The organism is Tessaracoccus sp. MC1679 (genome assembly GCF_014164775.1).
Lineage (GTDB): Bacteria > Actinomycetota > Actinomycetes > Propionibacteriales > Propionibacteriaceae > Arachnia.
Genome location: NZ_JACJGB010000007.1, coordinates 171837 through 226653, shown reverse-complemented (window position 1 = coordinate 226653; position 54817 = coordinate 171837). Strand labels below are relative to the sequence as shown.

Here is a 54817-nt window from a genome sequence, read left to right as displayed (position 1 = left end):
GACCTCGAACTGGGTCCCGAGGGATCGCGGTGGGGCGTAGCCGGTCAGGACGCGGATCGCCTCGTCGACGATCGTCGCCGTGAGGATGAAGATGGACGGCCCATATGCGATGGACGGCGGGTCGAAGCCCAGCTCGCTGAACGCGGCGAACTGCGACACGAACTGCGGGTCCCGCTGCGAGTAGTGGACATTCAGGCAGTCGAAGCATCCGGTCTGTCCCGGCACGACCGTGAAGACACGCCCGCGGCTCACCTGGGACGCGGCGAACACGCACGGGATGCCCGCCCCTACGATCGCCTTGTTCACGATCCGCTGAGCCACGAACGGCGGCTCGTCGATCGCAGAGATGACGAGATCCTTGCCGGCCAAAAGCGCAGCGACGTCTTCGACCGAGTCGATGCGCTGCTGACGGGCATCGATCCGGATGTCAGAGTTCATCTGCGCGATCGCGTCCGCTGCGGCGAGAGCCTTCGACCGACCCACGTCGGCCTCCCGGTACAGCAGCTGCCGGCCCAGATTGCCCTCCTCGACAACGTCGTGGTCGACGATCGTGACGGACGCCGGGCCGAGGCCTGCCAGCAGGGTCAGGATGTTCGAGCCACCCCCGCCGAGCCCGAGAAGGAGGATGTTCGATGCGCTGATCCGCCGTTGCGGAGCGAACCGATCGCCGTCCATGCCGATGAAGCGGCTGAAGTAGTTGACGTTAGCTCGGTAACGGGCGCCAACACCCGACTCGGCACCGGGGAAGCTCTCCTCAAGGAACCCTTCCTGGTCGAGGAGAGTGATCCCGTCGAGGACGTCCTGCTCCGTCAGCTCAGGGAACTCCCGCTGCACGGCCTGAACGACATCGGGCAGCGGGCGGCCGTCGAGGGCGGCGACAAGCGACCAGAGCTGATGCTCGGGGTCGTCGAACTCCGCGGTGATGCCCAGTTGCGCACCGATCCGGAAGACGCGGTCGTCCAGCCGGTACGCGGGGTAGATCGGCTTGAGTCGAGGACGAGAGGGCGACGTGGCCACGGAATGCTCCTTGCTTCTCTCGGGTACAGAAGAGTGGGCCGCCAGCAGTCGAGAGCGCTGGCGGCCCGGCGGAATACACGCATGCGCTCCGCCCGTCGGGAGCATCAGACGATGATCCACCACACAGTCGCCTCGACCTTCTCGGCACGGCGCACGGTCACGTTCTTCATCGGTTCCACCTCCCCTCTGCGGTCACAGACCTTGCCCCGTCACTGCCGGGCAAGTCATACGGATTCGGGTTACCCGCAATCAAAGACTAGGGGTATCTGGATACTGACAGTATTTGTAGTCTGAGTCAAGAGTCCGAGTCACGAACCGACAACAACCGACGATCGGAGCAGGCATGCAGCGCTCAACGACGGCAGCTGATGGACGCCGCGGCCGCGAGCTGCCATTGCGGGCACTGGGCGAGCGACCCTGGGTTCAACTCGCGGTTGGCGTCCCGCTCGGCCTTCTCGCCGCCTCCGTCGCCGGAATCACACAAGTGGGGATCGCTTACGGACTCCAGGGCGCGCAGTCCTGGGACGACGCGCTCTCCACGCCGTGGCCGGGTCAGCCCATCGGCATGGTGCTCCAGGTCGCGGCGGCCATCCTCGTCATGTGGTTCGTGGCGACCAGGATCGCAGGCAGACCCGTCTACGAACTCGAACGCCAGGGCGCGATCCGCGAGCTCGCATACGGAGGGGCCATCGGCGCCGGCATCGTCACCATCACCGTCCTACTGCTCCTCGGCGTAGGCGCCTACGAGATAACCGACGTCACCGTCGGGCGCGGGCTCCTCACAGGAATCCTCCTCGGCCTCGGTAGCGCCTTCGGGGAAGAGGTCGTCATGCGCGGCATCCTGCTCCGCGTCCTCATCGGCAAACTCGGCACCGCCGCAGCGCTCGCCATCACCTCGCTCGCCTTCGGTCTCCTCCACCTCGGCAACCCTCACTCGTCACTGCTCGGCGCCGTCGGCGTCGCGCTCCAAGCCGGGCTCCTCTTCGGCGCCGCGTACCTCCTGACACGACGCCTCTGGCTGGCAATCGGCATACACGCCGCCTGGAATTTCACGCAAACCGCGATCTTCGGGCTCAACGTCTCCGGCGTGCCCACAGAACCGGGCCTGCTCGTCGCCCGCCTCCAAGGCCCCGAATGGCTGTCAGGCGGCGAGGTCGGTATCGAGGGGTCGGTCATCACTATCGCGCTCGGCCTGATCGTAAGTCTCGTCATGCTCCGCGCGGCGATCGCGAAGAAACCACCAGCATCCCCGTCGTGATCACACGTGCCAAGCATGGTTGATCGAGAGGATCAGCCGAGGTTCCGTACCGCGGTACGGTGAGCGTTGACCACGTGCCGAGCCGCTGAGAGGTAGATCATGGGCGACATCCCGAGCAACAGCTTCGCCGTCGCCGCCGTGATCGTGCTGGCGTTGCCCGGCATCATCTTCTCGGGTGTGAGGCACTGGCTTCGAGGAGAACGCCCAGGAGAACGCAACCCCGGTCTAGTGCTGGCGCGCAGCTTTGTGTTCTCCGTCGTCCTCGCGGGTGTGTACCTGATGCTCTTCGGCGGCTGGCTATTCGACGGCATCGCCCCGGGATCAGAAGCGGACACGCTCGTCGTCAGCGACCCTCGCGCCGTCGGTGGGGTTGTGACGGTGTTCTTCGCGCTGATCCCCGCTCTGATCGCGCTGATCGTCTATCGTCGTGACGTCCGGGTGGAGCCGTCCGCTGAGAACAGTCCGGCATGGATCCGCGGCGCCTGGACGGGTGTGCAGCGGGCAAGCGCCTGGGTGGACAGGAAGCTCGACTGGCTCCCGTGGATGACCTCCCGCCACGGATACATCGACATCGCGTCACCGTGGGAGAAAGCGAACCGCGACAACAAGGACGCCGCCTGGGTGAAGATCCAACGCGAGAACGGGCAGTGGATCGGCGGATGGCTGACGCACGGATCGCTCGCGGCCGCCTACCCGGAGCAGCACCAGCTCTACATCGACCAGCAGTACGAGATGACCGCGGACGGCGACTTCGGCGATGCTCTCACCGACACGGGCGTTTGGATCGTCGTCGGCGACAAGGACGTCGTCTCGTGGATCAAGAGCGGGCGCATCGCAGCCCGCGAGGAACAGGCCAAGCAGAACAAGCGGAGGATCGTCTCATGACCGACGGCAACGGGCAGCAGGGATCGGGCAGCAACGAGACCACACGTCGGCTCACCGAACGCGGTATCGGATCAGGCGAGTACACGCCACCGCCCCCACCGCCCCCTGCGAGGGGCAACGGATCGCAGGCAAGCAGCTCCTCAACAGCATCAGAGAACAACGAGTAACGGCGCCCCGGAGCCTCGAGATTCCGCTACCGCAGCTGCGCCAGGAGAGCTAGTTGCAGCTCAATCGGGCGCGGACGCACCGAGCAGTCTCTTGCGGTGCTGGCTGAGGGCTCCTTCGTGTGCGAGCCAGAACCCCACCGCGTCGGCGTTGCGCAGATGCCACGGGCCGTTCACGGTGCCCAGCAGCTTGTCCGCTGTCGCCTCCGAGGCGGGCGGGGGCACGGGACCGACAAGCACGGGGATCGAGAGGCCGAGCGACCAGTCCACGAGGGCGGAGTACACGGCATCGAGACTGGCGCCTTCTACTTGGGTGTCGATGACGAGGTAGTAGACGAGGTCGCTGATCGTATCTTTCGGCCATGTAGCGGCATCGGTTTCGAGCGCCACTACACGACCAAGAAGCACAGCCCGGAGTTCCTCCGCGCGTTCCGTGCGCTCATGGCCGACACCGTCGGCGACGCCGACGAAGCCCAGCGGCTCCTCAAGAAGCAGCTCGACAGTCAACTGGCCGCGCTCGACGTGCAGGAAGAGAACCTGCTCGACCTCGCCGCCGACGGCACCGTCGCGTCTGCCAAGATCAAGGCCAGGCTCCGGAAGATCGGGCAGGAACGCGAACGCCTCGTCACCCAGCGCGACGCCGTCACCGTCGACCTCACCGCCGGGGCACGGTTCCTCGACGCCCAACTCAGCCTGCTGGAGAATCCGCATGAGCTGTACAAGGACACCACCGACGAAGTCCGCCGCCGCCTCAACCAGGCCGTGTTCGGCGCGATCTACATCACCGATGAGGACGTCATCGGCTCTCGCCTCACCGCGCCACACGGCGAACTGTTCGCCGCCGAAGCCGCCTACCAGGCCGCAACCCTCGGCCTCGACCAGGACGCCATCCGGCGGCACTTCGCCGCCGCGTTCGCCCTCGGACAGGGCACCATCCCCACCAAAGACAAAGAGACCGCCCCGAAGGGCGGTCTCTTTGCTGACTACTCAACAGTGGCGACAACGGCCTGGAGCTCACTCTTCACCGCCTCTGCAGCAGGTGCGGTTTCGAGTAAGCCTCACATGGTGGAGCATAGGGGACTCGAACCCCTGTCTAAACGCTGCTGACTAGGAGCTTACCGAGGAGAAGGCAGCGCCGTGCTGCGAGTGTGCTACCAGCCAGACGATTCGCGGACTCCCGGCACCACACAACCGGCTCTGGCACTTCTCCTCCTCCACGCGCACAGCGTCCCGATCCGCTCTGTCCCGCGACCCGAACTGCTGCTGCTTGTAGCCCCTGACCACACCACCCTCGCGGGCTCGGTTAGCCTCAAGAACCGCCCGCGACAGCCGAGAGCCATGAGCCGGCTCTCGCGCTCATAATGCCGATGAGCGGGCACAACTCCCCCTTTCCACGTCACGAAGCCGAGTGCGAGATCAGGCTGTCTCCACGGTCTCCGACTCCTTGAGCCAGGAAAGCGCCGAGGAGACCGCTCGCTCATCGGTGTCGAGGAGGCGGAAGGCGGTGCCGATCAGTGAGTAGAACTGGTCGCCCCATGCAGTTCCGAGCTGTACGTTGCCGCCCCTGCTGAGCGAGAGGCTCGAGATGAGGTGCAGGCCGCGTAGGACGTTGAGGCACCGTTCCATCGCGTGGGCTTCAATCGACCACCCCTCGGAGCGCGCGACGCCGCTGGCCTGTTGATAAGCCTGATAAGCCTGCCGATAGAAGTCGAGGAGACCTATCTCCGTGGCCATGCTGCGGATGGACTTGCCTTGCGCGGGATGAACCGCCCGATCTATCTTCGAGACCGGCGGTTCAGGCCTCAACTACACCGTGGATTGTGATGAGCCACAAACCCCAATACTGGGGAGCGGCACTACATTGGGACAACAAGCGCCCCACCTCGAGGGTCTGTGCCCACGAAGCCGACGCCCGCAATGCGGTCACCCGGCCAGGGTCTTGAGGCCGCCGGCGCTCGCGACCACGAGTTCGTCCAGCTCGTCCAAATCGACCATCACCCGGCGTCCAACTCGGTACCGGATCAGGGAACCGTCGCTGAAGCGTCGGGTCAAGGTCTTGGGATGAACACGAATGTACTCAGCGGCTTCATTCAGGGAGGCCCACCGCGCGCGCCCGCTCTCGGTGTGGGGGCTGAGGTGTTACGGGTGCTCATCAAGGATCCTCTCGCTCATACCCCTATGAACCCCCACGGCCGACACCCAGCGTGAGAGGGGCCATTTGAACTGCGACGGTTCAGTCGCGACCGAAGCGCTGATAGGCAGCCTGACGGGTTGTGTCGAGCGCGGCCCCGATAACGGTCCAGGAGTCGCCGGCCTCGCGGGCCTCGTGTACTGCTTCTCGCAGTTCCTGTTCGGCCTCCGCCACCGCCTTCCGGGCAGCGAGAATCCGGCGGAAGTGCGCGGCGTCGCGGGCTGGGTTCGTACGGACGTCTAGCTGGTCCAGCCCGGTCGAGTCATTGTGTGTCTTGATGGTCATGGCGTTCACCTCACCTCAGGTAGTCGTAGAACTTCGGTCGTAGTCGATCAGCGTGGATGATCCGAGTCGGTTCATCTGCAGGCACAGCAACGAGTTCCAGCAAGCGTCCGTGCTGGTCAGGCCCGATCACCAACAGGCGTTCCTGACCGTTGTATTCATACTCGACGAGCCTTATGGCGTGGTGCCAAGCATGTTCGATCTCTGCATCCGTGATCCCGTGCTTGCGCGCCGAACCGCGGATCTCCATGTGTAAAGACTACCTTTACATCCTGCCCTCGTCAAGGGAGCCTTTACACGTAGAGAGGCGATCGGGGGCCTCATGCCACGACGACCGTGAGGCCCTTGAGCGCTTCGTCCTGCTTGGGACCGACGCTCTCGACCCGGCGTGGGAAGACGCGGCTGTAGACCTCAAGCGCCATCCGCGAGTCGCTCCACCCCAGCAAGAGCATGACTTCCGCGATCGTGTACCCCTCGCTGAAGAGCCACGCGGCGTACGAAGCACGCAGGTCGTGCAGCGTGATGTGGTCCTCCGTCGGCACCGGCAGACCCTTCCGCCACAATCGGCGCCGCTCCGCCTCCGGGGTCCGCAACCCCATGTTGGCCAGCGCCCTGTTATGACGACGGTCTGCCTCAGCCGGCCCCATCGGCTTGCCATCCGCGACGGTGAACACGAGCTGCTCCGGCGACCTCGGATGCAACGTGAGGTGATCCCGCAGGATCGTCACCAACGTCGTCGACATCGGCAGCGAGCGGATGCCGGCCGACGTCTTGGGAACCTTCACACCCACGCGGTAGGCATCGCCGTCCTTGCCATGCTCGATCGCCTGGCGCACCAGGATCCGCCGCCCCTCGAGGTCGAGGTCCATCCGACGCAGACCCCGGACTTCAGCGGATCTCAACCCGCCCAGGGCCACCGTGGCCAACATCGCCACGTGCTGGGGTTCGGCGGCCTGCAGATAGCGTCGTACATCGTCCAGGTCGAACACGTGACGCTGCTCCATCGCCTTCGTCTGTCGCGGGATACCCACGCCGGCGGCGGGGTTCTTGTCGATCCACCCCCAATGCGCCGCCTTAGCCAACAACTCACTGAACAAGGCCAACGTCGACCGGTCGCGGCGGCGCTCAGCACCCAGCGGGCCCTGGCGCCACTGCCACACCTCGTCGTGAGTGATGGTCGTCACATCCCGTTCAGTTCCCCAGTGGGGCACGATTCGAAGCCGCCAGTCCTGCTCGTAGGCGGTCCGGGTGGACAGAGCTAGCGGCCGCGCGCGCTGTGCCAGAGAACGCCGCGCGCGATCTGGGACGCCTCCATCGTGAAGATCATCCTCGGCGGCGCCTCGAACTCGAAAGACTTGCACGACCTCACCACCCTCATCGGAGAACGCGACGAAATCACCGACTCCACCACCATCGGCGATCACGGCTCCCGCTCCGCGCAGAGGTCGATCCGCCGGGTGCCCATCCTCCCACCCGACGCGATCAGGACACTCCCGTTCGGGACAGCCCTCGTCCTCCTGCGCGCCGCGCCGCCGATCGTCACCCGGATGCGGACCTGGATCACCCGCCCCGACGCCGCACGCCTGCGCGCCGACCGCGCCGAGGTCGAGAAGCTGCTGCAACAGAGCCCCTCCGACTCATAGGGGCGCCGCGCGTACCTGCCTGGCAAGAGCGACCCCGGCACGCGGGGTCGCGAGACAGGTCAGGAGGACAGTCCGATGGCTATCCGCACGCAGCAGTCGATTTCAGGGTTCATCGCATCCGATCCGCAGTTGAAGATCGCCGACAGTGGCAAGGCCCGGTTCGGGCAGCGGCACTACCGGGCGACGGGGCCGGGTGAGTTCGAGGAGCTGGAGGCGACGTTCCACGATCTGGTGATCCATGGCAAGACCGCCGAGCGCGCCTACGAACGCTTCGCCAAGGGCGACAGCTTCGTCGCCGAAGGCTATCTCGACCGGGACGAGTACATCCGCGACGGGCAGACGATGACCGGGGAGAAGTTCGTCGCCAAGAAGATCGGCCACGACACCGCACGCTCCACCTACACCGTCGAACGCGCCCGCCGTGAACCACCCACACGCGCCCCGGAGTTCGAGCCGCCGTCCCGGCCTGCCACCAACCGCAGCCACGCGATCAGCCGGTGAATCAGGAGCACGATCATGATCGACACCCCTGACGAGTTCGACCCAGACCTCGACACTGATCTTGATACCGACGAGCCCGAACCCGAGGACGACGTGGACGGCGGGTCTGATGACGCCGGGGTGGCCGAGCCGCCACACCCGGTGAACTGGAATCTGCTGACCGCGCATGAGGCAGAGATCGAGTGGCTGGAGCTGAACCGGTGGGTACACTGGCTGCGCCACACCTACGGGCTGCCCGCCAGCGTGATCCCTCCGTTCTGGCACCATCACCCCGAACTCGTCTGGGAACTGTCCGCCCTGCATCTGCACTGGCTGTGCGCGTACGACCCCGAGCAGAACGGGTCCGCTACGCTTCTGGGCAACCACACAGCGGCGCGTCCCCCGGAGCGAGTTCCGGTTGGACCACCCCATCGGCCGGCCCGAGCACGGGGGCGCTGCCGGTGGAGGCGAGCCAAGCAAACTCGAGGGTTTCGGGCGTGGGCATCTCAGTCATGGCGGACTCCCAGGGGCGGAGGGTGAACAGTGCGCGGCACGCTAACAGCAAGGCGCCGACGGGCGTCAGGTGGTCGGCTTAGCGCGGGTACGCCTCCCCGGGCCGCAGCTCAGCCCAGTCGCTCGGTCGGGGACGCGTCCCAGACGTAGATGAGCGCGTCCCAGGCCTCCGCGGGGGTGACGCTCACCGTGTGCGACGGCGGCACCCACGCCTGCCACGAGGCGAACGGCTCGCCGGCGCTGACCATCGTCGTGGCGCCGCGCAACAACTCGGCGTCGGCCCCGGTGACCGAGGCCAGCTCCAGGTAGCCCACCGTCGTGCCTTCGAACAGCCCGCGGATGCGCCCGTTCACCGTCAGCGTCGACACCGTTCCCTGCGAGTTCAGCCCCACGCGATGCCCGTCGGTGCCGATCACCCGGTAGTCATCTCCCCACTGCCGCGCGGCCAGCCGCCCCACGGTGTCGCCCCCGACCGCGGTCGCCTGCCCCGCGCGGTCGAGGTGCCCGTTGTGGCCGAACAGCAGCGTGCGCTCGCGCCCGGACGCCGTCCCGCGCTCCACGAGCCAGGCCAGGTTGTCGAACATCATCGCGTCCCGGTTGCCGACACCGAGGCCTCGCTGCCGGGCTTGCTCCAGCACGCGCCCCGCCTGCCGCGCCTCGGCCGCTGCCTCGCTCCCGTCATCGGACGCCGTGAGCGCGGCCTGCAGGTCCGCCACGGCCGACTCGACGTCGGCGGCCACCGCCCTGTCCCACAGGGATTCATCGGTGAAGCGCGCCAGCCGCGCGGTCAGGTCGGCCGCAGCCGTGGGGTTCCGCGCGGCCAGCCAGGCGAGCGCAAGCCCCTTGGTGACGGTGGGACGCGCGGCGTCGATGCCCACGAAGCGGATGTCCTCGCCCGCCGGGTGTTGGTCATTGTGCGCGCGCACCCAGGTCAGCAAGTCGACCGTGTCCCGGGTCCGGTTCAGGCCGTAGCCGAACAGACGGGCGGCCTCCACGGCGGTGCCCGGTCCACCCTGCAGCCAGGCGTCAACCGAGGCGACGCTGCCGAAGTCTTCCTCCCAGGCGACGGTCGTGAAGCCCTGGTCCGCGACCTTCTGCAGCAATTGCAGGCGCAGCGCCTGAAACTCATGGGTGCCATGCGTGGCCTCCCCCAGTGCCAGCACCCGGGCGGAGGTCATCCGTTCCGAGAGAACCGCCTCGGTGAACTCACCAGCCACAGGTGAGCCCTGCGGGCGGGACTGCCACCACGACACCATCGCCGCGACGGCCGCCACGCTGACGATGATGGCGACGAACACCAGGCCGAGGGGCTTGCGCTTCTTCATGGACGTCTCCTTCTGGTCGGGGTTCGTCACAGGTCGTCGCGCAGCAGACGCAGCGTCCCGACGGTACCTGGGGCGAAGATCCACACCATCGCGGCGACGACCACGGCCAGCGGACCGACGACCGCCGCGTCCGGAAGAAGTTCGTGGAGCGGATCGACGGCCACGAAAGCCATGGCGCGCGCTGCGGTGTCGGAGATGCTGCCGACCAGCATGGCCACCGTGGGCCACACCAGCAGGAAGGCGATCGGGGCGGCCGCGTTGCGCAGCGCCAGGGCCCACGCGAAGCCCGCCAGGACCAGGAAGGCACCATTGCCGGCCACCACGGCGAGCGAGGCGACGTCAAACGTCCACGCCATGGACACACCGGTGATCAGCGGCGCCACCACCATCACGAGCGCCGCCGCCACGACAGCCAAGGTCGTCGCGACGACCCACAGCCCCAGGACGGTCAGACTCTTCGCCAACACCAGACGGCCACGGCGGGGATCGAGGGTCAACGTCACGGAGGCGGTGCGGGCCGAGAACTCACCGGCCACGAGCAGCACCGCGAGCACCATCGAGATCATGGACGCCGGCACCACAGCCATCGACGCCAGTTTGCCGAAGTCGGTTCCTGTGGTGGGGAACAGGGCACGTCCCCCGGCAAAGGCGCCCGACAGGAGAGCTGCCGCAGCGATCAGCACGGGTCCGATGCGGGTGTTGACCAGCTTGCGGGTCTCGACGGCCACGGCGCGGGCCAGTGCCCGACCGGAGGTCTCGTTCGAGGCGACGCGCGCAGCGCGCACCGGAGCGGCGGCAGGAGCGGGGACGGAAGCGGTGTGGACGGTCATCTCGGGGTCCTTTCGAGCGTGGTGGTCAGGCGGCGCGGTCAGCGCCAGAGGTGAGGGTGAAGTACTGCTCTTCGAGCTCGGCGCTGGACGCGGCGGTGATGGGCTCGTCGGCGAGCACCCGACCGCGGGCCACCATCACAACGCGGTCGGCCAGGCGGCTGACCTCGTGCAGATCGTGGCTGCTGAGCAGGACCGCGCACCCACGCTCGGCGCGTGAACGGAGCAGACCCGCAAGCCAGCGCTGACCCTGCGGGTCGAGGCCGTTGGCCGGCTCGTCGAGCACGAGCGCGGCAGGGTCGCCGAGCAGGGCGTGGGCCAGGCCGAGACGCTGCCGCATGCCCAGGGAGTAGGTGCCGACGCGACGGCGTCCCTCGGCAGCGGTCAGGCCAACCTCGTCCAGCGCGTCGTCGACGCGGCTCGCGGGCAGGCCCAGCGTGATGGACGCCAACCGCAGGGTTTCGCGTCCGGTGCGGCCGGGGTGGAAGGAGTCGGCCGAGAGCAGGGCACCCACGACATGGGCGGGGTCGGCGAGGGTGGCGTAGGCCATCCCGTTCACGGTGGCCTCCCCGGAGTCGGGGCGGACGAGACCAACCAGGGAACGCAGGCAGGTCGACTTGCCGGCCCCGTTGGGGCCGAGGAACCCGACGATTGTGCCGGGAGCGACAGAGAACGTGACGTCATCGAGCGCCACGGTGGCGCCGAAACGCTTGGTGAGGTGGGTCAGGTTGATCATGGGTTCAGTTCAGCCCAGCCATCCGGGGTGCCGCATCGGGTGATCAGCCACCGTGACGGGTCGCTTCGGCGCTGGGGAAGGTCCGATCGGACCCCCCTCCGCGGGCCGCTCGGCCGACGCCCCTCGAAGGCACCAGCGTTAGGTTGGGACCGTGACCGCGCCACCCCTCGCCCCTGCCCCGCCCCGATTCGTGGTGTGGACCGTGGCGGTGCTCGCGTTCCTCTACTACCTGACGCCGGTCGCCGCCCGCCTCGCCGCTGGACGCCCACTCCCATGGTCGCTCGTCCTCCTGCTGGTCCTCCCGGCCATCGCAGCCCTTGTCGCGCTGCCTTGGCGCGAGCGAGCTCCGATCGCGATCGCACTCGTCATCGCCGCCTTGTGGGTGCCGAGCCCTGGGGTGCTCGGGGCAGCGATCGTGGCGCAGGAGTCGGTGGCCCGACGCCGGAGCCTCACCAGCGCCCTGACGACGGGTGCCGTCCTCATCGCCGCCAAGGTGCTCGAGCTATTCGCGTCGGCCTCGGGTGCTGCTGCGACGGCGCTCAGCTTCGAACTGGCGTTGGCCATCGCTGGCGTGGTGATCGCGACCCTCATCGGATTGTTGGCGTCCAGCCGCGCTCAGGCCCAGCACGACCGCGAATCGGCGGAGCAGGCACGACGCGAGGCCGAGGCGTCCCGCATCAACGAGGCGCGTATGGCCGAACGCGAGCGCATCGCTCGCGAGATGCACGACGTCGTGGCGCACCGCCTGTCGCTGGTCGCCCTGCATGCCGGCGGCCTGGCCTATCGAACGAATCTCACCGCGGATGAAGCCCAGGCAGCGGCCAGGATGATTCAGCTCAATGCGCAGGCGTCACTCGACGAGCTTCGCACGATGCTTGCCACGCTGCGAGGAGCTGAGGCACCGCCCGAGCCTCCCCAGCCGACGCTCGCCGAGCTGGACGTCCTGCTGGCCGACGCCGAAGACATCGGCCAGCGCGTCACCGTGACCCACATCGGCGACCTTGAGGCGGTGGCCACCCACGCGTCTCGGCAGGCATTCCGGATCGTCCAGGAGTGCCTCACCAACGCCCGCAAGCACGCCCCCGGAGCGCCGGTGCACCTCAGCCTCACCGCACGCGACGAAGTCTTGCACCTGCGGGTATCGAACCCGCTCGCTGACCTGGCGATCCCCGACGCGAGCGGGTCACGGCTCGGTCTGGTGGGCATCGCCGAACGCGTCGGGCTGGTGGGCGGAACGCTCACCCACGGCGTCCGGGATGGACAATTCGTGGTGGACGCCGCCCTCCCGTGGGGCGCGCCGGCGAAGGAGGGCGCATGATCCGGCTCGGAATCGTTGATGACGACGCCATGGTGCGGACCGGCCTGGCTTTCATCCTGGGCGGTGAGGCTGACATCGAGGTGGCCTGGCAGGCCGCCAACGGGATCGAGGCGCTGGAGCACCTGGCGGCGCAGGGTGCCGACCTGTTGTTGCTCGACATCCGCATGCCGGGCATGGATGGTCTCGCGACCCTGGACGCCCTTGCCGGGCGGGACGATCGGCCTCGCGTCATCGTGCTGACCACGTTCAACACCGACGACTACGTGGTGCGGGCGCTGCGGCAAGGCGCCGACGGGTTCTTGTTGAAGGACACCGATCCGGCCCGGGTGGTCGACGCGATCCGTCGAGTTCACGCCGGGGAGCGGACGCTGTCACCGGAGGTCACCGACACGCTCATCCAGGTCGCCACCGAGCGTCCGGCCGCCGAAGCACCGGCGAACGCGGCGCTGGAGCAACTCACCCAACGCGAGCGCGAGATCGCCGTCCTCATGGCCGAGGGCTTGACCAACGCCCAGATCGGCTCGCGGCTGAACGTGTCCATGGCGTCGGTCAAGGCGCACCTGTCCCACATCTTCACCAAGCTCGGCGTCGACAACCGAGTCTCCGCGGCGATGATGGTGCGCGAGGTCCGCACGTAGGTTGGTTTCCTGCCCGACCGCTGGTGATCCTGCTCCACGGCACCCGTTCCAGCTCTCGCGCGGCCAACAGCATCCGCGGGCCGCGCCCTCGTGTACCGAAGCCGACCCTGCACCTTCGCACTGTGGGCGGCAGATGTGCGCGTTCTTCCTCCGCCACGGTGGTGGGTGAGGCCGTTCAGGTGCGGTGTGCCGACGGTGAGGCCCGTGAGCGCTTGCGCGAATGGGTCGCGACGGCCAGCACCCGCTTGGACCGCGACCGTCCCACGAGGCAGACCGCCTGGCCCGGTAAGGACCCTGCGCCGCCGGTCGAGGATGTCGTGATCGAGCATCGGGAGAAGGAGTTCGTGCAGTTCGTTCTCGACGACGTGGCCCGCCGCCAAGAGAAGGAGGACGCCTTCTATGCCGACTTCGACACCGGGGAGGTGCGCGACTGATGGGCTCCAGCTATGTGCGCAAGACCGATCGGCGACGCTACGAGGACCGGAAGTTCTCCATCCGCGCCGTGCACCGTGACCCGGTGGACCTGCACAAGCTCGCCGAGGTGCTGATCCGGCTCACCTTGCAGGAGACCGGGCAGACGCGCGCGATCCGCCGCAACCAGGAACCACCCGAGACCTACCGGGTTCGCCCGGCCGGCGCCCACACGGACCCGATCCCTGTGCCGGTGTCGGAGGGCCAGGTAGAATAGATGTACGCCTCGCGCGAAGCGTGGGGTGTTGTGGTCCTCAACCCCGCCACTCGTGACGGGCATATCTCACGTGGATGCCCCGGCGTCCTAGTCCTCCGGCCTTCGGGCTTCTTCTCACGATCGACACCTCGATCCCTCTTCTGGGCGCTTCGCGCGAGGGCCAGACGAGTCCGAGCGAGAGAAGAAGCCATGAGCACCACAGCCATCGAGCACGCCGACACGGCGCACCCCGAACCCGCCCGCACCGACCCGGTGCGGAGTCTCATCGACCCACCCAAGGGCACCGCCCTGGCGGTTTCCTACCTGCGTGTGTCCACCAGGGAGCAAGCCGAGAAGGGCGGCACCGAGGAAGGGTTCTCCATCCCCGCGCAGCGAGAGGCGAACCGCCGCAAGGCCGAGCAACTCGGCGCGGTCGTCGTGGAGGAGTTCACCGACGCAGGCACATCGGCGAAGTCCGCCGACCGTCCCGAGCTGATGCGGATGATCCGCTACGTCAAACAGCACAAGGTCGCGTACTGCATCGTCCACAAGGTCGACCGGCTCGCCCGCAACCGCGCCGACGACGTGACTATCCACCTCGCTCTGCAGCAGGCCGGGGTGCTGCTGGTCTCGGCGACGGAGAACATCGATGAGACCCCCTCGGGGATGCTGCTGCACGGCATCATGTCCACCATCGCGGAGTTCTACTCCCGCAACCTCGCCACCGAGGTCGTCAAAGGCATGTCGCAGAAAGCCGCGAACGGCGGCACCCTCGGCAAAGCACCCATCGGGTACCTCAACGTCCGTGTCCGCGATGAGCTCGGCCGCGAGGTCCGCACCGTCCAGCTCGACCCCGAACGTGCCCCGCTGGTCGAATGGGCGTTCAAGGCCTACGCCTCTGGAGACTGGACCGTCAGTCAACTCCACGAAGAACTCACCGCCCGCGGCCTGGTCAGCGTGCCCACGCCGAAGCGACCCGCCAATCCGCTTGCCGTCTCCTCGGTGCACCGGCTGCTGACCAACCCCTACTACAAGGGAGACGTCACCTACCGGGGCGTCAACTACAAGGGAGCCCACTCACCGCTCGTGCCGGCCGAGGTCTGGTACCAGGTGCAGTCGGTGCTCACCTCCCACAAGAGCGCCGCCGAGGCCACGCAGATTCACGACCACTACCTCAAAGGCAGCATCTACTGCGGCGCCTGTGGCTCCCGCCTGATGGTCTCCAACTCCAAGAACCGGCACGGATTCGTCTACCCCTACTTCGTCTGCTCCGGCCGGCACTCCAAGCGCACCGACTGCACCCGCAGCGCCATCCTCATCGAAGACGTCGAGCATCTGATCGAGGACTACTACGCCCGCATCCAGATCACCCCCGCCCGTCGCGAAGCCCTCGCCGGAATGCTGCATCACGAGTTCGACCGGCTCATGTCATGTCCGCCGAGACCGACGAACTCGCCCAGCTCACCGCGAACCGTGATCGGCTGGAGAACGAACAGACCCGTCTCATCCAAGCCCACTACGCCGACGCGATCCCGCTGTCCCTGCTGAAACGAGAACAAGACCGCATCCTCACCGAACTGGACCACATCACGCGCCGCATCGACGCGCACCACGGCGAGTACACCGAAGCCCGCGCCCACCTAGACGACGCGCTGAACCTGTTGGAGAACTGCGTAGACATCTACAAGCGGTGCGACGACGCCAACCGGCGCCTGTGCAACCAAGCCTTCTTCACAAAGATCTATGTGGACGAGGACGATGACCTCCACGTCGAGTACGCCCGCCCCTACGAGATGCTCCTCGACCCTGAAATCAACGACAACGCCCTCACCTGGGCCGCGAACGCCGACAAGGCCCGAACCCAGCCCAATGATTCTTCGGGCAAGGGTTCGAGCCTTGTGCGCGGGGTGGAAGCAATGGAGCGTTGCGGGAACAGGCGACAACGGGTTGAGAGGCTGGTTTCCGCGTGGGATCAGGGCACTCGCGGGAATGCCGAGTCCGAGGGCGAGGCCGACGACCCTCTGATCGGTGCGTCAGCGGAACCAAAGAAACGACCTCGAACACGACTCACTGACACCGAAGTGGACGCTATGCGAACAGCCCGCGCACAAGGCATCAGCGTGACTGCCCTCGCTCGACAGTTCGGAGTGCATCGCGGAACTGTGTGGGCGAGAACAAGCCCACACACATGACATCACCTGGCAAGGCTGAGATCAACGGACACCCGCTGCGTCCAGACGCCGGAGAAGCAGAGATGCAAGCGCCAGATAGTCGAGCGCCTCGTCGGGTGTATCGCCAGTATCGATCTCATGGCCCCGCGGGTTCCGGATGCCCGCAGCCGCTCCGGCGAAGATGGACTTGTAGCCTCGCTGCTCATCTACCTCAGAGTCCGTGGTTAGCGCGTTGAGTCGGATCTTGGCGTTGGCCTCGTTGAACGCATCCATCATCAAGGCGTAGCCGGTCTTACCCCTGAGCTTCGAGATGCGCTTTACCTCCTTCTCTACGAACTTGAACGCTTCAAAGACGGACTGCTCTCCATATCCATCGTCAAATAGACTGCGAACCTTTGACGGAAGATCCGGGTGAATATTCCTAGTCTCAAACGGATGCAAGTCGCCCTCTTGATCGCCTGGCAGCGGACAGGCTCGCATGACCGGTCCAAGTAGGGCATCCTCGCTTATTGACCGCGCGATGCGCTCGAGCCGGTCGAGGCCCTCGCTCATGACATCAGGTGCTTCTTGATGCTCGCAAAGATCGCGTCGTACGTGGCAGCATCACCGTTAGCAGGAATGTTGACCTCCACCCGCACGGACAGGCCGACATCACGCCCGAAGGAACTCGCACTCTCGGACATGTTCTCAGGCGTCACGGATTCAGATGACGCGGCTCCTGCCTTTGCCGTGGGCTTCGCAGCAGAAGCCTTCGGCTTCTTCGCCGCGGTTGCGGCGCTAGATGACGGCTTCTGGCCGTTCGTGCGTGCTGGTGGAAGCTCCCCGTGTCCCGAGAGTGCAGCCAGAGTGAGGAAGGTAGTGGCCTGGCGCTGACCTACAAGAGCCGACGTCTTGTCAGCCCCTCTGAACCAGTGGATGAGGGTGTCCCGGTCGGACTGTAGAGCGTCGTTCATCTCTTCAAACAGTTGGGAGTAGGAACTTCGAATAGCACTCTCGAGACCCGTCTTGAACGCGTCATCGTTCCCAAACAGGTAGTCACTGGAGCCGTCGGGTCGAGTCCCGTCTTCATCGATGATCCCGAGGAATCGAAGGATCGACAGGATGTATGACTCGTTCGCAGGTGCGATGTTGAACCGCTGGAGGTAGCTTGCATCGATCTTCGATGGAGCCCCCTTGCGCAACTGGGCGAACGTTTGGGTCAGCGCCCCCTGGCCGGACGTGTAAGGGAAGGTTGGCATGGACAGGCTCCTGTGGCTCGTGCCGACTCTCGGCGACATGCTGGATGCGACATGGCCAGTATACCTAACTCAGTGCACATGACTCGGTTTCGGAGCTCCGCCCCCGCGAGCGCTCGTTCCCGATTAGCAGAGGGATCGCAGCGGTTCGCTATGCGTAGGGCCCTAGGAAGCGTTCACCGTTGTAATGGATCATGTGCGTGGGGTGGTCAGCGCACCAGACTTCGGACTCCCAGGCGATCTTGTCGACGTACTTGCGGAACTCTGCCCGGTCAGGGAAGCAGGAGACGTAGACAAGGCCTGCCGTTGACTGTGCGAACAGGTTGGCGAGTTCGGCTTGGCGTTTCGAGTCGACGGGGCCGTGTGAGCTTGCTGCTTCCAGGAGCACGAGCCAGTTGCGGTCGGGGAGGTAGATGACGAGGTCGGGCATCTTGCCGTGCTCGTCGACCTCGACGTTGAGCGAGGACAGCGTCTCTCGTTCGAAGAGTGCCCACTTGTCGCCAGCATCGCCGATGTAGAGCACTTGCCCACCGGGCGTGAAGCGCGGGCAGAAGTCTTCGACCATGGCTTTGAGGAGCACGTTCTGCCCGCCGGGCGTCAGGGTGAAGATCGAGCCGTCCGGGAGTGTCAGCGGGATGCGATCCATCTCGCGCGCGGCCGCGTAGCGTGCTTTGAGGCCGGGCAGGTCAGCAAGGTATCGGTCGGTTGCAGATTGCCAGGCGTCGGTGCCGTAGGCGCGCAACACGTCCAGCGCCTCTCCTGTGACCTGGTAGTTCCACTTGGGCGAGTTCACGGGGCGTTGCGGCTCGTCAGGGTTCTGGACGATGAGTTGTGCTTCCACAAACTGGTGGAGTGTAAACCGTCGGACGGTCTCGCGAGTGTTCGGAGCGTAGTCCTTGCCGTACTCGTCGCGGATGAAATCCATGATCGCCCGTGTTCCGAGCATCGGGTTGGCTGCTTCTGCCCATGACTCAGCGGGTGTGAGCCGCAAGAGGGCCAGGAGCACGAGCGCGGAACGCTCGTTGCTGCGCTCCGCATCCATGCCGAGCGTCTCCAGGACGATACGGGCGTCTTCGACTCGTTCGTAGGCGTCGTTGCTCAGCTCGCTCATGCTGCGATCAACTCCTTCACAAGCGAGTCGACCTCAACCTGCGACACGACGGCGGTCCGGCCGAGGCAACGCAGGGTCTCCACGCTTGGGAACCGCAGGGTGCGGAGATCGGTGGCGTTGACCTGAGTGTGGCCGGAGAAGGTGCGGAAGAACTTGTCGATTACCGACGAATTGAGCCAGACTGCGATGCCTCTTGCGAGGTCTTCGTCCAGCCCGCGACCTCCGATGTGGAACACGTTGAGGTGGTTCTCGAAGGCTACTTCACCAGGGTTGTCGTTGGGCGACCAGACTGATGCCACGATCCGTCGGCGCTCTTCCTTCGCGCTGAACCGCTTGACGACGGTGTACCAGCCCTCGGGCAGAAGCATTGCCCGATCCTTGTCACTGGTCGGTTGGAACCACTGCGGCTTGCGAATTGGTCGCGGCCAGAGCACTCCGCCGTCACGGAGATTGCCGGGATAGATCAGCGGAACCGCGTCAGGCAGTTCGACGCCGCTAAGCGCATGGCGTGAACGGAAGTCCACTACCCGGCCGGTCGAGACCTGAACACCAATATCCGTCAGTGTGCAAGGCTGAGCCAGCACCAGCTCGGCAACCCTGGTGTCGTCTGCGTCGGTCGCCAGCCGAATGAATCGGTTGGGATCATCAGGAAAGACCACGTCGTTGTAGGGAACGACGCGAGAGGCGATGTCGTCGGTATGGTCGCGACTCACCGAGAGTTCAACGACACCGGGAGCGGCTCCCCGAGTTCCGGAGAAGATGACGTTCTCCTGGAGTACACCCGTGTCGGCGAAGACGGTGGAGCGGGAGTCGAACACGTGAACCCGGTCGAGCGCGATCGAGTCGAGCAGGTGGGAGCGGAACGCTCCGAAGTACGGGCCGTTGAAGAATGACCGGGGTGTGATCGCAACAACCTGCCCACCGGGCCGCAATGCTGCTACAGACAGAGCGAGGAACGCAGCGTAGAGGTTCGGAGCATCGACTCCAGCCGCCCGCATGGCCGTTCGGTGTGCACTTGAGACCGCCAGCTTTCCGTAAGGCGGGTTCTCGATCACTAGATCGAACTGCGCTTCCGGATTGAGTGAGGCATCCAAGCCAGTGGAGTCGAGAATGAAGTCAGCCTCTACAGACTCGGCCACCACTCGACCTTCCCCAGCGCGCTCACACTCGGCGAGGGTTGCCTGAAGGTGTGGCAGCACGGCAGGATCGCGTTCAATCGCGACGATCTCCACCGACAGCTCCGGCTGTTCTGCCAACACGCGGCGCACCAAAGCTGCGGTGAGCATGCCGGAGCCGGCTCCAGGATCGAGCACGCGCAGTGTGCCGGTCGATGGCAGTCTCGGCAGGGAGGCGATCAGCTGAGCGGCCGCAGCGGGGGTGAAGAACTGCCCCAGGTCGCTCTGCGTGCGCGCGTCGAGGCCGCCGAGGGCGGCGACTCGCTCGACCTCGGCGATGCCTAGGAGGTCTGTCGCCAACACGCTCTCATCGTATCTGGGAGCACCGACAGCGACCGGGGAGCACGCCGAGTGCTACTGGTCAATCGCTCCCATCGGCGGATGCCGCCGGGTCATGAGCTGCATGTTGCGCCTGTGCTTGTTCCTCGGCGTCGACTTGTCGGGCGCAGCAGGGCGACGGTCATCGGCTGCTGCACGCTTCACGAGCGCCTCGTAGAGGACTTCGACGTTGTTGTAGAGATCCCAGAATCGTGACTGAGCCGGGCTGAACGCTTCGTAGTTCTGGTCGGCGACGTTGTCGATGAGCACCCACATGGCCTGGACGAGAGCATCGTTGTCGTAGAGCACGGCATCGATGCAGTCGCTCCTCGGATGAGGTACCTCGATGAGGCGCTCTCGCACCTCGGTGACGAGCTTCTCCACGACCTGCACCTGGACCGCACCGTCGCGGTGGGCGCGGCGGTCCTCGTAGGCGGCCTTGCGGCAGGCGGGCGAGCAGTACAGGCGAGGCCTGCCCGTGGTCTTCACTTCTTTGAGCTTGGTTCCGCACCGTGCGCAGGTCGTGGGCAACTCGACACGGCGCTCAACGCGCACGGTTCGGTCGCGGCGGCGCTGCTCCGCCCGCTTCCGTTCACGGAGGCGTGCAGCCTGGTTGGCGTTGATCTCGCTGAGCAGCACAATCACACGCTTCTGCTGCGCTCGCGCTGTCGGGTCGGGCTCGTCGCGATCAACCGTGCAAGCTTCTTGAGCACGTGCTTGTTCAGCGTCGGGAGGGCCACGGTGGCTTCGAGTAGCTCGGCTTCGGTGCCGGATTCGAGGGCGGCGCCCCAGCGGGCGTAGCGGCCGTTGAAGTCGGTCGCGCTGGGATCGTAGCGTTTGGTGGCCATGTTCTACGGTACGTCGGTTTCGTCACCGACGTAAGTGCCGATTCCTCGATCTGCAAGATGCGTGTCGCCTCAAAGTGAGGGTCGGGCGAACGGGCGAAAGTGTGCATCGTTCGGAAGCCCGTGCACCTGTCTGTCATGCGAAGCGACGAGAGGAACCTGAGGCTACGGGCGACTCTGCGTGAAGAGCCTGACCTCGGCAAGCTGATCGAGTGGGTGCTCGGCATCGCAGAGGCCCGGCACCGCGCGTGGGTGAGTGGCGATCCCGATCCCTACGGGCTCCCACCTCCCGACGACCTGGCGTCTGCGCGCGCCGGAGCTCTTCGTTCTGTCAGGGGTGCGAGAGAGGATCGACACCAAGAAGTACCACGGCAAGGAGGCCCACCATGAGCACCGCGACACTCAGCACCAAGACTTCCGATGAGCCCGTGCTGCTGGCCGTCTCGTACCTGCGGGTGTCGACGCGGGAGCAGGCCGAGCGCGGCGGCACCGAAGAGGGCTTCTCGATCCCGGCCCAGCGGGAAGCGAACGCCCGGAAGGCCGCCGAGTTGGGGGCGCGGATCGTCAGGGAGTTCATCGACGCGGGGGCGTCCGCCCGCTCGGCAGAGCGTGACGGGTTGCAGGACATGCTGGCGTTCATCGCCGCGACCCGCGTCACGTTCTGCATCGTGCATAAGCTCGACCGGCTCGCCCGCAACCGAGCCGACGACGTGAAGATTCACGAAGCACTCATCAGCGCCGGGGTCACCCTCGTCTCCGCCACCGAGAGCATCGACCAGACGCCTTCGCCTGCACGGCATCATGTCCTCCATCGCGGAGTTCTACAGCCGTAACCTCGCCACCGAAGTCACCAAAGGATTGACGCAGAAGGTCGCCCAAGGCGGCACCCCGATGCGCGCACCCATCGGCTACTTGAACGTGCGGTGCACCGACGAGGCGGGCCGGGAGGTTCGCACGGTCGAGGTCGATCCGGAGCGCGCACCGCTCATTGCCTGGGCGTTCGAGCACTACGCGACCGGCGAGACCTCCGTCGCCGGCCTGCTGCGCGACCTCACCGCTCGCGGGCTACTCACGGTGCCGACACCGAAACGCTCGTCGAAGCTGTTGGGGAAGAACACGCTCTACAAGCTCCTGACGAACCCGTACTACGCGGGCGTGATCCGTTACAAGGGTGCGCTGCATCCTGGCGCGCACGATCCCATCGTGGAACCTGCCTTGTTCGATAAGGTGCAATCACTGCTGAAAGCGCGGACGGCGAAGATGACCCGGCACGTCCAACACGCCCACCACCTCAAAGGTCTGCTGCACTGCGGCACCTGCGGGTCACGGATGCTGCTGGACTTCGCGACCAACCCGCGCGGCGTCACTTACGCCTACTTCATCTGCTCCGGCAGGGCTGCGAAGAAGACCACCTGCACCCGGAGGGCCGTGCCGGTCGCGGTCGCTGAGCGTCTGGTCGCGGACTCCTACATAAACATCACGATCAGCGACACGACCTACCAGCGAATCGCGGCCGATGTTGATGCCGCGTTCGACAAGCGCAACACCGGCCATGACCAGGAACTCTCTGACCTGACGGCGAACCGGGCGCGCCTGGAATCAGAGTCCGACAAGCTCCTCGCGGCGCACTTCGCCGACGCCGTCGACCTCGACACGTTGAAGCGGCACCAAGACCGCATCCGCGCGGGCCTCGCCGACGTGAACCGCCGACTCGCCGAACACGGCGAACACCACACCGGCGGGCGCGCGTTCCTCCACGACTCACTCCGGCTGCTGACCGACGTGCACCGCGCCTACGCCCACTCCGGCGACGCCGATAGGCGGATCGCGAACCAAGCCTTCTACACGCGCCTCGACATCACCGACGACGAACAACTCCGCCCACCCCTGGCTGAGCCGTTCGCCACGATCTTCCGCGAAGCACACGACAGCGGCGACGAAGGCAAGGAAGCGAAACGGGAACACACCACATCTTCCGATGTCGCGTGTTCCCGTAAGACACTTTGGGTGGAGCATAGGGGACTCGAACCCCTAACTTCCACCTTGCAAAGGTGGCACTCTACCAATTGAGTTAATGCCCCGAATCGACGGCAAGTATAGGGCAGCACACGCCCCGGGGCATCTCGCTCCGGGGGGCTCCTCTAGGGTCGGAACGTGAGCATGTCCGAACGCTTCTACTCCGCTCTCCTCCACCGCGACATCGACGCCGAGCGCGCCCTCCCCGGAGGCGCGGGAGAGCACGTCGCGGGCAACGGGCTGCGGCAGGTGGTGGCGAGCGCCCTGCAGTCCTCCGGCGATCAGATCGTCAAGCCGTCGACGGTGCTGCCGTGGCTGCTGAACGCACTCGGCGCGCCCACCGCGCTGATCGGCCTCCTGGTGCCCATCCGCGAATCCGGCTCCATGCTCCCCCAGGCGTTCCTGACGCCCCTGGTGATGCGGGTCCGGCACCGGAAGTGGGTGCTGGTGGTCGGCTCCTTGATCCAGGCGGTGGCCGTGGCGGCCATGGCGCTCACCGGCGCCGTCGGCTCCGGGCTGGCGGCTGGGCTCGCCATCATCGCCGCCCTCACGGTGTTCTCGCTCGGCCGCTGCCTGACGTCGATCGCGTCCAAGGATGTGCAGGGGCGCACCATCCCGAAGGGCGAGCGGGGGCAGATCAACGGTCTGGGCACCACGGCCGCGGGCATCGTCGCCATCACCCTGGGTCTTGCCATCCGGATCTTCGCCGGCGACGACTTGTCCGCAGGCCAGTTGGCGTGGATGCTGGCCGCGGCCGCGGCGCTCTGGCTGGCCACCGCCGTCGTCCAGGCGGGATTCCGCGAGCCCGACGACGGCGCGCCCGAAGCCGCGGCCGACGGCTCCCCCACCGGTGTCCTCGAACTGCTTCGCACAGACCGCGAGTTCCGCAGCTTCGTCACCACCCGCAGCTTCCTCCTGGTCTCCGCCCTCAGCCCGCCATTCGTGGTGACCCTGTCCGCGACGGAGGGCACAGACACGCTGACCGGCCTGGGCGGTTTCGTGCTCGCCTCCGGGGTGGCGTCGCTGATCGGCGGCCGCATCTTCGGTCGGCTGGCCGACCGCTCCAGCAGAACCCTGATGTCGTTCGCGGGTGCCGCGGCGTCTGTGGTGGTTCTCGTGCTGGTTGCGGTGGTGTCGCTGCCGGGCTTCGACGGCGGGGCGACGTGGGGCACCGTCGTCCTGGTGTCAGGCTATTTCCTGCTCACCCTCCTCCACACGGGGGTGCGGGTGGGGCGGAAGACCTACGTCGTCGACATGGCAGAGGGCGACATGCGGACCGTCTACGTCGCGGTGTCCAACACGGCGATGGGCGTGATCCTGCTCATCGTCGGCGGGATCAGCACGCTGCTGGCGCTGGCCGGGGTGGTGTGGGCGCTGCTGTTCCTGGCGGGCCTGGGCATCCTGGGCGCGTGGTGGGGGTGGCGGCTGCCTGAAGTGTCGCGGGGGCGGTAAGCCCTCCGCCCCCGGCTGCACGGTTCGCGCAACCAGGATGCACGTTCGTGCAGAGCTTGGTCTAGACTTGCCGGTGACGGTGTACGACGAGTCCAAGGAGGGGCGAGTGGTCAACCGGACCAGCGACTCACTGCTCACGGTGGCGCGCATGTACTACGTCCAATCCGAGACGATGGACGCCATCGCGCACCACCTCGGGGTCTCCAGATCGACGGTGTCGCGGCTTCTCAAGGAGGCCCGGGATCGCGGCCTGGTGCGCGTTTCCATCGTGGATCCCGACCGTCCGCTCAACCGGATGGCCGAACTCTTCGAGAAGTACTTCCACGTCACCGCACACCTCGTCCACGTCCGCCCCGGGGCCAGCAGCATCTTCCGGTTGGACCAGGTGGGGCGGATGGCCGCCGGCCTCCTCAGCAACGCGGTGCAGGACGGCGACATCGTCGGCATCGCGTGGGGCACCACCGTCTCGGCCATCGCCACCCACCTGCACCCCCGGGACCTGACCGGAGTCACCGTCATCGGGCTCAACGGCGGCGCCAACCATCAGACCACCGGCCTGCCGTACGTGGGCAGCATCCTGCACAAGTTCGCCCAGGCCTTCGGAGGCCAGGAGCAACTGCTGGCGCTGCCCGCCTTCTTCGACGACCCCGCCACCAAGGAAGCCATGTGGCGCGAGCAGAGCACCCGCCACATCCTGGCCGTGCGCGCCAACTGTCGTGTGGCGCTGTTCGGCGTCGGCGGCCTCCACTCGGAGCTGCAGAGCCACGTGTACTCGTCGAACTACCTGAGTGAAACGGACCTGCGCCACCTCCGCGAGCAGAACGTGGCGGGCGACGTGTGCACCGTCATGCTGCGCGAGGACGGTTCCTACCGCGACCTTGAGATCAACAGACGCGCCACCGGCATGACACCGGCCGAGCTGCAGACGGTGCCCCGCCGGATCTGCGTGGTGAGCGGGTTGTCGAAGGCGGCGCCCGTGCTGGGCGCGCTCCGCGCCGGGGTGGCCACGGACCTGGTGATCGACGCCGAGACCGCCCGCGCCGTCCTCAACAGGATGAAACCCGGCATCCGCGTGGTGTGACGGCCAGCCGGGACGCCGGAACACTGCTCCGCTCCCGGCAGACAGCCCCCCGCGGGTTCACTTAGGCTGGCCCCCATGTCTGAATTCATCGTCACCGAGGTGCAGGACGGGATCGCCCGCATCACCCTCAACCGGCCGCGCGCGATCAACGCCCTCACCGAGGACATGTTCACCGCGATGTATGACGCGCTCACCGCCTGGCACGACGACGATGCGGTCACAGCGGTGGAGCTCGCGGGCAATGGCGAGCGCGGGTTCTGCGCCGGCGCGGACGTGCGGGCACTGGTCCAGCTGGTCCGCGACGGCGGCCCGTTCCTGCAGTACCTGGAGACCGAGTATGCGCTGGACATGATGCTGGCCAACTACCCCAAGCCCGTCACGTCCTTCCTGCGCGGCGTCTCGATGGGCGGCGGGCTGGGCATCGGCGCGCACGTGGACCGTCGGATCGTCTACGCGGACACCGTGATGGCCATGCCGGAGACGAAGATCGGCTTCGTGCCGGATGCCGGCGTGCTGTACGAGCTGTCGCGGGCGGGCGCCGTCGGCAAGCACGTGGCGCTGACCTCCGCCACGTTCACCGGCGGTGACGCGCTCCTGATGGGGTTGGCAGACGAGTCGGCCGACGGCGACCTCCCGGCTCCCCTCTTCGCCGAGTCCGCCGCCTGGATCCACGAGTGCTACGCCTCCGAGGATGTGCTCGAGATCATCGGGGAGTTGGAGAACCACCCGGCGGACGAGGCCCGCGCGGCGGGACGCGAGCTGCGCGCCCGCAGCCCGTTCGCGGTGCACGTCACGGCGCGCGCCATCGTGCGCGCCCGCTCGCTCAGGCTCAGCGAGGTGCTGGCGCAGGACCTGAGGCTCGCGGAGACGGTGATCCCCTCAGGGGACTTCGTCGAGGGGGTGCGGGCGCTCCTGGTGGACAAGGACAACGCCCCGCATTGGCGGCACGCCTCCCTGGAGGAGGTTCCCCTGGACGAGGTGGCGCGGGCGTTCGAGTACTGACGACCCTAGCGGCCGGTGCCGGGGGGCTTGAAGGCCATCGCGACGTTGACCAGCACGATGCCCACCCACACCATGAGCAGCGCCGCGATTCCGAACTGCAGGACGATCGCCGTCAGCGGGATCGCCATCACGAGCGACACGATCGCGAGGGCGAGGCGGCCTCCCTGGCCCTGGCGCTCCGCCGCCGACTGCGCCTTGGTGGCGGCGAGCTCGGCCTCGTATCGACGGCGGACGGTGGCCTCCACCTTCGCCGCCAATGAATCCACAAGCGCCGGCTCGATTTCTGTGCCCATCTCGCGGCGCACCTCGAGGGCGGCGTGCAGCTCGTCCCGGGACAGCTCCTCACTCATGCTGCGAAGGCTACTCCTGACAGCACCCGAACGGCACCGTATGCCCCTGGGGGTATACTCGACGCGGCCGCCTGATCTCCGCCAGGAGCACACTACGATGGTGGCGGCTGACCGCCCCCGTGAAGGAGAAGCATGCCCACCGTGCACGACGTCATCATCATCGGCTCCGGCCCCGCCGGCTACACCGCGGCCATCTACGCCGCCCGCGCCAACCTCAAGCCGGTGATCTTCGAGGGATCGTTCGAGGGGGGCGGCGCCCTCATGAACACCACCGAGGTGGAGAACTTCCCCGGCTTCGCCGAGGGCATCATGGGCCCGGACCTCATGGACCAGATGCGCAGGCAGGCCGAGCGCTTCGGCGCCATCCTCATCACCGACGACGCCACCGCAGTGGACCTCACCGGCGAGATCAAGATCGTCAAGGACTCCGAGGACACCGAGTACCACGCCAAGTCCGTCATCCTCGCGATGGGATCGGGCTACCGCAAGCTCGGCCTCCCCGACGAGGAGCGCCTGTCCGGCCGCGGCGTGTCCTGGTGCGCCACCTGCGACGGCGCCTTCTTCCGCGACAAGCCCATCGCCGTGATCGGCGGCGGTGACTCCGCCGTCGAGGAGGCCACGTTCCTCAGCCGCTTCGGCTCCAAGGTGGTCATCGTCCACCGTCGCGACGAACTGCGCGCCTCCAAGATCATGGTGGATCGCGCCATGCGTGACCCCAAGATCGAGTTCGCCTGGAACTCGGTGGTCGAGACCATCAACGGCACGAAGTCCGTCGAATCCATCACCCTCAAGGACACCCACACGGGCGAGCTGCGGGACCTCGACGTCCAGGGCGTGTTCATCGCCATCGGCCACGACCCCCGCTCGGCCCTCGTCAAGGACCAGGTGCACACCGATGCCGAGGGCTACGTACTGGTGGACGGACGCACCACCGCCACCAACGTTGCAGGCGTCTTCGCCTGCGGCGACCTCGTGGACCACACCTACCGGCAGGCCATCACCGCGGCGGGGACCGGCTGCGCGGCGGCACTCGACGCCGAGAAGTACCTGCAGGCGCTCGAGGACTGATCCCGGTCCCGCGGGGCCGGGCGCATAGACTCTGTTGACCTATCCCATTCTTGAGAGGCAGCACCATGGCAGTCACCGACGTGACGGAGAAGACCTTCGTCGACGAGGTCCTCATGGCAGACACGCTCGTCGTGGTGGACTACTGGGCGGACTGGTGCGCGCCGTGCAGGCAGATCGCACCCATCGTCGAGGAGCTCTCGAAGGAGTACGGCAACGTGAAGTTCGTGAAAGTGGACACCAACACCAACCCGGGCCTCGCCGCCGAGCAGGGCGTCCTCAGCCTCCCCACACTGCAATTCTTCCAGGGCGGGCGCGTCGCCAAGTCACTGACGGGCGGGAAAACCAAGGGCGCCCTGAAGAAGGCCATCGACGAGTTGCTCTGATGAGCAGCAGCCCAACCCCCACCCGCGCCGCCTGGACGGCCGTCTCCGACGACACCACACAGCCGCCCGCCCCCTGGTGGCAACGGCTGTTGGGGCCGGCCATCGCCGCCGCCCTCGTGGTGGCTGGCGGGCTCATCGGCGCGGGTTTGGGCGGGGCGACCGGCAGCTCGCAGTCTCCCACCCACGCTCCGTCACCGACGCTCATCATGGACCCGCCGGTCCAGGTGGGAGATCTCGTCCGGGGAGACGTCACCGCGAGCGATGGCCCGGCACCTGAGAATCAGCGCATCGTCCGGGCGGACTACTCCGACGGCGTCAACAAGGTGATCTTCGTGATGACCTGGCCTCAGGAGGATGCGGCCACCTACGTGGCGGACGCCGGCGTCGAGGACGCCTCTGCGGTGGGAGGCGGCGGGACGCTGTGCGGATTGTCGGTGGACACGTCGCTTCCCGCGTGTGGGCGGGTGACGGAGGAGACGGGCCTGCTCCTTCTCGCCGTCACCGAGCACGCCACGGAGGACCTGGCGGCGCTGCTGACTGAGTTCGAGACGGCGGTCACACCCTGATGTCCTGCGGCCAGTCTGGCCGGACCGGATAGGGTGGGCGCAGGCTCAACGCGTGTCGCCAACGGCGGCCGCGTCCCGAACGCAAGGTAAGACAACGTGAGCGAGCACTCGAGGCACGACACCCGGCTGGACCGGTTCGTCGACAGCTACTCCCAGCGCACCAACGGCATGCGGGTCTCCGCCGTCAGGGCACTGTTCGCCGTGGCCAACCGCCCCGAGATCGTCTCCCTCGCCGGCGGCATGCCCAACATCAAGGACCTGCCGCTGGCGGACATCGCGGCGTCCATGGCGCACATGATCAGCACCAACGGCACCCAGGTGATGCAGTACGGCTCCGGCCAGGGCGAGCCGGTGCTCCGCGAGCAGATCCTCGACGTCATGGCGCTCGAGGGCATCACCGCGCACGCCGACGACTTGGTCATCACCGCCGGCTCACAACAGGGCCTTGACCTCGTCACGCGCATCTTCTGCGATCCAGGCGACGTGGTGCTGGCGGAGTCGCCGTCGTACGTGGGCGCGCTAGGCACCTTCCTCAGCTACCAGACCGAGGTGGTGCACGTCTCCTCAGATGACGACGGACTGGACCCGGCGGCGCTCCGGGAGACGGCGGCTCGGCTGAAGAAGGCGGGGAAGCGGATCAAGTTCCTCTACACCATCCCCAACTTCAACAACCCGTCGGGCAAGACCCAGCCCTGGCAGCGTCGCCTCGAGATCCTGTCCGTGTGCGCGGAGGCGGGCATCCTCGTCGTCGAGGACAACCCCTACGGGCTGCTCAACCTGGACGCCGAGCCGCTGCCCGCGATGCGCTCGGTGGACGCCGACGTGATCTATCTGGGCTCGTTCTCCAAGACGTTCGCCCCCGGGTTCCGTGTCGGATGGGTGCTGGCGCCGCACGCCGTCCGCGAGAAGTTGGTGCTGGCCCAGGAGTCGGCCACGCTCTGCCCGCCCGTGTTCAGCCAGTTCGCCATCTCCACCTACCTGTCCACCCAGGACTGGAAGGGGCAGGTGGGGATCTACCGCAATATGTACCGCGAGCGCCGCGACGCCATGCTCCACAGCCTCGCCGAGGAGATGCCCGACGGCGCCACCTGGACGCGCCCGGCCGGCGGGTTCTTCGTGTGGGTCACTCTCCCCGAAGGCCTGGACTCGCAGGCCATGCTGCCCCGCGGGGTCAACGCGCGCGTCGCGTTCGTGCCCGGCAGCGCGTTCTACGCCGACGGCCAGGGCGCGCGCAACGTGCGGTTGTCGTTCTGCTTCCCGCCGCCGGACCGGATCAAGACCGGTGTGCAGCGCTTCGCCGACGTCGTGCGGCGCGAGCTCGAAGTGATGACCACCTTCGGGATCGAGGCCTCCCCCATTGACCGGCGCCGCCCTTCCGGGCCCGGCCCAGACCTCAGCTGACAAGGAGTTATCCATGACGATCATCGTGATTGCCGGTGGGTTGAGCCACGAGCGCGACGTGTCGCTGCGGTCCGGCCGACGGGTCGCCCAGGCCCTGCGCGACGTGGGCCGCGAGGTGATCGAGGCCGACGTCAACGCAGACCTCATCCCGCTGGTGCGACGCACCCCGGACGCCGTCGTCGTCCCGATGCTGCACGGCGGCCTCGGCGAGGACGGGGCGCTGCGCGAGGTGTTCGAAGTGCTGAACGTCCCCTTCGTCGGCCCGGCCGGTGCGTCCTCGAGGCTCACGTTCGACAAGTCCATCGCCACCTCCGTGGTGCGCGGCGCGGGGCTGGCCGCCCCGAAGCAGATCGCACTCCCCCACGACATCTTCCGCGAGCTCGGCGCCCCCGCGCTCATGGAGGGCATCGGGGCGCAGCTCGGCTACCCGCTGATGGTCAAGCCGTCGAGGAGCGGATCCGCGCTCGGCGTGACGAAGGTCGACGATGCGTCGGATCTCCCGGCCGCCCTGGTCGCGGCCTACGCCTACGGTGCGGTGGCCGTCATCGAGTCGTTCCTGACGGGCACCGAGATCGCCGTGACCGTGCTCGACGAGGGTGACGGCCCCGTCGCCATGCCTGCCGTCGAGATCAGGCCCCAGTCCGGGGTCTACGACTACGAATCCCGCTACACCGCCGGCGCCACCCGCTTCGTCACCCCCGCCGAACTGGACGACGACGTGCTCGCGGCGGCCGGTGAGCTCGCGGTCTCCGTCCATCGGGCACTCGGGCTCAGGCACCTGTCGCGGGTGGACATGATCGTCGAGCGGTCCGGGAGGCCCGTCTTCTTCGAGGGCAACGTCGCGCCAGGCATGACGGAGACGTCGCTGGCACCCCTGGCGTTCGAGGCCGCCGGCCGGGAATTGGGCGAGGTGTTCGCCACACTGGTGGACCTCGCCCGCGGCTGAGTGGCGGTAGACGTGAGGGTGCGCGCGAAGCAGGCCGTCGCGGTGACGGCGGGGCTCGTCGTCGCCGCCGTGATGCTGACGCTCGGGCTGTGGCAGATGTCGTCCTACGAGGAATCGACGCGCGACGTGTCGGCCGAGCGTGCGGCTCTGGAGCCGGTTGCGCTGGCTGAGAGTGTCGCGGAGAGCGGGGAGATCGACGACGTGTACGGCCGACAGGTCACCCTCACCGGGGCCTACACCACCGATGAGGTGCTGGTCGGAGAGCAGTGGCCGCTGCGTGTGGTCACTGCGTTCGAGATGGACGACGGCCGGCACGTCGCGGTGGTGCGCGGGATCGTCGAACAGGGAGCCGTGGCCCCCGCCGCACCGAGCGGTGAACAGGACGTGGCCGGGGTGTTCCTGTCGTCAGACCTGCCGGCTGAGAGTGTCGCGGTGGGGGCGGATATTGGGTCGCTGAGGGTGCAGGCGCTGGCTCAGGGGTGGCCGTCGCCCTTGATCGGGGGCTACGTGACGCTCCCCGCGGAGGCGTCGACGGCGCAGGGGCTGAGCGCGGCGCCGCTGGTGCTCCCCGAGGCGGAGGGGTCGGCGACGCATCGCGGGTATGCGCTGCAGTGGTGGGTGTTCGCGGCTGGTGCGGTGGCGTTCGGGATCTACGTCGCCCGCGGCTTCGGGAGGGACGCCGCTCACGCCAAACGACTTGCCTCAGCTGATGAGGTGCAGCAACCGCTCCCTGAGGAGGGCCGCCCCCTAGCCGCTCCCTGAGGAGGGCCGCCCGCGAAGCGGCGTGGCCTGTCTCGAAGGGTCGTGACTACAACCTTCACGCAGATCTCGTTGTCGGTGCGGGGAGACGTGAGTCGAGGCCCGGGCGGCCGCTATCCATGGCTTTGCTGACCGTCGCTGGTCACACTGTGGCCGAGTGGTGGAGGCCGCCCGGGCCTCGTCTCCCGTCTCCCCGCACTCGGTCCTCCTGTGGCGTTGTCTCGTCCCGGGTGCGGGCCGGCAGGGCGGCGTGGGGGTCAGGTCAGCTCGAGCGGGATGCCAGTTGGTGATCCTCGGGTTGGGCACCGCTGCGCAGTGCCGCCCTGCCGTCCCCCACCCTCGCTGTCAGGTCCGAGTTCTCGACCCTTCGAGACTCCCGCGGTCGCTTCGCGACGCGGAACCATCAGGGACCGAAGTAGGACCCCGCGAAACGGCGTGGCCCAGATGCCTATCTCACTCGGTCTCGCTGGCCGCGATCGTTGCCCGGACGTTCTTCGTGGCGAAGTGTTCAGCGACGAAGGACAGGAACGGCACCGTCCCCGCGGCCATGATGACCAGGAACCACTTGATGGACCACTTCACCCGGCGACCGAGGTCGTAGGCCGTAATGAGGAGCACCATGTACAGCCAGCCGTGCGGCATCCCTGTCCACACCACCACCCGGCCGTCTCTCCAGATGTACTTCAGGGGCAAGCCCACGCACACCAGCACGACGAGGAGCACGCCGACGACATAGGCCATGATGCGGTAGCGCAGCAGGGCGGACCTGATGGCGGGGATGTCGCTTGGGGCGACGGTCGCGGCGTTGGTCGCGGTAGTCATGTCAGTTCCTCGTTAACTCTATCTATGGTTTTGTCGCTATATTGCTTTATTGCTAGACGCGTTTAGCGTTAGAGCGTCCTGCCGTCCAGCACTGCGACGATGCGGTCCAGGTCGTCACCGCTGGCGAACTCAATGGTGATGCGGCCCTTGTTCCGTCCGATGTTCACCTTGACCCGAGTGTCGAAATGATCACTCAGGTGAGTGGCCAGTTCCCGCTCCCGCTCGGAGGGGATCCTCGGGGTCCGCGCGACGCTGGAGCGGTGGGCACTCCCCCGCCCCAGCGCGACGATCTCCTCGGTGGACCGGACCGACAGCCCCTCGGCGATGATCCTCTCACTCAGTTCCTCCTGGGCGTTCGCGTCGGGAAGGCCGAGGAGGGCGCGCGCATGGCCCGCGGACAGGACGCCCGCCGCGACCTTCGTCTGCACCCGCGTTGGCAGGTTGAGCAGACGCAACGTGTTGGAAACCTGTGGGCGGGACCGGTGGATCCGTTGGGCGAGGTCCTCCTTCGTGCACTCGAAGTCACGGAGCAGCTGGGAGTACGCGTTCGCCTCCTCGATGGGGTTCAGGTTGGCCCGGTGAAGGTTCTCCAGGAGGGCGTCGCGCAGGAGGGCGGTGTCGTCGGTCCCTCGGATGATGGCGGGGATGGTCTCCCGGCCGGCGAGCTGACTGGCACGGAGACGTCGCTCCCCCATCACCAACTCGTAGGCGTCATCGCCGCGGCGACGCACAACAACCGGTTGCAGGACACCGAACTCGGCGATCGAGTCAGCCAGCTCGTTGAGGTCGTCCTCGTCGAAGACCGTGCGCGGCTGATGGGGATTCGGGGAGATCTGCTGGAGTGGCAGGTCGGCGAACGTGGAGCCGTCGCTGAGTTGTTCGGCCTTGTCGTCGTCGGTTCGGGCGAACAGGTCCCCAAGGCCTTGGCCGAGGCCGCTCTTCTTCAGTACAGCCATCATTCCTCCACCTTCTGGGCGCGCTCAGCCATCTCGCGTGCGGCGGCCGTATACGCGAGTGCGCCCGGAGATTTGGGCTGGTAGTTCAGGACGGTCTGCTGGTAGCTGGGGGCTTCAGCGATGCGCACGGAGCGCGGGATCTCCTGGGTCAGCGTCTGGTCCGGGAAGTGCTTGCGAACCTCGTCGGCCACTTCCCGCGACAGATTCGTCCGTGCGTCATACATGGTGAGGAGGATGGTGCTCAGCTCTAGATCGTCGTTGAGGTTGCCCTTGACCCGTGCGATGGTGCGCATCAACTGGGTGACGCCCTCGAGTGCGTAGTACTCGGTCTGGATGGGCACGAGGATCTCGTTGGCAGCCACGAGGGCGTTCAATGTGAGCAGTCCCAGCGACGGCGGGCAATCGAAGAAGATGTAGTCCACGCCAGACTCGTCCACGTACTGCTTGATGGCATCACGCATCCGGTGCTCACGGCCGCGGAGATTCACAAGTTCGAGTTCCGCCGCCGCGAGATCGATGGCGGCAGGAAGTACATGCAGATTTGGCGAGTGCGGAGACGGCTGGGCGTGTTCGATGATGCCGACGCCTTCGAGGAGAACCTCGTAGGTACCCTTCGTACCGGGGCTGTGCTTGATGCCAAGGGCGGTGGAGGCGTTGCCCTGGGGGTCGTTGTCGACGACGAGCACATTGAGACCGCCCAAGGCCATTGCATGAGCGATGTTCACTGTCGTGGTCGTTTTCCCCACGCCGCCCTTTTGATTGGCGACCACTACGATGCGTGGGCTCGCAGGCCGGGGGAGAGTCGCGGCGGGGGAGTCGAAGTCGACCATCTCATCGCCGTACTCGGATTCGACGCTGGCCTCGGCATCGCGAGCGGCTCGTCTGGGGTGCAACCCCGTTTCACGTGAAACGTTGCTGTGTTGCTTCCACAGCTCGTCATCATTCGCTTGCTGCGCCTTGCGCTTGCGGAAGAACAACGCCATCCGGGGCCTCCTTGGTGTCCGCGATGACTCTACCCAACTCGGGTGGCGGACCGCGAAGTGTGAGCGCCGCGTTTCACGTGAAACGCTCCTTCGCCATTCCGGCGCGTCCCGCACAGCCCGACGGGCCACCGTTGGTTGAGCCAGCCGCGGCGCGAAGCGAACGCAGCTGCGTCGAAACCCACGGCACCCGCAGAGTCCCGCAGCTAGTTATCCCTGAAGACCGGTCGGTTTCGACGCGGGCTGCGCCGCTTCGCGGCTGGGCTCCGCTCAACCAGCGGGGCACGGGTGGGCCCCTCCGCCAGCCTGACTCTTCGCGGACACAATGTACTCACCCAAGGAGGCGGTGCGACTCGGCGCGGCTCGGCACAAGTCAACGCGGGCCGCGCCGCGCCTTACTATGCCCGGTCCGGTTGCCCGCCACCGCGGTGAGCCAGCCGCGGCGCGAAGCGCCCGCTGCTGCGTCGAAACCCAGGGGACCCGGTGCAGAGTCCCGCAGGTGGTTCTCCCTGAAGACCGACGTCGGTTTCGACGCGGGCTGCGCCGCTTCGCGGCTCGGCCCGGCTCAACCAGCGGGGGGTGTAGCTTCGTCCGGCGCGCAGGCGCTGCCGCTAAAGTCCTGTGGGGTCGCGACCGCACGGACGAGGGTCTGGCTCGCCATTACCTCTGGCTCGCCGTTACCGCTGGTTGGGCCAGCCGCGGCGCGAAGCGCCCGCTGCTGCGTCGAAACCCTTGGCACCCGGTGCAGAGTCCCGCAGGTAGTTCTACCTGAAGACCGACGTCGGTTTCGACGCGGGCTGCGCCGCTTCGCGGCTAGGGCCGGCTCAACCAGCGGGGGAACGAGGCCCGGCTCAACCAGCGGAAAGCGGCTTCGTCCGGCGGGACCGTTGCGGCCGCAAGTCCAGTGGGATCGGGAGCGGCACCGGCCTGCCCGTCCTGCTACATCTACGCCAACGCCCCTCTCACCGGCCAGGGACACAGCCCCTGGCAGAAGGGAGTCGCTCGTCGTGGCGGTTCTGCGTCGTGATGCCCAACCCGAGGATCACTCAGCCGGCATCCCGCTCAGGGAGTCCCAACCCCGGCGCCGCCATGACGATCGGCTCCCGGACCCAGGCAAGGCCACGCTGGGAGCCGGCTGTGAGGCGTGACCCGCTCTCCGGGCGGCCCTCAAAAGCGCCGCAGGCCCCGACCCATGCTCGACCGGGGCGAATGACAGGACAGGCCCACGAGGGGCCGCCCGGAGAGCGGGTCACGCCTCACAGCCCTGAGAACCCAGCTCGAGTTGGAGACGCGGGTGTCAGCTGACGCGGATCGCCCTCGCGCCTTCAACGCCCGGGGCCACACTCAACTCCAGCACCTCTGCTTTGAGTCCCGCTCGCACCAAGGTGGGCCTGGCATCACGGATCTCCTGCTCGGCCGACTCTCCCTTGAGGGCCAGCAGTTGGCCACCGTCGGCGAACAGGGGAGTGGTCCACCCGAGTAGCTTCGTCAGCGGCGCAACGGCGCGACAGACGACGACGTCATAGCGGCGCTTCGTGTCCTCGGCCCGCGCCCGCAGAACCTCCACCCGGTCCTCCAGCCCCAGCTCCTCAACTGCCAGCGTCAGGAAGTTGGCCCGGCGCAACAACGGCTCAATGAGCGTGACCCTGAGGTCCGGCCGGGTGATGGCGACTGGGATCCCGGGGAGGCCGGCCCCGCTGCCCACGTCCGCCACCTCCACTCCCTGCGGGATGGCGTCGTCGAGGGCCACCGAGTTGGCGATGTGGCGCTGCCACAGCTTGTCGCCCTCCCGGGGCCCGAGCAGTCCCCATTCGATCCCGCGCGAAGCCAATATATCGACATATCGGCTTAACTCTTCAGCGCTTCGGCGATGAAACTCTAAGAGTGCCGCTCGAGCCGTCAGCTCCGGGGACTGCTCGTCGGTCACTTCGCGCTGACCACAACCCGGCGGTTCGGGGGCTCGCCCTCCGACTCGCTGAGCAGCCCGGCGGTGGCGACCTCGTCGTGGACGATCTTGCGCTCATAGGCATTGAGCGCGGCCATCCGCACCGGATCACCAGACTCCTGCACCTCGGCAATGGCGTCCTTCGCCATGGCAACCAGTTCGGCCCGACGCCGCGCGCGGTACCCCGCCACGTCAACCATCAGCCTGGAGCGGTGCCCGGTCTCCGTCATCACGACGAGACGGGCCAGCTCCTGCAGGGCGTCCAGGACCTCGCCGTCCTTACCCACGAGCCGATCCGATTCGGTGTCGATCACGACGAACGCGCGACCGTCCTGGACGGAGTTCTCGATGTCGCCGTCGAGATCGGCGATGTCCAGGAGCTCTTCGAAGTAGTCGGCAACCAGGTCGCCCTCCGCCAACAGGGCGGCTTCGGTTTCATTGTTCGACACGGAAAGTGTCCTCTCCTCATGCCCGGTGGGGGCGGTGTGTGGTTGGGTGTCGGGGCCCTGCTCGGAGGGCTGGCTCACTTCTTCTTCCGAGCGGAGCGCGGCGCCTGCTTCGGCTGCTGCCGGACGACGACGGGCTTGCCGTCCTCGGAGGTGCGGACGGTCTGGCGCGTCACCTGCTGACGGGTCACCCTCGTCGGCTGCTCCGCGACCTCAGCGCCCTCCGTGACCTCAGCGCCATCGCCACCCTCCGCCGCCGGGGCCTGGGCAACCGGGCGCGCCACGGGGCGTGAGCCGGCAGCGCCGTTGCCGGTCTTGCCGCGGCGCTTCTCCGCACGGGCGATCATGATGCCCTGCGGATCCTTGCCCTTGGCCAGCATCCGCTCCTCCCACTCGATGAACGCAGGAGTGTTGGGCGCGGGATTGTTGCGGATGAGGAGACCCTGCTGGCCCATGGTCCACAGGTTCGAGGTGAGCCAGTAGATGAGCACGCCGATGGGGATGACCACAGACGAGGCGGCGTAGATGACGGGGAAGAGGTACAGCATCATCTTCTGCTGCTGGGCCATCGGGCCGGTGAGGGACTCCGGGGGGAGATTCTTGCGCATCAACTGGAGCTGCGTGACGAAGAACACCGCGACCATCGCCACCACCAGCACGATGCCCACGGCCTGGGTGGGGCCGAACGAGGTCATCGGGAAGATGCGGTCCGCCAGGCGGGCGCCGAAGATCTCGGCGTTCTGCAGCGACGACACCAGGTCCGGGTTGATCTTGAAGAAGTGGCCGCGGACGTTGCCGGAGGACACTCCTTCGAGCACGCGGAACAGCGCGAGGAAGATGGGCATCTGGAGGAGCAGCGGCAGGCAGGAGGCGGTGGGGCTGACCCCCTCCTCCTTGTACATCTTCATGGTCTCCTGGCCGAGTCGCTCCCGGTCATGGCCATGCTTCTTCTGCAGCTCCGCCATCTTCGGCTGAAGCATCTGCATGCTGCGCGCGGAGTTGATCTGCTTCACGAACAGCGGAATGAGGAGGGTTCGGATCACCACCGTGAGGCTGATGATGGCCAAAGTCCAGTTCCAGCCCGATTCGGCGCCGAACAGCGGCGTGTACAGCCAGTGGAAGAACACCACGAGGCCGGACACCGCCCAGTACAGCGGCTGCATCATCGCCGACAGCACCCCGTAGAAGCTGTCCCAGATGTTCAGCGTCACCAGTAGATCGACCACTTAAGCCACCTCAGTCTTCGGTTGGGACTTGGTGTCCCGTGATTCGTTGGAATTCTCTTCTGCCCAGGCCGCCGCTTCCGGCGTGCCGGGCACATAGTCGACGCCGCCCGCCGCCCAAGGATGGCAGCGCACGAGCCGTCGGCCGGTGAGCCAGACGCCCTTGACGGCGCCATGGGTTTCGAGCGCCGTCAGCCCGTAGCTGGAGCACGACGGATGGTACTTGCACACGTCCCCGTAGGAGGGGGAGATGACCGCGCGCCAGGCTTTGACGAACCAGATCAGCGGATACTTCAGCACTTCGCCGCCTTCCGGAACGCGCGCCGCCAGGCGTCTGCGAGGTCCTCGCCCAGCCGATCCGTCGCGACGGCGGCATCGGGCAGGGCCCGCACCACCACATCTGCCACGACCGGGGCCTCCAGTCCGACGACGAGGTGCCGCAGCCGCCGCTTGACGCGGTTGCGGGTCACGGCGTTGCCCACCTTCTTGGAGACGACAAAACCCACCCGGCTGACGTCGGGTGGATTCTGGGTGGTGGGGCGCAACACGTGCACCACGACTGTCGGGCTGGCTGCCCTGGAGCCGTGCCGGACGGTGACACCGAAGTCACTGGGCTTCGTGAGCCGACGAGGACCTGGCAGCACCGACGTCCGGACCTAGGCCGACAGCTCGGTCCGGCCCTTGCCACGACGGGCCGACAGGATGGCGCGACCCGCGCGGGTGCGCATGCGGGCGCGGAAGCCATGGGTGCGGCTGCGACGGCGGTTGCTCGGTTGGAACGTGCGCTTAGTCATGGGAATACTCGCTCAGTGTCGTTGGTGTACAACTGCCCTGGTGGGCAGGGGGAAGTGACCGCCTCAATGGCGACTGGTCAACGATACGTGGCAACAGGCCCTGGGACCAAACCGCGCCCACGCAGCCGCACAACTAAGCAAATGACAGCCGTGTAGTCCAGCGTGGCACCGGCGTGTCGCGGAAATCGCCTTGCGTGTGGGGCCCGACGGGACTAACTTCGTTGTCCTGCCTTCCAGCTTATCCACAGGTGAGCCCCGGTCGGCTGTACCGCTAGGGTGAGTTATCCCCCTTGTGGACAACCTTGTGGACGAATGAGAAGGCGGAGCGAACCGCCGGGAAGTGGGTGAGGTGAGCGAATCACCGACGCCGGACCTGGCAGCCCTGTGGAACGAGGTCATCGCCTCCGCCGATGCCCCCACGAAGGCGTGGCTGCGCCGCACCAAGCCCCTGGACATGCACGGAAGCACGCTGATGCTCGCGGTCGGCGACGAAACCACGCGCGAACGCCTCGAGACCCGCCTCCGCCCCCAGATCGAGGAGCGCTTGAGCGACATCTGTGGTCAGAGCACCCACCTCGCGGTGATGATCAATCCACAGATGGTGCAGGAGGCCGACGCGTGGACCTCGACGGCGCCGGACGTCCATGAGGACGAGGAGCCACGGCGTGCGGCGCCACGTTCGCGCCCCCAGGACGTCCGGCTCAACCCGCGCTACACCTTCGAGTCGTTCGTCGCCGGCTCGTCCAACCGCTTCGCGCACGCCGCGGCGGCCGCCGTCGCCGAGACTCCCGGCAAGTCGTACAACCCGCTCATGATCTACGGCCCCTCCGGGCTCGGCAAGACCCACCTGCTGCACGCCATCGGCCACTACGTGACCAACTACTACGAGCAGCTGCGCGTGAAGTACGTCTCCACCGAGGAGCTCACCAACGACTTCATCAACGCCATCTCCTCGAACCGCACGGCCGAGTTCCGCAGCTCCTACCGCGACGTCGACGTGCTGCTGGTCGACGACATCCAGTTCCTGGAGTCCAAGATCCAGACCCAGGAGGAGTTTTTCCACACCTTCAACACGCTCCACAACGCGCAGAAGCAGATCGTGATGACCTCCGATCGCCCGCCGAAGCTGCTCGAGGCGTTGGAGCCCAGGCTGCGGTCGCGGTTCGAGTGGGGCCTGATGACCGACATCCAGCCGCCTGACCTCGAGACCCGCATCGCCATCCTGCGGAAGAAGGTGGCCCAGCAGCGGTTGACCGCAGGCACCCAGGTGCTGGAGCTCATCGCCTCGCGGATCCCCACCAACATCCGCGAGTTGGAGGGGGCCCTGACGAGGGTCGCGGCGCTGGCCAGCCTCAACCAGCAGGAGATCACGCTCCCGCTCGCCGAGCAGGTGCTCAACGACCTGATGCCCGACGACGCCGCCCCCGTCGATGCGCAGACCATCATGGACGCGGCCGCCAGGTACTTCTCCATCTCACTGGAGGACCTCACCGGCAGCAGCCGGGTGGCGACCATCGCGGGGGCACGCCAGATCGCGATGTACCTCTGCCGCGAACTCACCGACATGTCGCTGCCGAAGATCGGGCACCGGTTCGGCGGCCGCGACCACTCGACGGTCCTGCATGCCGTGCGCAAGATCAACGAGAAGATCGGCAAGGACCGCGTGCTGTTCAACCAGGTGACCGAGCTCACCAACCAGATCAAGCAGTCCTGAACGCCTCGCCCGCCGCCCTCACCCCGTCGTCGGGGCCGCGTCAGCGTGCCACTGGTTGTGTGGATCAGCTCGCCGCGTGACAATGGAACCTCGGCGGGGTAACCCGTGCTGTTCGAGTGCTATCACTTCCTATACCCATGGGGGTATATACTCGGACCATGATTGAAGAGGTTGATCCCATGCAGCTGGACCCAGAGCAGATGGTGTCGGTGGTCAAGCGGCTCAAGCGTGCCCAAGGGCAGCTGGGCGGGATCATCAAGATGATCGAGGACGGCCGCAACTGCGACGAGATCGTCACGCAGCTCGCCGCCGTCTCCAAGGCCGTGGACCGAGCCGGCTTCTCCACCATCTCGATCGGCCTGCGCCAGTGCATGGAGCAGCCGGATCCGGACCCGCTGGACCAGGCCAAGATGGAGAAGCTGTTCCTGAGCCTCGCCTGAGGCCGAGCGCCTGAGGACAGCCCCGAGCACGACGAAGGGGCCCTCACCACCGCGGTGGCGAGGGCCCCTTCGTCGTTTCCTTGTGCACGACACGCCGCCCGAGACGCCCACCGTTGCCCCATCGGGGCTAGGGGAGGCACTCAGGCGGCGTGTCGTGCACGGGGAGAGCGGGGGGTGGGGGTCAGTGAAGCGTGATCCCCGAGCCCGCCTTCCACGTCGTGTAGCCGCCGTCGAGGTTGAGCAGCGTCCGGCCGGAGGACCTCAGCGCCGCCAGCGCCGCGTGGCTGCGGATGCCGACCCCACAGTGGAGGACCAGTGGGGCGTCGCCGTCGGGGATCTCGTCCAGCCGGTCCCGCAGCTCGTCGACGGGGATGTTGATCGCGCCAGGGATGGCGCCGGCCGCGAACTCCCCGGGGGTCCGCACATCGACGACGACGGCGCCGGCGTTCTGCGCCTCCGCCACCTCGTGCCACTGGATGCTGTCCTCCCAGCCGCTGAGCCGGTTCTCGGCGATGAAGCCGAGCATGTTGATGGCGTCCTTGCCGGAGCCGAACTGCGGCGCATAGGCAAGCTCGAGTTCCGCCAGGTCGTCGGCCCGGAGACCGCCTGCCATCGCGGTGGCGATCACGTCCATCCGCTTGTCCACGCCCTCCTTGCCGACACCCTGGGCGCCCAGAATCTGGCCGGTTTCGGGGTCCACGAGTAGCTTCAGAGCCATCGTCGTGGCGCCGGGGTAGTAGGTGGCGTGCGAAGCGGGGTGGGTGTGGATGGCCAGGTAGTGGCGCCCCGCGTCCCGGAGCCGCTTCTCGTTCCACCCGGTGGCAGCCACCTGGAGGCCGAGGAGTCCGACGATGGCCGTGCCGCGCACGGGACGGGCGGCCCGCCCGCGACCCGCGATGTCGTCCCCGACCCGCCGGCCCTGCAGGTTGGCCGTGTTGGCCAGGGGCACCAGCACCGATTCGTCGCTGAGCGCGTCCACCTTCTCGACGGCGTCGCCCACGGCATAGATGGAGGGGTCGTTGGTGAGCTGGCGATCGTCGACCAGCAGGCCGCCACGGGGACCGATCCGCAGGCCCGCGGCCTTGGCCAGCTCGGTGTCCGGGCGCACCCCGATGGCCGCGACCACCACATCGGCCGGCAGCACCGACCCATCGGCCAGCGTCACGTCCTTCTCACCGATGGCGATGACGCCGGAGCCGAGTCTGAGATCGATGCCGGCGTCGCGCATCACCGCGTGCACAGGGACGACCATCTCGGGATCCAGCGGGGCCATCACCTGGGGGAGCGCCTCGACGACGGCGACCTGCATCCCGCGGTGCAGCAGGTTCTCGGCCACCTCGAGCCCGACGAAGCCGCCGCCCACGACGACCGCCGTACGCGCCCCGTCGACGGCCGCGATCATCCGGTCCGTGTCCTCCACGTTGCGCAAGGGCAGCGCGCGGCCGATGCCGGGGATGGGGGGCATGAGGGGCCTGGCGCCGGGGGAGAGGACCAGCTTGTCGTAGGTGAGGGTCTCCTCGCGGCCCGTGGCCACGTCGCGCACCACGACCTCCTTGGCCTGACGGTTGATCTGCACCGCCTCGGTGCCCACGCGCACGTCCAGCCGGAACCTGTTGTACAGGGACTCCGGGGTCTGCAGCAGCAGCGCCGAACGGTCCTCGATCACTCCGCCCACGTGATAGGGAAGGCCGCAGTTGGCGAAGGACACATAGCCGCTCCGCTCCACCACGATGATCTCCGCGGACTCATCGAGGCGACGCAGACGCGCCGCCGCACTCATCCCACCAGCAACTCCACCAATGACTACAACTCTCATGTTTGGAAATCCTATACCCCTGGGGGTATGGTTGGCGAACCGGGGTGACCCGAGACAGCAATCCAAAAGGAGATCAACATGTGCAGTCCCGTCAAGTGCCGTCAGTGCGGCAAGACCACCTGGGCCGGATGCGGCAACCACGTGGAGGCCGTCAAGCGTTCCGTGCCGGCCGGCCAGTGGTGCGGCGGTCACCAGAACACCCAGACCCCCTCGTCGGGCGGCGGCATCTTCGGCCGTCTCATGGGCCGCTGACCCTGCGGACAACCGTGTGAGAGCGGCCGGGTCCTGGCTGTGGATAACTTTCCAGCCCGGCCGCTCCCCACAAATCCTTCACGTGTAGTTTCGATTCATCCACAGTCGCTCAACAGCCGCAATGCTGCGCTGACAAGCCGCGACAACAGTTATCCACCGCCTCCACAGGGGCTATGAGTACAACGAGGATGTAATTACTCAAAGCCACTCAAAGTCACAGCTGTGGGGAACCCCGCTCAGGGCGCAATTTCGCCCCTGGCAGCGCTGGAGGCCGCTGCTACCTTTGTGGGCGTGAGCATCGCAGCGCGGGCCAGGGGCCTCACCAAGATCTACGGATCCGGATCGGCGGTGGTGACCGCCCTGGACGATGTGGACTTCGAGATCGCAGACGGCGAGTTCACCGCCATCATGGGCCCCTCCGGCTCCGGGAAGTCCACCCTCATGCACCTCATGGCCGCGCTGGACACCCCCACGTCGGGAGAGGTGTACCTCGGCGAGACGGCCGTCTCCACGCTCGCGGACACCCCGCTGACCGAGCTCCGCCGGGACCGCATCGGCTTCATCTTCCAGGCCTTCAACCTGGTGCCAACCCTCACGGCCCGGGAGAACATCGTCCTCCCGCTGCGGATCGCAGGCAAGAAGGTCGACGAGGAATGGTTCGAGCGCATCGTCGACGTGCTGGCGCTGGGGGACCGCCTCACGCACAAGCCGTCCGAGCTCTCCGGCGGTCAGCAGCAGCGCGTCGCCTGCGCCAGGGCCTTGATGAATCGCCCGCACATCGTCTTCGGAGACGAGCCCACCGGCAACCTGGACTCCACCTCGGCCGCGGAGGTGCTCGGATTCCTGCGCCGCAGCGTCGACGAGTTCGGCCAGACAGTGGTCATGGTCACCCACGATGCGCATGCCGCCAGCTACGCGGATCGGGCGGTCTTCCTCTCGGACGGTCACATCGTGCATGAGATGCGAGGCGCCACCCAGGAGGACCTGCTGGGAGCGATGTCGCACATCTACCCCCGCCACACCCCCACGCACCGGGCGCCGGAGACCGTGGAGGACGAGCCCGCCGGGGAGGGTGCGGAGGGCACGGCCGTCTACCGCGACGGCGGCGCGGCCCCCACGAGCGGCCCCGTCGACGACGGTGGCGAGTCCACCGTCGAACGTTCCATGGCGCGCCGCGCACTCCTGGACCAGTAGATGCTGCACGCCACCTGGAAGTCGCTGTGGGCGCGCAAAGTCAGGCTCCTGCTCAGCGCGCTGTCGATCGTGTTGGGTGTGGCCTTCGTGGCCGGCTCGTTGCTGTTCACGAATCTGCTGTCCTCCAGCTTCGATCAGCTCGTCAAGGGCGCATTGGCGGACGTCAACGTCTCACCTGAGTCCAGCGGCATCCAGGGTTTCGATCCCACGGCGGGCGCCCAGCAGATCCTGCTCACCAGCGACGAGGTGACGGCCATCGGCGAGGTGGACGGCGTCCAGGCGGCCGCCGGAATCGTCTCCAGCAGCCAGATCTTCCCCCTGGACCAGGACAACCGCCTGATCATGTTCCCCGGTGCCCCGGGCATCGCGATGAACTGGGTGGACCTCCCCGCAGCGGGCGGCCAGGTGGGGGCACGCCTCGTCGAGGGCCGCGTGCCCGAGGCGTCGGACGAGGTGATGGTGGACCCGGCCACCGCCACGCGCGGCGGCTTCGTCGTCGGAGACACCCTCAGCGTGTCCACGCCCGTCGACGGGATCCAGAGCTACACCATCGTTGGTCTCGGCACCTACGGCGCGGGGGCCACGGCCGGCGCCAGCTACCTGTTCTTCACCCTCGACGAGGCCCAGCGCCTGGTGCAGGGCGGCAAAGAGGGGTTCTACGCGGCCTGGGTGCAGACCGCACCGGAGGCCGACCCCGACGCGGTGGCCGAGGCCGTCCAGGAGATCCTCCCCGAAGGCTTCGTCGCCGAGACCGGAGATTCGCTGGCTGAAACCATCCAGGATCAGCTCGACGTGGGCCTCGGATTCATCAACACGTTCCTCCTGGTTTTCGCCGGGATCGCGCTCCTGGTGGCGACCCTGCTGATCCTCAACACGTTCTCGATCCTCGTTGCCCAACGCTCCCGGGAGCTGGCCCTGCTCCGCGCCATCGGCGCCACCCGCGCGCAGGTCCGCCTCTCGGTACTCACGGAGGCCGCGGTCATCGGCGTGATCGGCGCCACCGTCGGCCTGCTGGTGGGCTACGGGCTGGCCTGGGGAATCCTCGCCGCGTTCCGCCTCTTCGGCATCGACCTCGGCACCGCCGTGCCCACCTTCACGTGGCAGGCGGTGGCCGCGTCCTACACCATCGGCATCGTCATCACGCTCGTGGCGGCCACGCTGCCTGCGCGGAAGGCGTCCCGGACCCGCCCCGTCGAGGCCATGGCGATGGCGCAGCAGTCCGGGCCGGAGAGGCTCGGCGGGCTGCCGCTGATCGGCGTCGGGATGATCGAGATCGGCATCGCGGCCATCGCGTGCGCACTCTGGCTGGACGTCCCGCAGCCCCTGATCTGGGCCGGCGTCGGCGCGGTCCTGCTCCTGGTGGGCATGGTGCTGGCCGCCGTCCTGGTGGGCAAGCCACTGATCTGGCTGTTCGGTCTGGCCTACCGTGCGCTCTTCGGCGAGGTGGGCAAGCTGGCCCGGCTCAACGCGGTCCGGCAGCCCCGTCGCACCGCGGCCACCGCCGCCACGCTCATGATCGGCCTGGCGCTGGTGGCCACGGTGGCCATCCTGGCCGCCAGCACCACCACCTCCATCCGGGAGCGGCTCACCTCTGATCAGCGCGGTGACTTCACCATCAGCCCCGTGGCCTATCAGCCGTTCGACGCGACTGTCGCGGAGGAGGCACGGGAGATCGACGGCGTCGAGGCGGTCTTCGAGTTCTATCGCGGCGCCACTGTTCTCGACGGCGAGCCCGTGCAGCTCACCGGCGCCACCGACGAGGGCCTGGAGCGGGCCAGCAGCCTGGAGATCGTGGCGGGTTCGCTCAGCGACGAGGGCGGCACTGCCCCGGCCGTGATTTCCTCGGACTTCGCCGAAGACCAGGGGCTCAGCCTCGGCCAGCTGCTCGAACTGCCCACGCCGACGGGGGGCACCGTCGAGCTTCTCGTCACCGGACTCCACAACGGCGGCGGTGGCCCGCCCCCGCTGGGCGACATCATCGTGGACCCGGACACGTTCGCCGAACTCGGCGACGGCTCGCTGGTGCAGCAGGTCGTGGTGTTCACCGAGCCGGGCGCGGACCTGACGGCGGTGCGCGAGGGCCTAGACGAGGCCACCTCCGAGCTGCCCACCGTCGTGGTGGCGGACGTGGCGGAGTTCGTGGAGGCCCGGGTCGGGCAGTTCCAGCAGATCTTCTCCATCCTTTACGCGCTGCTGGCGCTCGCCGTCGTGATCTCGGTGCTCGGCATCGTCAACACGCTCGGCCTGTCGGTGATGGAGCGGACCCGCGAGGTGGGGCTGCTGCGCGCGGTGGGGATGACCCGGCCGCAGCTGAGGCTCATGGTGACCCTCGAATCGGTGATGGTGGCCACGCTGGGCGCCACGCTCGGCGTGCTCCTGGGCGGCGTCTTCGGCTCCGTCCTGGTCAACCTTCTACGGGACGACGGAATCGACATTCTGGTCGTCCCCTGGGTCCAGCTGGGGGTGTTCGTCGTGGTGGCGGCCCTGTTCGGTGTGTTGGCGGCGGTCGGGCCGGCGCGTCGCGCGTCGCGGCTCAACGTGCTCGAATCCATCGCCAGCGAGTAGGTCAGCGGCTGGCATGGGCGCTGAGCGGCCCGGCTATGATGCAGGCGATGGTCTGTCCCGAGCGCACCCACGTGGCTGCGCTCACCGACTGTTCACGTAGCGAGATCGAAGGGGAACCCTGTGAAGATTCGAGTTGAGCGCGAGGCGCTGGCGGATGCCGTGGCCTGGGTGGCACGCAGCCTCCCCACGCGCCCCACCGCACCGATCCTCGCGGGCATGCTGTTGGAGGCCGACGCCAACGGGCTGACGCTCAGCAGCTTCGACTCGACGACCTCGGCCAAGGTCACCCTGCCGGCCACCGTCAACGACGAGGGCACCGTCCTTGTCTCGGGTCGCCTGCTCGCGGAGATCGCGCGCTCGCTGCCCAACAAGCCGGTGGACCTCGTCGCGGACCACTCGAAGGTCGAGCTCACCTGCGGCCAGGCCCGATTCACGCTCCAGACGCTGCCGGTGGAGGAGTACCCCACGCTCCCGGACATGCCCAGCCAGACCGGCACGGTGGACGCGGCCACGTTTGAGAAGGCCGTCGGTCAGGTCTTCGTCGCCGCCGGCCGCGATGAGCTGCTCAACGTGTTCACCGGTGTGAAGCTGGAGATCAACGGCGAGGAGCTGTCGCTGCTCGCCACGGACCGTTACCGGATGGCGCTCAAGGAGCTCACCTGGCGCCCGTCCTCCCCGTCGGTGGAGGGCGCGGTGCTCGTGCCGGGCAAGGTGCTGGCGGACACCGCCAAGTCCATGACCTCTGGCGAGACGGTCACCATCTCGCTGTCCACCACCGAGGCTGAGGGTGAAGGGCTTGCGGGCTTCGTCGGGCAGAGCTCCCGGAGCACCCGAGAGGCCACCACGAGGCTGCTCAGCCAGGCGTTCCCCAAGGTCCGCCACCTGATGAACGTGGATCCCACCGTCAGCGTCCGGGTCAACACGGCAGACCTGCTGGCGGCCGTGAAGCGCGTGTCGCTGGTGGCCGAGCGCAACACGCCGCTGCGGATGCGCATCAACGAGGACCACATCGCGCTCGAGGCCGCCACCGGTGACCAGGCGCAGGCCTCGGAGGCCATCGAGGCCGAGGTGGAGGTGGTGGGCGATTCCCAGTCCATCACGGACGCCGGCTTCAACCCCCACTACCTGCTGGAGGCGCTCACCGCGCTCGACGCGCCGTTCGCCCACTTCTCGTTCACGCTCCCGGGGAAGCCCTGCCTGATCATGGGCCTCCCCAACATCGACGGCGACCCACTGACGGACTACAGGCACGTCATCATGCTGATGCGCCTGCCCGGCTGACCCCACCATCCAGGCATCGAAGGAGCCACACATGCGCATCGGACTGATCGGCCTCGGGAAGATGGGCGGCAACATGCGCGAGCGGCTCCGCCGCGGCGGCGTGGAGGTCGTCGGTCTGGACCACAACCCGGACATTTCCGACGCCAAGGACGAGGCCGACCTCGTCGCTCAGCTCGGAGCAGGCCCGCGCGTGGTGTGGCTGATGGTCCCCATCCACGCCGTGGATTCCCTCATCGAGACGTTGAAGCCCCTGCTATCTGCGGGAGACGTGGTCATCGACGGCGGCAACTCCAAGTGGACCCACGACGCCAAGCACGCCGCATACCTCTCTGACAAGGGCATCCACTTCGTCGACGTCGGCACCTCGGGTGGCGTGTGGGGCCTCGAGAACGGGTACGCGCTCATGGCCGGCGGGCCGAAGGAGGCCATCGAGATCGCCATGCCCGCGTTCCAGGCTCTGAAGCCGGAGGGCGAGTTCGGGTTCGTCCACGCGGGCGAGAGCGGCGCGGGACACTTCGCCAAGATGGTGCACAACGGCATCGAGTACGGCCTCATGCAGGCCTACGCGGAGGGCTGGGAGCTGCTCGAGGCCTCGGACGTGGTGACCAACGTGCCGCAGGTGTTCGAGTCCTGGCGCGAGGGCACCGTCATCCGCTCCTGGCTGCTGGACCTCATGACCTACGCGCTGGGGGAGGACCCGCACCTCGAGGCCATCGAGGGCTACGCGGAGGACTCCGGCGAGGGCCGCTGGACCGTCAACGCCGCCGTCGACCTGGCGGTCCCGGTGCCGACGATCGCGGCCAGCCTGTTCGCGCGGTTCGTGTCGCGGCAGGACGACTCGCCGGCCATGAAGATGGTCGCGGCGATGCGCAACCAGTTCGGCGGCCACGCCGTCGCGCCGTCGAAGGACTGATTGGGTAGGTGTTCGTCACCGAACTCGCACTGATCGACTTCCGCAACTACACGGAGGCGTCGCTGACTCTGTCGTCGGGGGTCACGGTGTTCGTCGGCTCCAACGGTCAGGGCAAGACCAACCTGGTGGAGGCCATCGAATACCTGTCCACCATGTCCTCGCACCGGGTGGCGGCCACGGCGCCGCTGATCCGGGCCGGCGCGGAGACTGCGGTGGTGAGGGCCAAGGTGCAGGCCGGCCGCGAGGATCCGCGGGTGATCTCGCTGGAGCTGGAGATCGCCAACGGCCGCTCCAACGTAGCGCGCCTGAACCGGGCGCCGTTGGGACGCCCGCGGGAGCTGATCGGCGCGCTGCGCACCGTCGTGTTCTCGCCCCTGGACCTGGCGATCGTGCGCGACGACCCGTCGGATCGGCGTGCGTGGCTGGACTCCCTCGTCGTGACGCGCTGGCCGCGGATGGCTGGCGTGCGGCAGGACCTCGACAAGGTACTTAAGCAGCGAAACGCGCTCCTCAAGGCGATGGCGGGCCGGTCGTTCGTGCCCAGCGGCGGCGACGAGGCCGTCACCCTGGAGGTCTGGAACGGCCAGTTCGCCACCCTGGGGGCCGAGCTGCTGCACGCCCGGCTGGACACCTTGGCGGACGTGGTTCCCCACGCTCAGCGCGCCTACGAGACCATCGCGCCGCTGAACAATCAGATCTCTGCGTCGTACAAGACCGCGCTGGACCTCGACGGGGTGGCCGGGGGGGCGGACGTCAGGGCGGCGCTGCGCGGCCGGCTGCTGGAGGCGCTGGAGCGGGTGCGCAGGGACGAGGTGTCGCGGGGGGTGACGCTGGTGGGCCCCCAGCGCGACGACGTCGAGTTGGCCATCGGACCGCTGCCGGCCAAGGGGTACGCGTCCCACGGGGAGTCGTGGTCGTTGGCGTTGGCGCTGCGGTTGGGCGGTTTCACGTTGGTGCGCGACGACGGAGTGGAGCCGGTGCTGGTGTTGGACGACGTGTTCGCGGAGCTGGACGTGTCGCGGCGGGAGCGGTTGGCGGCGGCGATCGCGGACGCCGAGCAGGTGCTGATCACCGCGGCCGTGGGGGCGGATGTGCCGGACTTCCCGGCGGAGAATCGCTTCCGCGTGGACGCCGGAACGGTCACCCCCGCCTTGCCTTCCTGACGTGGATGGGGCTGGGTCTGGCGGTCTCGGGTGTTGTGGTCAGGTTCGGCGGCGTGTGGTGGGGGCCGGGCCGCCCATGATGCCGGCGGCGGCGCTTCGCGCTGCCGCGCCGTCATCAACGCCCACCCAACCTGCCCCGGCCCCCACCACCCACCGCCCTTCTGTCTCGTCGCGTCCTCCTGAGTCTTCGACCAACGGCATGGTTGGCTGGGTGTCACTTCTGGTGTCGACTACGGCACCAGAAGTGACGGTGAGGCAAGCGGCGGGAGTCGCGGCACGCGAGTTGGGCGCGAGGGTGGGGGACGGTAGGGCGGCTCTGCGTCGGGGTGCCCAGCCTGAGGGTCACGAGACTGGCGTCCCGCCCGGGCAGGCTCTCGCCATGGCCGCCCTGACGGCACGCGCCCGAACTCGACCACGCCACCGGGAATCGCGCGGGGAGACGGGAGCCGAGGCACGGGCGGCCTCGACACTGGGCCCGAGAGCAGCTGGCGGGTGCGTGCAACCGTGGACAACGGCCGCCCGTGCCTCGACTCCCGACTCCCCGCACCGACGGCGGGGTCGGCCGACGGCGGGGCGGGTAATGTCGGCCGCATGAGCGAGGAGGCGCACGACCCGACGGGGCTCGACCTCGCCTCCGAGATCGCCCGCGCCGCCGTCGAGTCTGCGGCCTACGGCGTGGTCCTTCCGGAACCCGCGCCGCCGAAGACCCCGCGCCGCCGACAGCGCCCCATGGAGCAGCAGCGCTCCGGCGCCCATCCCGACGACCGCGACCCCCAACGCGTCGGTGACGTCCTCAACACCGTCATCCAGGCGCGCGGCTGGCAACGTCGGATCAGCCTCTCGATGGTGCTGCGACGGTGGCCCGAACTGGTGGGGGAGTCCAACGCTCAACACTCCACGCCCGTCAACTACGCCGATGGGGTGCTGATCGTGGATTGCGACTCCACTGCGTGGGCCGCGGCCATGAAGTACGCGGCGTCGCAGATCGTGGCGCGTCTCAACCGCGCGCTGGGCGAACAGACGGTGTTGCGTGTCGAGTTCCGGGGGCCGAGGCCACCGAGTTGGAAGAAGGGCCTCCGCTCGGTTCAGGGTCGCGGCCCCCGCGACACCTACGGCTGAGACCTAAGCTGAGCGCATGCGCATCACAGTCACCGGCACCAGCCGGATCACGCTCCCGGCGGAGTGCGTCGCGGTCAACGTGACAGTCGGCTTCACCGGCCCGGACCGCGACTCCGTCGTCGCGGACACGGCCGGCCTGACGGATCGCGTCCGGGCACAACTCGAGCAGCCCCTCGCCTCAGGGGTGGTTCGCGACGTCAAGCTCACCAGCCTCCGCACGTGGACCTCGACTCCGCTCAACACCCGCGGGCAGCCCCAGGCGCCCCAGCACACCGCGGAGGTCCGCGGCTCCTTCATCGTCGACGATCTCGCCGCCCTCGGTGACATCCTCGGCACCCTCGCCGCGACACCCGGGGTGCAGGTGGGCTGGCTGGACTGGCGACTCCGTGACTCCACGCTCGCCGAGGTGCAGCCCAGGGCCCTTGCCGATGCGTTCGACGATGCCCACCGTCGTGCCGAATGGATCTCGACGGCGGCGCGCCGGGGAGGCGTCGAAGCGGTGGCGGTGCAGGACCAGGGTGGCGGGATCGTGCCGTTGGCGTCGGCGAGGAAGGCGTCGCGGGCGATGATGGACTCGGCGCCGTCGATCGATCTGGACCCTCAGGACGTCGAGATCTCCGTGAGCCTGACCGTCGAGTTCACCGCGGCTTAGGCTCGACGACGGCACCCGCGACACGCCGGGCGCGAATTCCCTTTCAGACCCAGTGCTCCAACTCCTTCCCATCCGGCCCTGGGCGTGATTCGATGGGCGGGTATGAGCTAACCGGCATCGGGGGACTGGATGAAGCTTCGAGGGCTGTCGTCGGTGGTCGCTGCTGCGATCTCGGCGGCCCTGGTTGGAGGAGCCGTCACGTATGGGCAGGAACCGCTGACGGCCATTGAGGCCGTCCCGGTCCCGCCGGTGATGCTGGTGGCGCCCGGCCCGGTCACCTATCCCACGTCGACGGCCTCGCCGTCGAGTCCGCTGGGCTACCGCCTCGAAGGCTGGTCGTTCGACGAGGCCCCCGGCAGCTTCGACCCGTTCAGCGCCCCTACTCCGCAGATCGTCCCGCTGGACGGACCCAGGCCCGCCGAGGCCCCGCCAGCGCCAGAGCCGGAGACCATCCCGGAGGAGACGGCCATCGGGTCCGTGGGCGAGAAGGCAGGCGGCGACCTCCTCTCGATGCCCGTCAACGGGCGCCGGACGTCGGTGTTCGGGATGCGCTACCACCCCATCCTTCGCGTCTGGAAGCTGCACACCGGCCTGGACTTCGCAGCCCCGTGCGGCACCCCCGTCGGCGCGGCCGCGGCCGGGCGCGTTGTCTCAGCAGGCTGGGCCGGCGGGAACGGCATCCAGGTCAAGATCGACCACGGCATGCTCGCCGGCTACCGCGTGGTCACCACCTACAACCATCTCTCCGCCATCGGTGTGAGGGTGGGGCAGCAGGTCGACGCCCTCGACGGCGTGGGCCGCGTGGGCAACACCGGCTACTCCACCGGTTGTCACCTGCATTTCGAGGTGATCGTCAACGGCCGGTTCACGGACCCGGAGCCGTGGCTGAACGGCCAGCCCACACGGGTGGACCTGAGGGACATCGCCTTCCTCGACGTTGACGGCTCCTCCACCACGCCCAGCCTCGTCCTGGGCCTGTCGCCCAGCGCCGAGGCCAGCGAGGTTCCCACCCAGAGCGTGTGGGACAGCCTCATCGCGAGCCTGACCGGGGAGCCGAGCCCGTCCCCGAGCGTGAGCCCGTCGACGAGCCTCAGCCCGTGGGCGTCGGCGAGCCCCAGCCCGTCGATCAGCCCCAGCGATTCGCCTAGTGCGAGCGATTCTCCGAGTGCGAGCGAGTCGTCCACCCCCAGCACAAGCGAACCATCGCCCAGCGACACCTCGCCCCTCCCCTCGGCCACCGAGTCGGAGAGCACGCCGCCTCCGTCGTCCACGGCGCCGGATCCCTCGTCCGAGGCCCCAGCTCCCGAGCCCACCACCCAGGCTCCAGAGCCGGACCCCACGACGGAGTCACCGCCGCCACCGCCGCCACCGCCGCCGGCGCCTGAGCCCGAACCAGAACCGGAGCCTGAACCGGAGCCACCTCCGCCGCCCCCGGCAGATCCTGAACCCACCACGGATGCACCGCCCCCGCCCAGCGAGGACGCCTCAGCTACGCCGTGACGCCCGGTCAGATGATCAGCAGCGCTCCGGCCGCGATGATCGAGGTGAGCAGCGTCACCACGTCGAACGTCCTCTGTGGCACGCGGTGGATCAGCGCCACCCCGATCACCGTGCCGAAGAGGACCACCGGGATTCCCCACGCGACGGTGAGCATCACCTGCGGCGTGAACAATCCGAGTGATGCGGTCAAGGGCGTCTTCGCCACGTTGACGATGAAGTAGAACCACGCTGAGGTGCCGAGGAAGCGCATCTTCTCCACCTTCGCCAGCTGGAGGTAGACCGCCATCACCGGTCCAGCGGCGTTGGCGGCCATCGTCGTGAACCCCGCCGCGACACCCGCGCCCATCGTCAGCGCCCGATGCGGAGGCCCGTCGTCGACGGTGGGGTCCGGGGCGCGCCGTCGGGCCAGGGTCGACAAGACGAGTTGGAGCAGCACCGAGACGAGCAGGATGGCGCCGATCGATCGGCGCAGCACCAGGTCGTCGACGAACTGGATGAACAGGGCGCCGAGCAGGATTCCGGGCACGACCGAGGGCAGGAGTGCCTTGAGCAGCGACCAGTCGGCGGAGCGGCGGTAGCGCAGCACGCCGATGATGTCGCCGGTGATGAGGAGCAGCAGTGCGGCGGCGGTGGACTCCTTGGTGGGCAGCGCCAGAGCGAGCAGCGCGACGGCGAGGGAGCCGAGGCCGCCGAAGCTGGTTTTGGCGATGCCGATGATGAGGGCAGCCGCTGCCGCCGCGATCCACGTCCACTCCATGCTGGGACTCCCTCTGTCGCGGGAAGGCTACTCCACCGCCCCGCCGTCGTCCCAATGCATCGACCCTCCGACCACCCGCCCCATTCCCGGCGATTTGCCGCGCTACCGGCTCCGGATGGATAGGGGACCTTGCGTCTGCCCCCATGATCGGCGCCAATCGTGCCCTGGGCCCGTTTCAGGCGGCATTGACCCCCCGTCGATGTCCGGTTTTGTGCCCGGACACGGTAGAATTGGCACGATCAACGGCGCCGGCCAGCCCGGCGCCCGTTTGTGTGGACAGGAGCTTTTGTGACGGACGACGTGCAGGTGGACGAGGACTTCAATCTGAGTGAGCGCATGGAGGGCTTGCAGGACTCAGCGGACAACACGGTCACCGGGCTCTACGACGCGGATCAGATCTCGGTCCTGGAGGGCCTCGAGGCGGTCCGCAAGCGCCCGGGCATGTACATCGGCTCCACCGGC

The 54817-nt window shown here is 67.6% G+C and carries 64 protein-coding genes, 1 tRNA gene and 1 pseudogene (2 of these 66 only partly in view); 35 read left to right on the top strand and 31 right to left on the bottom strand.

All coding sequences use genetic code 11. The features are described from left to right. Positions 1–1017: the 5' portion of a ThiF family adenylyltransferase gene (locus H5398_RS13410; RefSeq protein WP_220489444.1), read on the bottom strand. Its footprint begins 126 nt before the window's first position; the window shows 1017 of its 1143 coding nt (coding positions 1–1017); it begins with the start codon at positions 1015–1017; its stop codon lies off the left edge, out of view. A 343-nt stretch (positions 1018–1360) separates the two neighbouring features. Between H5398_RS13410 and H5398_RS13405 the strand changes: the two genes are divergently transcribed. After that, positions 1361–2275 (top strand): CPBP family intramembrane glutamic endopeptidase, encoded by a 915-nt coding sequence (locus H5398_RS13405; RefSeq protein WP_182800332.1) that lies wholly within the window; start codon positions 1361–1363, stop codon positions 2273–2275. Positions 2276–2374: 99 nt separating this feature from the next. Further along, positions 2375–3160 carry a DUF6338 family protein gene (locus H5398_RS13400; protein ID WP_182800331.1) on the top strand — a complete coding sequence of 262 codons (786 nt, stop codon included), beginning with the start codon at positions 2375–2377 and terminating at the stop codon, positions 3158–3160. Between the two features lie 227 nt (positions 3161–3387). Here the strand turns inward: H5398_RS13400 and H5398_RS13395 are convergent, their stop codons facing one another. Continuing rightward, positions 3388–3714, bottom strand: coding sequence for a hypothetical protein (locus H5398_RS13395; RefSeq protein WP_182800330.1), 327 nt, complete (start codon positions 3712–3714; stop codon positions 3388–3390). A 51-nt stretch (positions 3715–3765) separates the two neighbouring features. Here H5398_RS13395 and H5398_RS13390 point away from each other — a divergent pair, with 51 nt between their 5' ends. Then, a complete protein-coding gene (locus H5398_RS13390) occupies positions 3766–4431 on the top strand; it encodes a hypothetical protein (protein WP_182800329.1) in 666 nt (221 codons plus the stop codon). Between the two features lie 309 nt (positions 4432–4740). Here the strand turns inward: H5398_RS13390 and H5398_RS13385 are convergent, their stop codons facing one another. The 5 genes from H5398_RS13385 to H5398_RS13365 form a co-directional block, all read right to left on the bottom strand. Then, complete coding sequence (locus H5398_RS13385; protein ID WP_182800328.1) at positions 4741–5058, bottom strand: hypothetical protein; 318 nt, start codon at positions 5056–5058, stop codon at positions 4741–4743. Between the two features lie 189 nt (positions 5059–5247). Then, positions 5248–5418, bottom strand: a complete 171-nt coding sequence (locus tag H5398_RS13380; protein WP_182800358.1) for a helix-turn-helix domain-containing protein — start codon at positions 5416–5418, stop codon at positions 5248–5250. 139 nt (positions 5419–5557) lie between these two features. After that, the gene (locus H5398_RS13375; protein ID WP_182781068.1) at positions 5558–5800 is read right to left on the bottom strand and encodes a hypothetical protein; all 243 of its coding nucleotides are present in this window, start codon (positions 5798–5800) and stop codon (positions 5558–5560) included. Positions 5801–5810: 10 nt separating this feature from the next. Then, positions 5811–6047: a BrnT family toxin gene (locus tag H5398_RS13370; RefSeq protein ID WP_182800327.1), complete on the bottom strand. Its 237-nt coding sequence runs from the start codon at positions 6045–6047 to the stop codon at positions 5811–5813. A gap of 70 nt (positions 6048–6117) precedes the next feature. Beyond that, entirely contained in the window at positions 6118–6981 is an 864-nt protein-coding gene (locus tag H5398_RS13365) for a site-specific integrase (protein WP_182800326.1), read from the bottom strand. A gap of 90 nt (positions 6982–7071) precedes the next feature. Between H5398_RS13365 and H5398_RS13360 the strand changes: the two genes are divergently transcribed. From H5398_RS13360 to H5398_RS17455, 3 genes are all read left to right on the top strand, one after another. Next, positions 7072–7440 carry a TraM recognition domain-containing protein gene (locus H5398_RS13360; RefSeq protein ID WP_182800357.1) on the top strand — a complete coding sequence of 123 codons (369 nt, stop codon included), beginning with the start codon at positions 7072–7074 and terminating at the stop codon, positions 7438–7440. Between the two features lie 75 nt (positions 7441–7515). After that, on the top strand, positions 7516–7941 hold the full coding sequence (locus H5398_RS13355) for a single-stranded DNA-binding protein (RefSeq protein WP_182800325.1): 426 nt from the start codon (positions 7516–7518) through the stop codon (positions 7939–7941). A gap of 15 nt (positions 7942–7956) precedes the next feature. Then, positions 7957–8460 (top strand): hypothetical protein, encoded by a 504-nt coding sequence (locus H5398_RS17455; RefSeq protein ID WP_255443724.1) that lies wholly within the window; start codon positions 7957–7959, stop codon positions 8458–8460. Positions 8461–8543: 83 nt separating this feature from the next. On the opposite strand, the gene H5398_RS13345 is transcribed toward H5398_RS17455, so the two are convergent. Genes H5398_RS13345 through H5398_RS13335 form a run of 3 tightly spaced genes read right to left on the bottom strand, consistent with a single transcriptional unit; the run spans position 8544 to position 11321 of the window. Beyond that, entirely contained in the window at positions 8544–9758 is a 1215-nt protein-coding gene (locus tag H5398_RS13345; RefSeq protein ID WP_182800324.1) for an erythromycin esterase family protein, read from the bottom strand. 26 nt (positions 9759–9784) lie between these two features. Next, positions 9785–10588: a hypothetical protein gene (locus H5398_RS13340; RefSeq protein ID WP_182800323.1), complete on the bottom strand. Its 804-nt coding sequence runs from the start codon at positions 10586–10588 to the stop codon at positions 9785–9787. Between the two features lie 25 nt (positions 10589–10613). Continuing rightward, positions 10614–11321 (bottom strand): ABC transporter ATP-binding protein, encoded by a 708-nt coding sequence (locus tag H5398_RS13335; RefSeq protein ID WP_131170189.1) that lies wholly within the window; start codon positions 11319–11321, stop codon positions 10614–10616. A 151-nt stretch (positions 11322–11472) separates the two neighbouring features. On the opposite strand from H5398_RS13335, the gene H5398_RS17860 reads away from it, so the two are divergent. From H5398_RS17860 to H5398_RS17445, 6 genes are all read left to right on the top strand, one after another. Beyond that, the gene (locus H5398_RS17860; protein WP_182800322.1) at positions 11473–12639 is read left to right on the top strand and encodes a histidine kinase; all 1167 of its coding nucleotides are present in this window, start codon (positions 11473–11475) and stop codon (positions 12637–12639) included. Beyond that, entirely contained in the window at positions 12636–13277 is a 642-nt protein-coding gene (locus H5398_RS13325) for a response regulator transcription factor (RefSeq protein ID WP_182800321.1), read from the top strand. Before H5398_RS17860 ends, H5398_RS13325 begins: the two co-directional genes overlap by 4 nt. A gap of 161 nt (positions 13278–13438) precedes the next feature. Beyond that, positions 13439–13711 carry a hypothetical protein gene (locus H5398_RS13320; protein ID WP_182800320.1) on the top strand — a complete coding sequence of 91 codons (273 nt, stop codon included), beginning with the start codon at positions 13439–13441 and terminating at the stop codon, positions 13709–13711. Then, positions 13711–13965, top strand: coding sequence for a hypothetical protein (locus tag H5398_RS13315; protein ID WP_255443723.1), 255 nt, complete (start codon positions 13711–13713; stop codon positions 13963–13965). The genes H5398_RS13320 and H5398_RS13315 overlap by 1 nt, the downstream gene beginning before the upstream one ends. Positions 13966–14154: 189 nt before the next feature. Further along, positions 14155–15492: a recombinase family protein gene (locus H5398_RS13310; protein WP_182800319.1), complete on the top strand. Its 1338-nt coding sequence runs from the start codon at positions 14155–14157 to the stop codon at positions 15490–15492. Then, on the top strand, positions 15375–16136 hold the full coding sequence (locus H5398_RS17445; RefSeq protein WP_255443722.1) for a hypothetical protein: 762 nt from the start codon (positions 15375–15377) through the stop codon (positions 16134–16136). The genes H5398_RS13310 and H5398_RS17445 overlap by 118 nt, the downstream gene beginning before the upstream one ends. A 21-nt stretch (positions 16137–16157) precedes the next feature. Here the strand turns inward: H5398_RS17445 and H5398_RS13300 are convergent, their stop codons facing one another. The 6 genes from H5398_RS13300 to H5398_RS13275 all read right to left on the bottom strand — a co-directional run bounded on the left by H5398_RS13300 (position 16158) and on the right by H5398_RS13275 (position 20802). Beyond that, positions 16158–16667, bottom strand: coding sequence for a TIGR02391 family protein (locus tag H5398_RS13300; protein ID WP_220489442.1), 510 nt, complete (start codon positions 16665–16667; stop codon positions 16158–16160). Continuing rightward, positions 16664–17353 carry a DUF5343 domain-containing protein gene (locus tag H5398_RS13295; protein WP_182800318.1) on the bottom strand — a complete coding sequence of 230 codons (690 nt, stop codon included), beginning with the start codon at positions 17351–17353 and terminating at the stop codon, positions 16664–16666. Before H5398_RS13295 ends, H5398_RS13300 begins: the two co-directional genes overlap by 4 nt. Positions 17354–17501: 148 nt before the next feature. Continuing rightward, positions 17502–18461: a BsuBI/PstI family type II restriction endonuclease gene (locus H5398_RS13290; protein WP_182800317.1), complete on the bottom strand. Its 960-nt coding sequence runs from the start codon at positions 18459–18461 to the stop codon at positions 17502–17504. Beyond that, entirely contained in the window at positions 18458–19939 is a 1482-nt protein-coding gene (locus tag H5398_RS13285) for an N-6 DNA methylase (protein WP_182800316.1), read from the bottom strand. Before H5398_RS13285 ends, H5398_RS13290 begins: the two co-directional genes overlap by 4 nt. A gap of 51 nt (positions 19940–19990) precedes the next feature. Then, positions 19991–20593, bottom strand: a complete 603-nt coding sequence (locus tag H5398_RS13280) for a hypothetical protein (RefSeq protein WP_182800315.1) — start codon at positions 20591–20593, stop codon at positions 19991–19993. A 2-nt stretch (positions 20594–20595) separates the two neighbouring features. Then, positions 20596–20802: a hypothetical protein gene (locus tag H5398_RS13275; RefSeq protein ID WP_182800314.1), complete on the bottom strand. Its 207-nt coding sequence runs from the start codon at positions 20800–20802 to the stop codon at positions 20596–20598. 383 nt (positions 20803–21185) lie between these two features. Here H5398_RS13275 and H5398_RS16880 point away from each other — a divergent pair, with 383 nt between their 5' ends. Together H5398_RS16880 and H5398_RS17855 are read left to right on the top strand one after the other, a co-directional pair. Continuing rightward, positions 21186–21632: a recombinase family protein gene (locus tag H5398_RS16880; protein ID WP_220489440.1), complete on the top strand. Its 447-nt coding sequence runs from the start codon at positions 21186–21188 to the stop codon at positions 21630–21632. Next, positions 21601–22251: pseudogene (locus H5398_RS17855) on the top strand (recombinase family protein); the annotation flags it as partial. The gene H5398_RS16880 and the pseudogene H5398_RS17855, both read left to right, overlap by 32 nt. 147 nt (positions 22252–22398) lie before the next feature. On the opposite strand, the gene H5398_RS16865 reads toward H5398_RS17855, so the two are convergent. From H5398_RS16865 to H5398_RS13265, 3 genes are all read right to left on the bottom strand, one after another. Then, positions 22399–22557 (bottom strand): hypothetical protein, encoded by a 159-nt coding sequence (locus H5398_RS16865; RefSeq protein WP_220489438.1) that lies wholly within the window; start codon positions 22555–22557, stop codon positions 22399–22401. Positions 22558–22560: 3 nt separating this feature from the next. Further along, the gene (locus tag H5398_RS16860) at positions 22561–22764 is read right to left on the bottom strand and encodes a hypothetical protein (protein WP_220489436.1); all 204 of its coding nucleotides are present in this window, start codon (positions 22762–22764) and stop codon (positions 22561–22563) included. A 43-nt stretch (positions 22765–22807) separates the two neighbouring features. Next, positions 22808–22880 (bottom strand) — tRNA-Ala (locus H5398_RS13265). 79 nt (positions 22881–22959) lie between these two features. On the opposite strand from H5398_RS13265, the gene H5398_RS13260 reads away from it, so the two are divergent. The 3 genes from H5398_RS13260 to H5398_RS13250 all read left to right on the top strand — a co-directional run bounded on the left by H5398_RS13260 (position 22960) and on the right by H5398_RS13250 (position 26350). Then, the gene (locus tag H5398_RS13260) at positions 22960–24267 is read left to right on the top strand and encodes an MFS transporter (RefSeq protein ID WP_370586129.1); all 1308 of its coding nucleotides are present in this window, start codon (positions 22960–22962) and stop codon (positions 24265–24267) included. Between the two features lie 73 nt (positions 24268–24340). Beyond that, positions 24341–25348, top strand: coding sequence for a sugar-binding transcriptional regulator (locus H5398_RS13255; RefSeq protein WP_370586128.1), 1008 nt, complete (start codon positions 24341–24343; stop codon positions 25346–25348). A gap of 75 nt (positions 25349–25423) precedes the next feature. Next, complete coding sequence (locus H5398_RS13250) at positions 25424–26350, top strand: enoyl-CoA hydratase/isomerase family protein (RefSeq protein WP_182781107.1); 927 nt, start codon at positions 25424–25426, stop codon at positions 26348–26350. Between the two features lie 5 nt (positions 26351–26355). On the opposite strand, the gene H5398_RS13245 is transcribed toward H5398_RS13250, so the two are convergent. Continuing rightward, a complete protein-coding gene (locus H5398_RS13245; RefSeq protein WP_182781108.1) occupies positions 26356–26700 on the bottom strand; it encodes a hypothetical protein in 345 nt (114 codons plus the stop codon). A 132-nt stretch (positions 26701–26832) separates the two neighbouring features. Here H5398_RS13245 and trxB point away from each other — a divergent pair, with 132 nt between their 5' ends. From trxB to H5398_RS13215, 6 genes are all read left to right on the top strand, one after another. Next, positions 26833–27768, top strand: coding sequence for a thioredoxin-disulfide reductase (trxB, locus tag H5398_RS13240; RefSeq protein WP_182781109.1), 936 nt, complete (start codon positions 26833–26835; stop codon positions 27766–27768). Positions 27769–27833: 65 nt separating this feature from the next. Beyond that, complete coding sequence (gene trxA / locus H5398_RS13235; RefSeq protein ID WP_182781110.1) at positions 27834–28151, top strand: thioredoxin; 318 nt, start codon at positions 27834–27836, stop codon at positions 28149–28151. Then, positions 28151–28717, top strand: coding sequence for a hypothetical protein (locus H5398_RS13230; protein ID WP_182781111.1), 567 nt, complete (start codon positions 28151–28153; stop codon positions 28715–28717). Before trxA ends, H5398_RS13230 begins: the two co-directional genes overlap by 1 nt. 96 nt (positions 28718–28813) lie before the next feature. After that, positions 28814–30118 (top strand): PLP-dependent aminotransferase family protein, encoded by a 1305-nt coding sequence (locus H5398_RS13225; RefSeq protein ID WP_370586126.1) that lies wholly within the window; start codon positions 28814–28816, stop codon positions 30116–30118. A 13-nt stretch (positions 30119–30131) separates the two neighbouring features. Continuing rightward, positions 30132–31064, top strand: coding sequence for a D-alanine--D-alanine ligase (locus H5398_RS13220; RefSeq protein WP_182800311.1), 933 nt, complete (start codon positions 30132–30134; stop codon positions 31062–31064). Positions 31065–31082: 18 nt separating this feature from the next. Then, the gene (locus tag H5398_RS13215) at positions 31083–31826 is read left to right on the top strand and encodes an SURF1 family protein (RefSeq protein ID WP_182800310.1); all 744 of its coding nucleotides are present in this window, start codon (positions 31083–31085) and stop codon (positions 31824–31826) included. A gap of 450 nt (positions 31827–32276) precedes the next feature. On the opposite strand, the gene H5398_RS13210 is transcribed toward H5398_RS13215, so the two are convergent. The 9 genes from H5398_RS13210 to rpmH all read right to left on the bottom strand — a co-directional run bounded on the left by H5398_RS13210 (position 32277) and on the right by rpmH (position 38989). Further along, on the bottom strand, positions 32277–32645 hold the full coding sequence (locus tag H5398_RS13210) for a DUF3817 domain-containing protein (protein ID WP_182800309.1): 369 nt from the start codon (positions 32643–32645) through the stop codon (positions 32277–32279). Between the two features lie 68 nt (positions 32646–32713). After that, entirely contained in the window at positions 32714–33604 is an 891-nt protein-coding gene (locus H5398_RS13205; RefSeq protein WP_370585653.1) for a ParB/RepB/Spo0J family partition protein, read from the bottom strand. Beyond that, on the bottom strand, positions 33601–34431 hold the full coding sequence (locus tag H5398_RS13200; protein WP_255421977.1) for a ParA family protein: 831 nt from the start codon (positions 34429–34431) through the stop codon (positions 33601–33603). Before H5398_RS13200 ends, H5398_RS13205 begins: the two co-directional genes overlap by 4 nt. Before the next feature lie 1447 nt (positions 34432–35878). Next, positions 35879–36484 carry a 16S rRNA (guanine(527)-N(7))-methyltransferase RsmG gene (gene rsmG, locus H5398_RS13195; protein WP_182800354.1) on the bottom strand — a complete coding sequence of 202 codons (606 nt, stop codon included), beginning with the start codon at positions 36482–36484 and terminating at the stop codon, positions 35879–35881. A gap of 20 nt (positions 36485–36504) precedes the next feature. Further along, complete coding sequence (locus tag H5398_RS13190) at positions 36505–36975, bottom strand: protein jag (protein WP_370585654.1); 471 nt, start codon at positions 36973–36975, stop codon at positions 36505–36507. 74 nt (positions 36976–37049) lie between these two features. Continuing rightward, the gene (yidC, locus tag H5398_RS13185) at positions 37050–38198 is read right to left on the bottom strand and encodes a membrane protein insertase YidC (RefSeq protein WP_182781117.1); all 1149 of its coding nucleotides are present in this window, start codon (positions 38196–38198) and stop codon (positions 37050–37052) included. Beyond that, positions 38199–38495, bottom strand: coding sequence for a membrane protein insertion efficiency factor YidD (gene yidD, locus H5398_RS13180; protein ID WP_370585655.1), 297 nt, complete (start codon positions 38493–38495; stop codon positions 38199–38201). Next, positions 38489–38839: a ribonuclease P protein component gene (gene rnpA, locus H5398_RS13175; RefSeq protein WP_182781118.1), complete on the bottom strand. Its 351-nt coding sequence runs from the start codon at positions 38837–38839 to the stop codon at positions 38489–38491. Before rnpA ends, yidD begins: the two co-directional genes overlap by 7 nt. A gap of 12 nt (positions 38840–38851) precedes the next feature. Next, complete coding sequence (rpmH, locus tag H5398_RS13170) at positions 38852–38989, bottom strand: 50S ribosomal protein L34 (protein ID WP_182781119.1); 138 nt, start codon at positions 38987–38989, stop codon at positions 38852–38854. A gap of 340 nt (positions 38990–39329) precedes the next feature. On the opposite strand from rpmH, the gene dnaA reads away from it, so the two are divergent. Both dnaA and H5398_RS13160 read left to right on the top strand, forming a co-directional pair. Beyond that, positions 39330–40703 carry a chromosomal replication initiator protein DnaA gene (gene dnaA / locus H5398_RS13165; RefSeq protein ID WP_182781120.1) on the top strand — a complete coding sequence of 458 codons (1374 nt, stop codon included), beginning with the start codon at positions 39330–39332 and terminating at the stop codon, positions 40701–40703. A gap of 179 nt (positions 40704–40882) precedes the next feature. Next, positions 40883–41143: a metal-sensitive transcriptional regulator gene (locus H5398_RS13160; protein ID WP_182781880.1), complete on the top strand. Its 261-nt coding sequence runs from the start codon at positions 40883–40885 to the stop codon at positions 41141–41143. A gap of 181 nt (positions 41144–41324) precedes the next feature. On the opposite strand, the gene H5398_RS13155 is transcribed toward H5398_RS13160, so the two are convergent. Next, entirely contained in the window at positions 41325–42959 is a 1635-nt protein-coding gene (locus H5398_RS13155) for an FAD-dependent oxidoreductase (protein WP_182781121.1), read from the bottom strand. A 78-nt stretch (positions 42960–43037) separates the two neighbouring features. On the opposite strand from H5398_RS13155, the gene H5398_RS13150 reads away from it, so the two are divergent. From H5398_RS13150 to H5398_RS13110, 9 genes are all read left to right on the top strand, one after another. Next, positions 43038–43211, top strand: coding sequence for a hypothetical protein (locus H5398_RS13150; protein WP_182781122.1), 174 nt, complete (start codon positions 43038–43040; stop codon positions 43209–43211). A 291-nt stretch (positions 43212–43502) separates the two neighbouring features. After that, a complete protein-coding gene (locus H5398_RS13145) occupies positions 43503–44405 on the top strand; it encodes an ABC transporter ATP-binding protein (protein ID WP_182800308.1) in 903 nt (300 codons plus the stop codon). Next, positions 44406–46970 (top strand): ABC transporter permease, encoded by a 2565-nt coding sequence (locus H5398_RS13140; protein ID WP_182800307.1) that lies wholly within the window; start codon positions 44406–44408, stop codon positions 46968–46970. Between the two features lie 120 nt (positions 46971–47090). After that, positions 47091–48251, top strand: coding sequence for a DNA polymerase III subunit beta (gene dnaN, locus H5398_RS13135; protein ID WP_182800306.1), 1161 nt, complete (start codon positions 47091–47093; stop codon positions 48249–48251). 31 nt (positions 48252–48282) lie between these two features. Beyond that, entirely contained in the window at positions 48283–49164 is an 882-nt protein-coding gene (gene gnd / locus H5398_RS13130) for a phosphogluconate dehydrogenase (NAD(+)-dependent, decarboxylating) (protein WP_182781126.1), read from the top strand. A gap of 8 nt (positions 49165–49172) precedes the next feature. Further along, positions 49173–50327 carry a DNA replication/repair protein RecF gene (gene recF / locus H5398_RS13125; protein WP_182800305.1) on the top strand — a complete coding sequence of 385 codons (1155 nt, stop codon included), beginning with the start codon at positions 49173–49175 and terminating at the stop codon, positions 50325–50327. A gap of 591 nt (positions 50328–50918) precedes the next feature. Next, a complete protein-coding gene (locus H5398_RS13120; protein ID WP_182800304.1) occupies positions 50919–51446 on the top strand; it encodes a DUF721 domain-containing protein in 528 nt (175 codons plus the stop codon). 16 nt (positions 51447–51462) lie between these two features. Continuing rightward, positions 51463–52098 carry an SIMPL domain-containing protein gene (locus H5398_RS13115; RefSeq protein ID WP_182781129.1) on the top strand — a complete coding sequence of 212 codons (636 nt, stop codon included), beginning with the start codon at positions 51463–51465 and terminating at the stop codon, positions 52096–52098. Positions 52099–52227: 129 nt separating this feature from the next. After that, positions 52228–53598, top strand: a complete 1371-nt coding sequence (locus H5398_RS13110) for a M23 family metallopeptidase (RefSeq protein WP_182800303.1) — start codon at positions 52228–52230, stop codon at positions 53596–53598. A gap of 7 nt (positions 53599–53605) precedes the next feature. On the opposite strand, the gene H5398_RS13105 is transcribed toward H5398_RS13110, so the two are convergent. After that, the gene (locus H5398_RS13105) at positions 53606–54355 is read right to left on the bottom strand and encodes a sulfite exporter TauE/SafE family protein (RefSeq protein WP_182781131.1); all 750 of its coding nucleotides are present in this window, start codon (positions 54353–54355) and stop codon (positions 53606–53608) included. A 336-nt stretch (positions 54356–54691) separates the two neighbouring features. Here H5398_RS13105 and gyrB point away from each other — a divergent pair, with 336 nt between their 5' ends. Beyond that, positions 54692–54817, top strand: partial view of a DNA topoisomerase (ATP-hydrolyzing) subunit B gene (gene gyrB, locus H5398_RS13100; RefSeq protein ID WP_182781881.1) — the start only. 1872 nt of this gene lie beyond the right edge of the window; only the first 126 of its 1998 coding nucleotides appear in the window; its start codon is at positions 54692–54694; the stop codon falls past the right edge of the window.

Excerpts from the sequence above, each read along its gene's own strand:
- H5398_RS13405 (WP_182800332.1), top strand. The coding sequence starts at position 1,361 with ATGCAGCGCTCAACGACGGCAGCTGATGGACGCCGCGGCCGCGAGCTG.
- H5398_RS13400 (WP_182800331.1), top strand. The coding sequence starts at position 2,375 with ATGGGCGACATCCCGAGCAACAGCTTCGCCGTCGCCGCCGTGATCGTG.
- H5398_RS13390 (WP_182800329.1), top strand. The coding sequence starts at position 3,766 with ATGGCCGACACCGTCGGCGACGCCGACGAAGCCCAGCGGCTCCTCAAG.
- H5398_RS13385 (WP_182800328.1), bottom strand. The coding sequence starts at position 5,058 with ATGGCCACGGAGATAGGTCTCCTCGACTTCTATCGGCAGGCTTATCAG.
- H5398_RS13375 (WP_182781068.1), bottom strand. The coding sequence starts at position 5,800 with ATGACCATCAAGACACACAATGACTCGACCGGGCTGGACCAGCTAGAC.
- H5398_RS13370 (WP_182800327.1), bottom strand. The coding sequence starts at position 6,047 with ATGGAGATCCGCGGTTCGGCGCGCAAGCACGGGATCACGGATGCAGAG.
- H5398_RS13355 (WP_182800325.1), top strand. The coding sequence starts at position 7,516 with ATGGCTATCCGCACGCAGCAGTCGATTTCAGGGTTCATCGCATCCGAT.
- H5398_RS17455 (WP_255443724.1), top strand. The coding sequence starts at position 7,957 with ATGATCGACACCCCTGACGAGTTCGACCCAGACCTCGACACTGATCTT.
- H5398_RS13345 (WP_182800324.1), bottom strand. The coding sequence starts at position 9,758 with ATGAAGAAGCGCAAGCCCCTCGGCCTGGTGTTCGTCGCCATCATCGTC.
- H5398_RS13340 (WP_182800323.1), bottom strand. The coding sequence starts at position 10,588 with ATGACCGTCCACACCGCTTCCGTCCCCGCTCCTGCCGCCGCTCCGGTG.
- H5398_RS13335 (WP_131170189.1), bottom strand. The coding sequence starts at position 11,321 with ATGATCAACCTGACCCACCTCACCAAGCGTTTCGGCGCCACCGTGGCG.
- H5398_RS13325 (WP_182800321.1), top strand. The coding sequence starts at position 12,636 with ATGATCCGGCTCGGAATCGTTGATGACGACGCCATGGTGCGGACCGGC.
- H5398_RS13315 (WP_255443723.1), top strand. The coding sequence starts at position 13,711 with ATGGGCTCCAGCTATGTGCGCAAGACCGATCGGCGACGCTACGAGGAC.
- H5398_RS13310 (WP_182800319.1), top strand. The coding sequence starts at position 14,155 with ATGAGCACCACAGCCATCGAGCACGCCGACACGGCGCACCCCGAACCC.
- H5398_RS17445 (WP_255443722.1), top strand. The coding sequence starts at position 15,375 with ATGTCCGCCGAGACCGACGAACTCGCCCAGCTCACCGCGAACCGTGAT.
- H5398_RS13300 (WP_220489442.1), bottom strand. The coding sequence starts at position 16,667 with ATGAGCGAGGGCCTCGACCGGCTCGAGCGCATCGCGCGGTCAATAAGC.
- H5398_RS13295 (WP_182800318.1), bottom strand. The coding sequence starts at position 17,353 with ATGCCAACCTTCCCTTACACGTCCGGCCAGGGGGCGCTGACCCAAACG.
- H5398_RS13290 (WP_182800317.1), bottom strand. The coding sequence starts at position 18,461 with ATGAGCGAGCTGAGCAACGACGCCTACGAACGAGTCGAAGACGCCCGT.
- H5398_RS13275 (WP_182800314.1), bottom strand. The coding sequence starts at position 20,802 with ATGGCCACCAAACGCTACGATCCCAGCGCGACCGACTTCAACGGCCGC.
- H5398_RS16880 (WP_220489440.1), top strand. The coding sequence starts at position 21,186 with ATGAGCACCGCGACACTCAGCACCAAGACTTCCGATGAGCCCGTGCTG.
- H5398_RS13260 (WP_370586129.1), top strand. The coding sequence starts at position 22,960 with ATGTCCGAACGCTTCTACTCCGCTCTCCTCCACCGCGACATCGACGCC.
- H5398_RS13250 (WP_182781107.1), top strand. The coding sequence starts at position 25,424 with ATGTCTGAATTCATCGTCACCGAGGTGCAGGACGGGATCGCCCGCATC.
- H5398_RS13245 (WP_182781108.1), bottom strand. The coding sequence starts at position 26,700 with ATGAGTGAGGAGCTGTCCCGGGACGAGCTGCACGCCGCCCTCGAGGTG.
- trxB (WP_182781109.1), top strand. The coding sequence starts at position 26,833 with ATGCCCACCGTGCACGACGTCATCATCATCGGCTCCGGCCCCGCCGGC.
- trxA (WP_182781110.1), top strand. The coding sequence starts at position 27,834 with ATGGCAGTCACCGACGTGACGGAGAAGACCTTCGTCGACGAGGTCCTC.
- H5398_RS13230 (WP_182781111.1), top strand. The coding sequence starts at position 28,151 with ATGAGCAGCAGCCCAACCCCCACCCGCGCCGCCTGGACGGCCGTCTCC.
- H5398_RS13220 (WP_182800311.1), top strand. The coding sequence starts at position 30,132 with ATGACGATCATCGTGATTGCCGGTGGGTTGAGCCACGAGCGCGACGTG.
- H5398_RS13210 (WP_182800309.1), bottom strand. The coding sequence starts at position 32,645 with ATGACTACCGCGACCAACGCCGCGACCGTCGCCCCAAGCGACATCCCC.
- H5398_RS13205 (WP_370585653.1), bottom strand. The coding sequence starts at position 33,604 with ATGATGGCTGTACTGAAGAAGAGCGGCCTCGGCCAAGGCCTTGGGGAC.
- H5398_RS13200 (WP_255421977.1), bottom strand. The coding sequence starts at position 34,431 with ATGGTCGACTTCGACTCCCCCGCCGCGACTCTCCCCCGGCCTGCGAGC.
- rpmH (WP_182781119.1), bottom strand. The coding sequence starts at position 38,989 with ATGACTAAGCGCACGTTCCAACCGAGCAACCGCCGTCGCAGCCGCACC.
- H5398_RS13160 (WP_182781880.1), top strand. The coding sequence starts at position 40,883 with ATGCAGCTGGACCCAGAGCAGATGGTGTCGGTGGTCAAGCGGCTCAAG.
- H5398_RS13155 (WP_182781121.1), bottom strand. The coding sequence starts at position 42,959 with ATGAGAGTTGTAGTCATTGGTGGAGTTGCTGGTGGGATGAGTGCGGCG.
- H5398_RS13150 (WP_182781122.1), top strand. The coding sequence starts at position 43,038 with ATGTGCAGTCCCGTCAAGTGCCGTCAGTGCGGCAAGACCACCTGGGCC.
- H5398_RS13140 (WP_182800307.1), top strand. The coding sequence starts at position 44,406 with ATGCTGCACGCCACCTGGAAGTCGCTGTGGGCGCGCAAAGTCAGGCTC.
- gnd (WP_182781126.1), top strand. The coding sequence starts at position 48,283 with ATGCGCATCGGACTGATCGGCCTCGGGAAGATGGGCGGCAACATGCGC.
- H5398_RS13120 (WP_182800304.1), top strand. The coding sequence starts at position 50,919 with ATGAGCGAGGAGGCGCACGACCCGACGGGGCTCGACCTCGCCTCCGAG.
- H5398_RS13115 (WP_182781129.1), top strand. The coding sequence starts at position 51,463 with ATGCGCATCACAGTCACCGGCACCAGCCGGATCACGCTCCCGGCGGAG.
- H5398_RS13110 (WP_182800303.1), top strand. The coding sequence starts at position 52,228 with ATGAAGCTTCGAGGGCTGTCGTCGGTGGTCGCTGCTGCGATCTCGGCG.
- H5398_RS13105 (WP_182781131.1), bottom strand. The coding sequence starts at position 54,355 with ATGGAGTGGACGTGGATCGCGGCGGCAGCGGCTGCCCTCATCATCGGC.